The organism is Lactiplantibacillus pingfangensis (assembly GCF_005404945.1).
GTDB classification, from domain to species: Bacteria; Bacillota; Bacilli; order Lactobacillales; family Lactobacillaceae; genus Lactiplantibacillus; species Lactiplantibacillus pingfangensis.
Genome location: NZ_BJDG01000007.1, coordinates 1 through 57,671 on the forward strand (window position 1 = coordinate 1; position 57,671 = coordinate 57,671).

General features: G+C 43.8%; 41 protein-coding genes (1 of these 41 running past the window's edge). 32 read left to right on the forward strand and 9 right to left on the reverse strand.

Annotated features, from left to right (window positions below):
• Positions 1 to 178 precede the first annotated feature (178 nt).
• From FFM74_RS04420 to FFM74_RS04445, 6 genes are all read left to right on the forward strand, one after another.
• On the forward strand, positions 179 to 2,668 hold the full coding sequence (locus FFM74_RS04420) for a P-loop NTPase family protein (protein WP_137625426.1): 2,490 nt from the start codon (positions 179 to 181) through the stop codon (positions 2,666 to 2,668).
• A 902-nt stretch (positions 2,669 to 3,570) separates the two neighbouring features.
• Complete coding sequence (locus FFM74_RS04425) at positions 3,571 to 4,344, forward strand: WxL domain-containing protein (protein WP_137625427.1); 774 nt, start codon at positions 3,571 to 3,573, stop codon at positions 4,342 to 4,344.
• 73 nt (positions 4,345 to 4,417) lie between these two features.
• A complete protein-coding gene (locus FFM74_RS04430; RefSeq protein WP_137625428.1) occupies positions 4,418 to 5,470 on the forward strand; it encodes a WxLIP family cell surface protein in 1,053 nt (350 codons plus the stop codon).
• 50 nt (positions 5,471 to 5,520) lie between these two features.
• On the forward strand, positions 5,521 to 7,041 hold the full coding sequence (locus FFM74_RS04435; protein WP_137625429.1) for a hypothetical protein: 1,521 nt from the start codon (positions 5,521 to 5,523) through the stop codon (positions 7,039 to 7,041).
• A gap of 180 nt (positions 7,042 to 7,221) precedes the next feature.
• On the forward strand, positions 7,222 to 8,634 hold the full coding sequence (locus tag FFM74_RS04440; protein WP_137625430.1) for a C69 family dipeptidase: 1,413 nt from the start codon (positions 7,222 to 7,224) through the stop codon (positions 8,632 to 8,634).
• 61 nt (positions 8,635 to 8,695) lie between these two features.
• A complete protein-coding gene (locus FFM74_RS04445) occupies positions 8,696 to 8,932 on the forward strand; it encodes a hypothetical protein (RefSeq protein ID WP_137625431.1) in 237 nt (78 codons plus the stop codon).
• A gap of 60 nt (positions 8,933 to 8,992) precedes the next feature.
• On the opposite strand, the gene FFM74_RS04450 is transcribed toward FFM74_RS04445, so the two are convergent.
• On the reverse strand, positions 8,993 to 10,159 hold the full coding sequence (locus tag FFM74_RS04450) for a hypothetical protein (protein WP_137625432.1): 1,167 nt from the start codon (positions 10,157 to 10,159) through the stop codon (positions 8,993 to 8,995).
• Between the two features lie 181 nt (positions 10,160 to 10,340).
• Here FFM74_RS04450 and FFM74_RS04455 point away from each other — a divergent pair, with 181 nt between their 5' ends.
• From FFM74_RS04455 to FFM74_RS04470, 4 genes are all read left to right on the forward strand, one after another.
• Positions 10,341 to 10,880: a PadR family transcriptional regulator gene (locus FFM74_RS04455; protein WP_137625433.1), complete on the forward strand. Its 540-nt coding sequence runs from the start codon at positions 10,341 to 10,343 to the stop codon at positions 10,878 to 10,880.
• Positions 10,877 to 12,304, forward strand: a complete 1,428-nt coding sequence (locus tag FFM74_RS04460) for an MFS transporter (protein ID WP_137625434.1) — start codon at positions 10,877 to 10,879, stop codon at positions 12,302 to 12,304. Before FFM74_RS04455 ends, FFM74_RS04460 begins: the two co-directional genes overlap by 4 nt.
• A gap of 396 nt (positions 12,305 to 12,700) precedes the next feature.
• Positions 12,701 to 13,390, forward strand: a complete 690-nt coding sequence (locus FFM74_RS04465) for a type IV toxin-antitoxin system AbiEi family antitoxin domain-containing protein (RefSeq protein WP_137625435.1) — start codon at positions 12,701 to 12,703, stop codon at positions 13,388 to 13,390.
• Entirely contained in the window at positions 13,387 to 14,247 is an 861-nt protein-coding gene (locus FFM74_RS04470; RefSeq protein WP_137625436.1) for a nucleotidyl transferase AbiEii/AbiGii toxin family protein, read from the forward strand. Before FFM74_RS04465 ends, FFM74_RS04470 begins: the two co-directional genes overlap by 4 nt.
• A gap of 171 nt (positions 14,248 to 14,418) precedes the next feature.
• On the opposite strand, the gene FFM74_RS04475 is transcribed toward FFM74_RS04470, so the two are convergent.
• Entirely contained in the window at positions 14,419 to 14,688 is a 270-nt protein-coding gene (locus tag FFM74_RS04475; RefSeq protein ID WP_137625437.1) for a hypothetical protein, read from the reverse strand.
• A 348-nt stretch (positions 14,689 to 15,036) separates the two neighbouring features.
• Between FFM74_RS04475 and FFM74_RS04480 the strand changes: the two genes are divergently transcribed.
• Positions 15,037 to 16,353: an ammonium transporter gene (locus FFM74_RS04480; RefSeq protein ID WP_137625438.1), complete on the forward strand. Its 1,317-nt coding sequence runs from the start codon at positions 15,037 to 15,039 to the stop codon at positions 16,351 to 16,353.
• A 215-nt stretch (positions 16,354 to 16,568) separates the two neighbouring features.
• Here the strand turns inward: FFM74_RS04480 and FFM74_RS04485 are convergent, their stop codons facing one another.
• Both FFM74_RS04485 and rpiA read right to left on the reverse strand, forming a co-directional pair.
• Positions 16,569 to 17,777 (reverse strand): hypothetical protein, encoded by a 1,209-nt coding sequence (locus tag FFM74_RS04485; RefSeq protein WP_137625439.1) that lies wholly within the window; start codon positions 17,775 to 17,777, stop codon positions 16,569 to 16,571.
• 142 nt (positions 17,778 to 17,919) lie between these two features.
• Positions 17,920 to 18,591, reverse strand: a complete 672-nt coding sequence (gene rpiA / locus FFM74_RS04490; RefSeq protein WP_137625440.1) for a ribose 5-phosphate isomerase A — start codon at positions 18,589 to 18,591, stop codon at positions 17,920 to 17,922.
• A gap of 600 nt (positions 18,592 to 19,191) precedes the next feature.
• On the opposite strand from rpiA, the gene FFM74_RS04495 reads away from it, so the two are divergent.
• The 9 genes from FFM74_RS04495 to FFM74_RS04535 all read left to right on the forward strand — a co-directional run bounded on the left by FFM74_RS04495 (position 19,192) and on the right by FFM74_RS04535 (position 31,064).
• Entirely contained in the window at positions 19,192 to 19,752 is a 561-nt protein-coding gene (locus tag FFM74_RS04495; RefSeq protein ID WP_137625441.1) for a M57 family metalloprotease, read from the forward strand.
• A gap of 252 nt (positions 19,753 to 20,004) precedes the next feature.
• Positions 20,005 to 21,510 (forward strand): multicopper oxidase family protein, encoded by a 1,506-nt coding sequence (locus FFM74_RS04500; RefSeq protein WP_137625442.1) that lies wholly within the window; start codon positions 20,005 to 20,007, stop codon positions 21,508 to 21,510.
• 280 nt (positions 21,511 to 21,790) lie between these two features.
• On the forward strand, positions 21,791 to 22,837 hold the full coding sequence (locus FFM74_RS04505) for an MFS transporter (protein WP_137625443.1): 1,047 nt from the start codon (positions 21,791 to 21,793) through the stop codon (positions 22,835 to 22,837).
• 83 nt (positions 22,838 to 22,920) lie between these two features.
• Positions 22,921 to 23,289, forward strand: coding sequence for a DUF1304 domain-containing protein (locus tag FFM74_RS04510; RefSeq protein WP_137625444.1), 369 nt, complete (start codon positions 22,921 to 22,923; stop codon positions 23,287 to 23,289).
• A gap of 426 nt (positions 23,290 to 23,715) precedes the next feature.
• On the forward strand, positions 23,716 to 24,741 hold the full coding sequence (locus FFM74_RS04515) for a LacI family DNA-binding transcriptional regulator (RefSeq protein WP_137625530.1): 1,026 nt from the start codon (positions 23,716 to 23,718) through the stop codon (positions 24,739 to 24,741).
• Positions 24,742 to 24,833: 92 nt separating this feature from the next.
• Positions 24,834 to 26,135 (forward strand): PTS sugar transporter subunit IIC, encoded by a 1,302-nt coding sequence (locus FFM74_RS04520; RefSeq protein WP_137625445.1) that lies wholly within the window; start codon positions 24,834 to 24,836, stop codon positions 26,133 to 26,135.
• Positions 26,136 to 26,161: 26 nt separating this feature from the next.
• The gene (locus FFM74_RS04525; RefSeq protein WP_137625446.1) at positions 26,162 to 26,614 is read left to right on the forward strand and encodes a DUF3284 domain-containing protein; all 453 of its coding nucleotides are present in this window, start codon (positions 26,162 to 26,164) and stop codon (positions 26,612 to 26,614) included.
• A 152-nt stretch (positions 26,615 to 26,766) separates the two neighbouring features.
• Positions 26,767 to 29,001 carry an alpha-galactosidase gene (locus FFM74_RS04530; RefSeq protein ID WP_137625531.1) on the forward strand — a complete coding sequence of 745 codons (2,235 nt, stop codon included), beginning with the start codon at positions 26,767 to 26,769 and terminating at the stop codon, positions 28,999 to 29,001.
• 11 nt (positions 29,002 to 29,012) lie between these two features.
• Positions 29,013 to 31,064: a beta-galactosidase gene (locus FFM74_RS04535; RefSeq protein WP_137625447.1), complete on the forward strand. Its 2,052-nt coding sequence runs from the start codon at positions 29,013 to 29,015 to the stop codon at positions 31,062 to 31,064.
• Between the two features lie 124 nt (positions 31,065 to 31,188).
• Here FFM74_RS04535 and FFM74_RS04540 read toward each other — a convergent pair whose 3' ends face one another.
• On the reverse strand, positions 31,189 to 32,100 hold the full coding sequence (locus tag FFM74_RS04540; protein WP_137625448.1) for a hypothetical protein: 912 nt from the start codon (positions 32,098 to 32,100) through the stop codon (positions 31,189 to 31,191).
• Between the two features lie 289 nt (positions 32,101 to 32,389).
• Here FFM74_RS04540 and FFM74_RS04545 point away from each other — a divergent pair, with 289 nt between their 5' ends.
• Positions 32,390 to 33,007: a CPBP family intramembrane glutamic endopeptidase gene (locus FFM74_RS04545; protein WP_171000653.1), complete on the forward strand. Its 618-nt coding sequence runs from the start codon at positions 32,390 to 32,392 to the stop codon at positions 33,005 to 33,007.
• Between the two features lie 135 nt (positions 33,008 to 33,142).
• On the opposite strand, the gene FFM74_RS04550 is transcribed toward FFM74_RS04545, so the two are convergent.
• Both FFM74_RS04550 and FFM74_RS04555 read right to left on the reverse strand, forming a co-directional pair.
• The gene (locus FFM74_RS04550) at positions 33,143 to 33,652 is read right to left on the reverse strand and encodes a YbhB/YbcL family Raf kinase inhibitor-like protein (RefSeq protein WP_137625450.1); all 510 of its coding nucleotides are present in this window, start codon (positions 33,650 to 33,652) and stop codon (positions 33,143 to 33,145) included.
• 96 nt (positions 33,653 to 33,748) lie between these two features.
• Positions 33,749 to 34,945, reverse strand: a complete 1,197-nt coding sequence (locus FFM74_RS04555) for a DUF2075 domain-containing protein (RefSeq protein WP_137625451.1) — start codon at positions 34,943 to 34,945, stop codon at positions 33,749 to 33,751.
• A gap of 110 nt (positions 34,946 to 35,055) precedes the next feature.
• Between FFM74_RS04555 and FFM74_RS04560 the strand changes: the two genes are divergently transcribed.
• From FFM74_RS04560 to FFM74_RS04605, 10 genes are all read left to right on the forward strand, one after another.
• Positions 35,056 to 35,526: an RrF2 family transcriptional regulator gene (locus tag FFM74_RS04560; protein ID WP_137625452.1), complete on the forward strand. Its 471-nt coding sequence runs from the start codon at positions 35,056 to 35,058 to the stop codon at positions 35,524 to 35,526.
• 151 nt (positions 35,527 to 35,677) lie between these two features.
• A complete protein-coding gene (locus FFM74_RS04565) occupies positions 35,678 to 35,998 on the forward strand; it encodes a hypothetical protein (protein ID WP_223877159.1) in 321 nt (106 codons plus the stop codon).
• A gap of 99 nt (positions 35,999 to 36,097) precedes the next feature.
• Positions 36,098 to 36,640 carry an acetyl-CoA carboxylase biotin carboxyl carrier protein gene (locus FFM74_RS04570; RefSeq protein ID WP_137625453.1) on the forward strand — a complete coding sequence of 181 codons (543 nt, stop codon included), beginning with the start codon at positions 36,098 to 36,100 and terminating at the stop codon, positions 36,638 to 36,640.
• Positions 36,641 to 37,412: 772 nt separating this feature from the next.
• On the forward strand, positions 37,413 to 43,634 hold the full coding sequence (locus FFM74_RS04575) for a KxYKxGKxW signal peptide domain-containing protein (RefSeq protein WP_137625454.1): 6,222 nt from the start codon (positions 37,413 to 37,415) through the stop codon (positions 43,632 to 43,634).
• Between the two features lie 217 nt (positions 43,635 to 43,851).
• Positions 43,852 to 45,474 carry a glycosyl transferase family 1 gene (locus FFM74_RS04580; RefSeq protein ID WP_223877160.1) on the forward strand — a complete coding sequence of 541 codons (1,623 nt, stop codon included), beginning with the start codon at positions 43,852 to 43,854 and terminating at the stop codon, positions 45,472 to 45,474.
• Between the two features lie 18 nt (positions 45,475 to 45,492).
• Positions 45,493 to 46,998, forward strand: a complete 1,506-nt coding sequence (locus FFM74_RS04585; RefSeq protein WP_137625456.1) for a glycosyltransferase — start codon at positions 45,493 to 45,495, stop codon at positions 46,996 to 46,998.
• A gap of 13 nt (positions 46,999 to 47,011) precedes the next feature.
• Positions 47,012 to 48,538: a glycosyltransferase family 4 protein gene (locus FFM74_RS04590; protein ID WP_137625457.1), complete on the forward strand. Its 1,527-nt coding sequence runs from the start codon at positions 47,012 to 47,014 to the stop codon at positions 48,536 to 48,538.
• On the forward strand, positions 48,535 to 50,022 hold the full coding sequence (locus FFM74_RS04595; protein ID WP_137625458.1) for a Mur ligase family protein: 1,488 nt from the start codon (positions 48,535 to 48,537) through the stop codon (positions 50,020 to 50,022). Before FFM74_RS04590 ends, FFM74_RS04595 begins: the two co-directional genes overlap by 4 nt.
• A gap of 21 nt (positions 50,023 to 50,043) precedes the next feature.
• Positions 50,044 to 50,226 carry a hypothetical protein gene (locus tag FFM74_RS04600; RefSeq protein WP_223877161.1) on the forward strand — a complete coding sequence of 61 codons (183 nt, stop codon included), beginning with the start codon at positions 50,044 to 50,046 and terminating at the stop codon, positions 50,224 to 50,226.
• Between the two features lie 135 nt (positions 50,227 to 50,361).
• The gene (locus tag FFM74_RS04605; RefSeq protein WP_137625460.1) at positions 50,362 to 51,576 is read left to right on the forward strand and encodes a hypothetical protein; all 1,215 of its coding nucleotides are present in this window, start codon (positions 50,362 to 50,364) and stop codon (positions 51,574 to 51,576) included.
• A gap of 114 nt (positions 51,577 to 51,690) precedes the next feature.
• On the opposite strand, the gene FFM74_RS04610 is transcribed toward FFM74_RS04605, so the two are convergent.
• Positions 51,691 to 55,590: a BspA family leucine-rich repeat surface protein gene (locus FFM74_RS04610; protein ID WP_137625461.1), complete on the reverse strand. Its 3,900-nt coding sequence runs from the start codon at positions 55,588 to 55,590 to the stop codon at positions 51,691 to 51,693.
• Positions 55,591 to 56,501: 911 nt separating this feature from the next.
• Positions 56,502 to 57,413: a ribonucleoside hydrolase RihC gene (rihC, locus tag FFM74_RS04615; RefSeq protein WP_137625462.1), complete on the reverse strand. Its 912-nt coding sequence runs from the start codon at positions 57,411 to 57,413 to the stop codon at positions 56,502 to 56,504.
• 149 nt (positions 57,414 to 57,562) lie between these two features.
• Here rihC and FFM74_RS04620 point away from each other — a divergent pair, with 149 nt between their 5' ends.
• Positions 57,563 to 57,671, forward strand: the beginning of a protein-coding gene (locus FFM74_RS04620) for an oxidoreductase (RefSeq protein WP_137625463.1). 779 nt of this gene lie beyond the right edge of the window; 109 of the gene's 888 nt are visible here — the first part of the coding sequence; the start codon lies at positions 57,563 to 57,565; its stop codon lies off the right edge, out of view.

Genomic DNA, 57,671 nt, shown 5'->3' on the forward strand with positions numbered 1-57,671 from the left:
CAAACGAAAATCAGCCCAATACCTTATCGTCTAACGACTCTAAGATATTGAGCTGATTTTCGTGAATATATTGGGATAACTACAGCGCAATATTTAATAAAATCATTATTTTAATCATTAGCTAACTTTAAAAAGTGTGAGTTAGTCACATTATTCAATTGAAGGGAGCGCGAGCGGAATGGACTTTTTAGAGGCGGTACGCTTAACGCCGGCGCAGTCAGTTCAGTCGGTACAGCCAGACGTGCTTTTTGATGAGTTGATCCATGATGCTGGTTATGAGTATTTGAGAGATAGCCAACGGGCCAGCTTACAGCAGTGGACACAGCGCCGTGACGAGCGCGATTTAGTCACTGTCTTAGGTGCAGGCGTTGGCAAGACGCTGGTTGGGTTATTGGCATTGCAATCCGAATTAAATCGTGGCGCAACCCCCGTCTTATATGTTTGCGCGGATCAACAGCAGGCCGCTAATGTACTTGAAACTGCTGCGCATCATGGGATTGCAGTTACTGATTATACGGCCGCGTCAGTGGCACAACCACCATTTGATAAAATCATCATCACGACCATTGGACAGATTATCGCAATGCAGTCGATTTTTGCACAACCAGAGTTAGCCAAATTAGCGATGTTAGTTGTAGATGATGCCCCGGCTTGTTTGCGACAATTGCAAACCGGAATGACTTGGCGAATTGACCGCCAGGGACAGCCTGACTGGTATGACCAGTTGCTCACTTGGTTTGAGAATGATTCGCCAACACAACCGCCGATTATGTGGCAAGCCTTGCGACAAGCTGCATCGGCGGACGTGACGGTGTCAGTGCCTTATTGGACATTAGATCAGTATCAGGCACGCATTTTATCGGGGCCGGTTGCCCCACCGGGATGGCTAAAAAATCTCGCGAATGTTGACTGTTACATTGATCAAACGGGTATTGAGTTCCAGCCACGCCAATTGCCGATAGAACAACTACCAGTATTAAATGACGCAGTTCGGCGCTTGTTCTTAGTGACGAGTTTGACTACTGGGACGGATCTTGTGCAACAGTGGGGGTTAGCGCCCAGCAGTCTCGTCACCCCAATTGCAGTTAAGGCCACGAGTGATGCTGGTGAAAAATTAATTATCACGCCGCAACAGTTTGACATTCAGTTGAATGATTTGCGAATGCGGAGTTATCTGAAATATTTATTTGAGAGCGGACTCTTAACGACCAATTTGATTATAATTGTGCCAACTGCAGAGGCCGCGAGTATTTGGCAGAAAATGGGAGCTAAGGTCTATCAGGCGACTGAGCAAAAAGCCCTGACTGCTGATCTCGCGAGTGACAAATTGATGATGGCAGTCGTTATTGATGGTTATCGCTCATTGGATTTGGTGGGTGACGCGAGTCATTGTCTCGTGTTGGATGGCATGCCTTATCCGAATCGGTTGGCTGACCGGGTTGCGCTACAACGAGACCCCGGTGCCCGTGCCAAAATCCAACGAATTGTGGAGTTGATTGAAGCCGGCTTAGGGCGAACCGTTCGCTCCGGCGCGGATAGTTCGCTCGTCTTCCTATTGGGCGATCAATTGCAGGCGCTAACGGTCATGCCGAAAATTCAGGAACTGTTTAGCCCGCAGACGCGCACGCAACTACAATTTTCACAAAAGTTGGGGACCGCAATTAAAAAAACGAGTCGCACCGCTTCCGATATTACGATCAAATTAAATCAGCTGATTAAGGCGGTGCTAACCCGTGATCAACGTTGGCGAACCATTTATCATGAAAATATTAATTACAACTATCGACAGCTCAAGCCGGTGGCGTACTGTGCGACTAAAGCAACGCAAGCGGCGCAGATTCGCCAAGCAGATCAGTTGGCGCGGGCTGGTCAGTTTGACTCGGCCGCGGCACTAGTAAGCAAGTTGCCACTACCAACGGCTGCCACCTTACAACAATTGGCGACGTATCAATACCAGTTTGATTCGACGAAAGCGTTAGCCACACAGAAACAAACCTATCGTCAAAATGCGACTTACTTACGGCCAGCAGGGGTTGATTATCAGCCGGTTTCGCGACCTAAGTTGACGACGGGCGAACGGCTACAAGCTTATTTGAAGCGATTGAATTTTGATAACGGCAATGATTTGGCCATTTATTTTGAGGCGCGAGTCCTGCCTCTGGCTGAAAACTCCGATTTTTTAACCGAAGACTTTCAGCGAGCATTAGCCTGGGTCGGCATGGTCATTGGGTTTGAAACCAGGCGACCGACCGCTGAAATGATTGCTGAACCGTCAGAATTGTGGCGGGGGCTCGAACGGGATGTGATCGTTCAGATTAATTTGCCGGCTGATTCGATCAGCGCTGAAGCTATGACAGCCGCGGCAATTGACTGGTATCAAACGGCGTATCCTGACGCGTCTGCACAAGTAGTTTTAGTGCAGACTAAACGCACGATGACGCTGCCGAGTCCGTTGATTAGAGCGGCACGAGTTTTGACGGCAACCAAGATCAAGGAATTAGTGAGGGCAATTGATGACTTAGCGGAGAAGCTCAGTGTTCAGGCACCCGGTTCATGGACGGCGGCAACACTAGAAGCACTGATGAAGGAAGAAAAGTTAACGATGGCTGATTTTATTGACACTTATACCGTACCAGCGCGAAAAGCTAAGCAAACTAATCATGGGTGAATAAGAACAAGCGTCACTTGAAAGCGTCAGCATCAGATTTAACGATGTTGGCGCTTTTTAGACGACAAAAAAACCTTCGTACGGGAATACGAAGGTCAAAAGGAGTAGGTCAGCATGCAATTGGGGAATCACATGCTGAGAACCTAGTAACCGTTTATTCATATAAGCGGGGGGACGTTCACATGCCGATTACTAGGCGTGTCAGAGTTATTGGCTCTGACGGATTTCATTACTTTGGAGGAGTAAATGAAAAGAATGTTAATTGTTATAGTAGCAATCTTGGAGGGGAATCCTTAATTGCTATAGATATAATATAACAACGAAATATGAAGAAAGTGTGTCGTTGGTTTTTCAAAAATAAGAAGACTTTCTTAAGCGTGAGTTAATTAATGAAGCATAAAGTTATTTATTTTTGTGTTTTGGACAGCATTTCTAGTGGAAGGAGTAAGTTTCTAAATCGCAATATTGACAGACTAATTTTTGAGTCACCTATCAAATGATAAAAATGGTGAGAATAAAGTAATTTATTGGTGGTGCTCAAGCGAAAAATTGCAATCGTGATTTTACTGTTATAATGATTGCTTGTAGCAGGAATCTTTACTTGTCTAAACTAGTAAAACACCGATTAGTATTAACGATAATGCGATTTAGTTTATAGAATAGATTAATTTAGTGATATTAATGATTATCAGTTATAGTAATGATTGATTTAAGCGTTTGTATGATAAGTTTTATTTGTAGAAATAAGTTTAATTTTTATCGACGATTGTCGTCCTAGGTGACTATTGCCAGTGGAATCCAGGCGTATTATACTCTGATTGTACATAGCTGGAACAGGCTACCAACTGTTAGTTAGTCCAATAAATTAACAGCTACTAAAGAGACGAGGAGCGTACTAATTAATGAAAAAACTAATGACAAGCTTGGTCTTATTAGGCATTGGTCTATTATTGGCACCGCTAAGTGTACGGGCCGAAACGACTGCGACTAGCGCGGATAAAACGCTAGTGACTGGGAAGACGACTGCCGAAATTGAATTTAAAGCGAGTGAAACGGCCGCCTTAACCCCGGTGAATCCAGATAACCCAAATGAATCTCAAATGAATCCTATGGTAGGAAATGGGGACATTATCAACGGCAGTACCGGTGCTTCTTTCGTCTATGTGACTAAAAATATGGTCTTTGAAAAAGGTGCACACTTGATTGATCTGGTGCGGCCGCAAACCTATTCCGCAGAAGTTGCCTTAAATACGCCGGAGAGCAAGACCAGAGAGACCATGACGGATGCTTGGCAGAAGAATTTTGTTGTTGAAGTCGCTGATGGCCGTGGTGTTGATGCGAATTGGCGGCTGACAATGTCTGCCAGTCCACTTACGGCGAATACGGACAGTGGACAAACAGTTACTGGGGCAGCACTGAGTTGGCCAAAAGGGACGATCCATCGTAGTGGTGAGAATGCCAAAACGGCAAGCACTGAAGGTAATGCATTGTCGATGATTGACTTGAATAAAGATTCAAATGAAATCCTCTCAGTTAGTGGTAAAAAAGCTGCAGGGTATGTGACGGCACAATTTGATCCTAGTGAGATTAAATTGACCATTCCTGCTAATAGTACAAAACCAGGAACTTATTCAACGACACTCAATTGGAACTTGGCGGATGTTGCCACTAGGTAAAGAAAAGACGAAGGTGCTGTGGTAACGGCACCTTTTTAAGGCTTAATTTATCACGATACGAGGTAACACTAGTATGTTAATAAAAAAACGATTTTGGGAAATAGCAAGCTTGGGGCTGAGCGTATTGGCGATGTTGATGCTGCGACCAACTTGGGGAATGGCTGCTACTAGCCCAGACAATAATATTGGGTTTAGTGTGGTCGCTAAGCGACCCACTAATCAGCTGGACTCAAGTCATTCTTTTTTTGATTTGAAAATGCAATCTGGTCAAACGCAAACTTTAAAAGCGGTTATTTATAATGTCACCAAACATGAGTTGAAAATCAAGATGGGCATTCACACTGCTTATACGAACACTAATGGCGTGATTGAATATGTAAACCCCGGTAAGACATTTGACTCGTCAATGAAATATCAACTTGGCCAATTGACTCAGGTTAAGAGAACGGACGTAGTGATAGTTCCGCCAAATAGTGCCAAAGTAGTTGAAGCAGAGGTCAAAATTCCAAGAACGAATTTTCAAGGTGTAATGCTGGGTGGTTGGTATTTTGAAAAGGATGACGACAAGGTGACTAGTACGGTGAGCGGCGCGATGACTGTTCGCAATCATTATTCTTATGTGATTGGGCTGAAATACACCATGGGAGAAGTGCCCAAGCCGGAATTGAAGCTGGGAAAAGTCGCACCAGGACTAGCAAATGCACGCCAAGCGGTTGTCACGGAGTTACGCAATGTTTCAGCAGTGCTGGTGCCCGCGGTTAATTTAGAAACTACTATTACGCATAAGGCAACTGGCAAAGTGGTCAAGAGCGCCAAACGGTCGAATGTGCAACTGGCACCAAATACGGTCTTTAAACAACCGATACTGACTGGTACAGCTGGGTTAATTGCCGGCCAGTATCGATTGCGACTAGTGGCTAAGAATAAAGATCATCGCTGGGTCTTTCAAAAAGATTTTACGATAACTAAGCTTGCAGCCAAAGAAACTGCCAAACGGTCAGTTGAAAATAAAGGTTTGAACCCCATGTGGTTGGTAGCTGCTGGGGCCATGGGGATGTTGCTACTTGGTAGCTTGATATTGTGGCTATGGCATCTTGTTAAGAAAAATAAGCGCAATGAGAGCTGATCATGATTTTTGATTAATCAAGGGGTGACTGATTTTTAGGGGGGATTTGAGTGCCAAGATATGTCGGAATCAGAGGAATGATGGCACTGACTTTTTGTTTGATTGGGTTGAGCAGCCCAGAAATAAGCCATGCTCAAACGAGTCCCAACCTAGTGACTGATACTCACTATGTACCCTATAGGGGTCTCCAGTCTGGTGGAATTCTTGGCGGATTCAATCAGCAATTACGAGTCTATCCCAAAGTAGTGTCCATCACTGCCAATAACTTGAGTCCTGAGGGGCGTTTGACAGCAGCCACCACTGAAATGGCTGTGACTTTTAGTGGCCATATTTCAGTTTTTGACGGTTTTGGGAAAACTAATGCCATCAACCGCCTTGAGATTGCTGTTATGTCAGGCGGGATACTAAAGGGTAAGCCTGCTCAACCCGTAAAAATTATCGGAACTGAACCGAATGATAAAAGTTATTCGAATAGTTTTTTCTTTAATTCGAACCAGCATACGATTCGGGTGGATCTACATGAGCTTAAATCTGATTTGCCGTTGGCGATCGGGTTCCGATTGATGACAGCATTTCACCCGGATGATTGGACGATGTACTACTTAGGTGCCTTTATGCCCGGTACGCTTGAAAAGCCACCGACAATGGACTCGTTACTGCCGACGAGTACGCATATTACTGGTCATGGGACACCGGGAAATGAAATTATGACTGCTATTGATCCTAAAGCTAAGACGACGGTTTTGCCAGATGGCAGTTATGATTTACCGTTGTCAACGGATTTAACCACTTATTTGGCTAAAAATGGCCGTGTCACGGTCACTGAGCGTAATCCAATTGGTGACAATGCCACGGCAACGCAACTGCAACTGAAACTTTCGCACGCGGCCCAGAATCCAGAATTTTATTTGGAAGATGAAGTTGCATTAACACCAGACAATGTTGTTGACTCAATTGTGAATAAACTTGATTTTCAAGTCGCGAATGTTGCTGATGTCCAATTTAAAACTAGCTTGGATCAAAGGAGTCTGGCTGAGAAGCTTGATCAATTAGCAGCTGGTCAAACAATTGAGGTTCCAATTTATGCGACTAAGGCCGGCTTTATCCAATCGGAGCCAATCATCGTCAAGGTTGCTAGGAATGACGCTGGTTTAGCGTTTGGTCAGAGTGAAACAACGCTTGATTTTGGCTTGGTGAATCTCCCATTAGTGCCAACGAATTTTTCCCCTAATACGACTTTCAAAATTACGGTGCACGATCATCGGCATCGAGCAACGCCTTGGAAATTGTCGGCTCAAACTAAAGCCGTTGATCAACAGCCTGATTTGGGGCCATATTTGCACTATATTGATGAAAATTCACAGGAGCAATCACTCACGCATAGTGTGACAATTTATCAAAAAAAGGTGACAGACCAAACGGATCTTAAAACTGAAATTTCGTTTGGCAGTAAAGACAGTGGATCGGCTGGGCAAGCGGCGTTGCGACAGTTGTTTGTTAGAACCGACCCCGGTATGAAAATAGGAAAATATGCGACTGCGATTATTTGGACTTTGGCAGATGCACCTTAAAAAAGGTGTTGATTGGCATAAATTTGCTAATTAACGCCTTTTTGTTGTCACTGAAAAATTTGATTAAAATTGCGTAAGAATTTTTTGCAAACGATTCCATCAACCTAGCAATTTTACGCATAGCGTGTAAAATTAAAGGTGGTAAAACGTATTCATAAAGATAAATAGAGGAGTGTTTGCATGAACGAACAAGCTTGTACAACCATTTTAGTGGGTAAAAAGGCCAGTGTTGATGGCTCTACGATGATTGCCCGGAACGATGATACTTTTATGCCGATCACACCACAAAAGTTTATTGTTCATCCAGCGGTCCACGGTCGAAACGAAACGTTAACTTCTGGTAAGAATGGCTTCACCGCGCCATTACCAGCTGATGGGTATCGCTATCAAGGGGTGCCTAATATCGAAGTTGCTGAAAAAGGTGTTTTTGAAGAAAATGGCTTTAATGAAAAAAACGTTGGGATTTCTTCAACTGAAAGTGTCTATGGTAACGAACACACGTTAACCTTTGATCCATTTGTAAAAAATGGGTTGGCGGAAGACTCATTGCCAACAATGGTCATTCCATTTATCAATTCCGCTAAAGAAGGGGTTCAATATTTAGGCAAGTTGATTGCTAAATATGGGTCGCCTGAAGGTAACGGGGTCTTGTTCAATGACAAGAATGATGTTTGGTACATGGAAATCGTTACTGGTCACCAATGGGTTGCACAACGCATTCCTGATGACGCCTATGCGGTAGCGGCGAACCAAGTTGCCATTCAGTGGATTGATTTTGATGATCCAGACAACTTCATGTGGTCTGAAAACATTCGTGAATTCGTTGCTGAACATCATTTGAATCCTGATAAGGAAGGCTTCAACTTCCGTCATATTTTCGGGACTGATAACGAAAAAGACCGCCATTACAACACACCGCGTGTTTGGTATGGGCAACATTATTTTAACCCCAGCATTGAACAGGATCCACAATCCAGTGAACTCCCATTCATTTGCCATGCTGAAAAGTTGATTTCAGTTGCGGATGTGGAATACGTCTTAGGATCACATTACAATGAAACGAAGTACGATCCATTTACGGATTCGCCAGAAGGCAAGAAATTCCGGCCAATCTCAATGAACCGGACACAAAATTCACACGTGATGCAAATTCGTAACGATGTCCCAGAAGAACAAAGTGCCATTATGTGGATGACCTTTGGGATGCCATCTTTCGCACCATATTTGCCATTCCACGCGAATGTCACTGAAACAGATCCTAGTTTTGCCAACACGCCATTAACTTATGATCGTAAGAGTGCTTACTGGCTGTATCGAACAGTTTCAATGATCGTGGAATCACATTACGCTGAGTTCGTTCAAGAAGACATTGATTACTTGAAAGACTGTCGCATGGCATTAGGCCGATTTGTCGCTGATACCGATGCGAAAGCTGCCAAATTAGCTGGTGCTGAATTAACAGAATTCTTGACGGCGCAAGATAAGCTTATGGTTGCTGACATGCGTGACAAGGCTGAAGACTTGATTGGTCGTTTGATTACGAAAGGGTTAACCCTTTCGAAGTTAACTTATAACGTCGACATCAATCTTTAAAATTTTCGTTTTGTCAGTAAGTGTGTATAATTAAGGTACCAATCCAAAGGGGTGATCTGAAATGGATGAAAATGTCTTATTTAATCCGGGTGACGCAATTTCCGAATCCCATGATTATAATGAAGCTTTACGCAGCGCAGATATTTACAATGCGCAACAAGGCCGCAAACGGGGGCTCTTGATTGCCAAGCCGCTAGAAGATGATCACGGTTTCTCAGTCTTTTATGCGGATGATCTCATTTCGGCGGATGGTCCTAAGCCAGACGCACGTAAGTATCATGTTGAAAAACGTTTATAAACGATAACTAAAATGGCCCGCCAATCTTAATTGATTGACGGGTCATTTTATCGGGATTAATTATAAATTACCAGTGTTCTTCAAACGTTTTTCAAGCAAGTAAGCATCCATGTAGCCAAAGGATAATTCGACCACGGAATCTAGTTCAATCAACGTGCCCACACGGTTAATCTGATTATCGTCGTCCACGTTATAAAAAATAAAGTGACCGTTAGTGACGGTACCAGGGTAGCCGGTCATGTCAGGTAGCATTGGATTTTCGGTCGTTAAATGTAAGAGATTATTGAAGTTGCCGGCTTGGCGCAAGATTGCTTCAAATAGATCGGTCGTTGAATCGAACAGGCGCTCGTCGTTTAAGACTGGTTGAACACTCAGTTCAAATTGCTTGTTCAATTCGATAAAACCACGCATCGTTTGCAAGTAATCAGATTGAATCGTGACAGATTCAATCAATGAACGCCGACACAAGGTGTAGCCGCCAAATTGGCCGGTCATATCAACGAGATTAATGACCACACTGTCCGCATTTAACGTGTTGATAAAGCCGACGAAGAACATGTCAGAGCCGTCCGCAGAACGAATGGCGATTAAGTCATGATTTTTCTGAGCGTTCACCAAAGTATCGTTAATGGCGTGTGCCCCAGTCGCTTTGACCGAATCAACGTGTTGATAGTTGGTTTTCACAAAAGCACTCTCAAGTAATAATTCGTTGCCACGAAATTCGATGATGTTCACGCTGTCGTAACGGATTGCTTGCGTTTTTTGATGGCTATAATTGAATTTATCGAAGGATTTGAAATCAAATTTTTGTTCGGCCAAACCTTGTACTTGCCCCTCTAAATAATTGTCGTTATTGGCGACAACTAATAAAATAACTTGTTTTTGGGTTAAAGCATTTGCCAAGATTTGCGATAGCTCGTCGTGTTCAGCATTGAAACTGACGGGTAGCTGAGGAACGGTGCTTAAACCTTCAGTGTCCGCATTTTCGATGCGAAAGGCCATATTATCTAAGTCCTCACTCATCGTTTCTACTTCATCAATGACTTGATAACGCATGAAGACCGCGCCATCTTGAAGCCCAGCGTCGTCATAAGTGTTCACGACAACGCCATCGGGTGCCAGACTATCAATATAGCCGGTGTAAACCACATCGCTGTTGGCTTGATAGAGATTGATAAGCTGGGCCTGTTCTTCGGCCAATTGTAAGGCTTCCATAATTGAACTCATCTGGTAACCCCCTTCATTTAGTATCGTTTAATCATAGCACGTTTTACTAGGGAACCGTTGCTTTTAGTCTGTTTTAGATTGGTTAAAAAGGTGAATTTTAACAATAAAAGTGAAAATGGCTTGATATATATCTAAAAGATATATATACTAGGAACGTTCTAAAAGTAAGGTGGTCAACAGGATGTATGAATTATTTATTTTAGGTCAATTAATGGATCGGCCGATGACCGGTTATCAACTGCGCAAAGCGCTGGTCAGCGTGGTCGGACAGGAATTGACGATAAGTTTTGGTGCGCTTTATCCATTATTAGATAAACTGGCGGCAGCTGGCGAGTTGCAGTTGGATTTCAAGACGACGAGCAAACGGCCGCAAAAAGTGGCAACGCTCACTAAAAGCGGTCAGCAGCACTTCTGGCAGCTGATCTTAGCGCCAGTCTGTTTAAATAAACAGACGCAACTGACATTTCAAATCAAGTTAAACTTTTTGCATTTGTTGACATTGTCGCAGCAGTTAACGGTTTTGGCCGATTTTCAAGCTTTTGCACAAGGACAGTTAACGAGACTCACTGAACACCAAGTGCAGTTACAGCATAATGTGCATATGCTGGCTGCGGATATTGCCGATGCGCTATTAGTCGTCGACTTACAACTTGTTCGCGCGCAAGCTCAGTTCGACTGGGTGACCACGCTAATTCAAACGAAGAAGGAAACCGAAAGATGAAAACAGCTTCATTTGCGACAGATCCGCAGATTCAAAAACGGCGCTGGTGGATTTTAGTCGCCGTGTGTTTATTTACGTTCATGTCCACCTTGGACGGCAGTATTGTGAATATCGCTTTACCGGTAATGAGCAAGTCGATGGCCATTCCAATGAATCAGGCCGAGTGGGTCGTTTCAATCTATTTGATTATTATTTGTGCGTTACTGTTATTATTTGGTAAATTGGGTGATTCCTACGGCAAGATTCGTATTTTTAAAATTGGCTCGGTGTTATTCACCATTGGGTCCTTATTGTGTGGGTTTAACTCTGGACTAGTCATGTTGCTGACGGCCAGAAGCTTGCAAGCGGTCGGAGCCGACATGACGATGAGTGCCAATAATGGGATTATTACAGAAGTGTTTCCCTTCCAAGAACGTGGTCGGGCGTTAGGGATGATTGGGTCCTTTGTGGCCTTAGGTAGTATCGCTGGACCCGGAATTGGTGGACTGATTTTGGCGCATTTGAGTTGGGGTTACATTTTTTGGATGAATGTGCCAGTTGGAATTTTGGCGATTATTTTAGGTCAAGTGATTTTGCCAAAGGATATTACGATGAGCAAGTTGCCTATTGATAAGTCTGGTGCGAGTCTGTTTGCACTAATGATGGTCAGCTTGTTTGCTGGGGTATTTATCGGTCAGCAAATTGGCTTTACCAAACCAATCATCTTAGCAAGCTTTGTGATTGCAATTATTGCCACAATTATTTTTGTTCGTGTTGAGTTACATCATGACAATCCAATCTTGGCCTTACAACTTTTCAAAAATTCCCGTTTCTCGATAAGTATTCTCTGTGCTTTTTTGATTTTTGTGGCGAACTTCTTCTTTAATGTGATTTCACCATTTTATTTGGAAAATGCGCGTGGCTTGGCCGCAAACTATGCTGGTTATGCGTTGATGACGTTCCCAATTGTACAAGTCATTGTCGCGCCGATTGCCGGGGCGATCTCTGACAAAATTGGGCCAGAATTACTGACCTTTGTTGGCTTAGTACTTATCACAATCAGTCAAATTGGGTATATGTTTGCCAATTTAACGACACCACTCTGGTTCTTCATGTTCTTCATCGGGCTAGTTGGGTTTGGTAATGGGATCTTCCAGGCGCCCAACAACTCGATTGTGATGAGTTCTGTTGAGGTGAAAGACTTGGGGGTTGCCGGTGGGATCAATGCGTTAGCACGTGAACTCGGCATGATCATCGGTATTTCCGTTGCGACGACGGTATTGTACGACGCGATGAGCAAGTCCGCGGGATACAAAGTCACTTCGTATTTGCCGGCCCATCCTGAAATTTTTATTGATGGGATGCGCGTGGCATTCATGGTCTCGTTGGTCATTTGCTTGATTGCGACGGGGATTACTGGCGTGCGATTGCTTCGTCGACACTGATTGTGATTGGGGCATGGTAGCTGAAGCCTTATTGATCTAAGTTTGATTCTTAACGAGCGTCATCGCAATTTTAATAACGCTGCGAGCACCCACAGACTCGGCCTGCAACAAAAATAGATAATATAAAAGATCTACTTGGTTCCCTAGATACTGGGGGAGGCTAAGTAGATCTTATTTTGTCCGCGTCTACTCTGAGAGGTAGTGGCTGCCGTTCATCACCAATTTTGATTCGTTCAATTATTGAAGTGAATATATGGAAGCTAGCTGTTTGTACTTCATTTTTTAGAGTCATGAATGCTATAATGACATATACAAGATATTTGCTTCATTAATAATGAATGAGAAGCAATATCGTAATCGAGATCAATGTTTACTTCACTAGATTGGAGCACTCACATGGATAACCAACAACCTGATCAAAAAGAAATGCCAGTAAAAAGTGGTAGCGATTTGCACCAAGAACTACAAGCTCGTATTACACCTTTAAAGTTCCTTGAAGAAGAATTTGAACGAAATGCAATAATAGATACCGATCTGTTTGAAGTACAGCTGAAAAAGGCTATTAATCCCGTTCTAACCGATTTAGTTCGAAAAGGATTGGTCGAAAATCCAGTGTCAAATCTATTTTTTAGCTCAGAATGGTCGCCTAATGATTTCTTGCTCCGACAGTTAATTCTAAAACAGGGTGTTTATTCCGGGGAGACCGCGCTCTACTTGTGGGAGCTGTCGGATCAATACCCTTATCGCGTTGAAATGACCTTCAAACGTGGGTATAAATTGCCAAAGAGACTGCCTGATAAATGGGCGTCTAAGCTTGTTATTAAACAAACGGCCCAAGACACTATCGCTCAATCTGTAAGGGAACTAGCTGTATCTGGCACAAACTACACCATTAAGCTGTACTCGCCCGAACGTGCGCTAGTTGAATTACTCCAAGGTGGAAACAACATGGACATGACACATGTCAGTGCAGTCTACAAGCGTTATCTGAAAAAGTCTAATAAAAATGTTACCAAGCTTCTATCAACTGCGTATAAGACTGGAAAGCAAAAGCAGGTTAGGAAATTGATAGAGGTATTACTATGACGAAAAGCAATAGGCGGGAACAGAGCGTTAAAGACACATTAAAGGTAAAACGTGATGCCACCGGTGTTGATTATAATATTCTTCTCAAAAAATATTTCATCGATGAATTTCTGCGCCTGCTATCCAAATCCGATTACAGTTCCAATTTCATCTGGAAGGGTGGTTTTGTATTATCGGCTATCACCGGTGTTGAGAAGCGGACTACGGTGGACATTGATACTGTGCTGCGCGGCGTCACTGTTGACACAGAGAGTTTAACCAACATTGTTACTCAAATAACTAGTTTGAGTGACAATACAGGTTGCCAATATATTTTACGCGGCATCGGATCAATTCAAGAGGAGAAAGCCTACCAGGGTCTTCGAATCTATCTTCTGGGAACACTTGGTCAAATGCAAGAGAAGTTTCACCTAGATATAGCAACTGGCGAAAGCTTAATTCCGTCAGCAATATTTTTGGCCTACCAACCGCTGATTGGTAGGCCGATAGGGATCAACATTTACCGTCCAGAGCGTATACTTGTGGAAAAGATCCAAACCATTCTAACTCGAAGCGTTGCAAATACACGCATGAAGGACTTTTTTGATATTTACTTAATTTCCAGTCCAGTTACCACCATCGAAATTACACCATCCCTCCTAACCGAAGCAATGCGGTCGGTACTGGCAGAGCGAGGAACGACTGATTTACTTGAAGACTGGCAAGTGACAATGGATTTTATTGCCGATGACCTACTCATGGCACAGCGCTGGGATGAGTTTCAAACAAAACATGACTTTGTCGGTAATATAAGTTTTGCTGATACAATCAAGGCAACTAGGAAGTGTATCGAAATAATACTACCTGGGATGCAATGATAGAGGCGATGTACCTTTGTTCGTTTGAACGGGCTGAAAAAAAGGACCGCCAGTGATTAGAACTTAAAGCTCATTTTGTGAAAATTTACTGATGACAACTTTTTACACTAAAATAAAGACCAAACGATTGCGCAATTCGCTCAGTCGTTTGGTCTTTTTAGTGTTCATTTTTTAGCCACGGAAATAACCGTAACTGCCTAAAATAACGAGGACGTAACCAGCAGCAATGACTAAGGAAAATAGCATGCTACTGCTTTGTTGCAGTCCACGAGTTTTGCAAAAGTGGAGGCAGCCGCTGGTTAAGGTGGCCAGCGCGAACCCGATCAAGACGACACTCAGTGTACGACCCCATTTTCCAAGTAACAGGGCACAGGCCACACTGATGATGGTTAACATGACGATTAGCACAAATCGTCGTCTACTAGTCAGCTTTTGTTGCATAAAATCATCTCACCGTAATTAGTTGACGTATTAAACGTTCTTTTGAGTAAAATTTTACCATTGCCGGACTAATTTTGACAAGGGCTTTTCCTGAAAAACCTTGTCTTTATTGGAATCTTAACCTGAACAGCCAAGACAAAATGATAATCAATTTGATGTTATGACATAATAATTTAAATGAGAGCGCATGTGATAAAAAGTGACATTTAATTAGCGAAAGTTACTAAATTAACGTATTTATCCCACTAACAATGAAAAAAATAAGTGAAAAATGAAAAAATAATGAGCAAAGGCAATAATTAATGTTATAATTTCTAACATCAAATGGTACAGATGGGAGTTGTAATTATGAGTGCTGCAAATTCAACGTTCTTAGTTTTATCAAGTATATTGGTATTGTTCATGACCCCCGGATTAGCTTTCTTTTATGGTGGGTTAGTGTCAAAACGTAACGTTGTTAATACGATGTTATCCGTGTTCATGATTTGTGGCTTAGCAATTTTGCTTTGGATTTTAGTGGGTTACTCGTTATCTTTTTCTGGTAATCTTGGTGGAATTATCGGGAACTTGAAGGCGGTTTGGTTGCACGGGATTAATCTGGCAGCTTTAACGCCAACTAAAATTCCCACTGGGCTTTACATGATCTTTCAAATGATGTTTGCTATTATCACACCAGCCCTGTTCGTGGGTGCGGTGGTTGGCCGAATTCGGTTTAAATTCTTACTGTCATTTATTATTTTTTGGTCGATTTTTATCTATTATCCAATGGTACACATGGTCTGGGATAACGGTTTTTTAGCAAATCTCGGGGTAATTGATTTTGCCGGTGGGACGGTGGTCCATATCAATGCCGGGATTACTGCATTAGTGTTATCCGCGTTTTTGGGGCCGCGCTACAATTATGGTAAGGGCGAAACGCAGCATTACAATATCTTATGGGTGTTGCTTGGCACAGCGATTTTGTGGATTGGCTGGTACGGGTTCAATGCTGGTTCAGCGTTAGCGATGAATGGTGTGGCAATCCAGGCATTCTTGACGACAACCGTCGCAACTGCCACGTCGATGATGACGTGGATGGTGATTGATATGATCACCAAAGGAAAGCCAACCTTGGTGGGCGTTTGTACCGGGACGCTTTGTGGCTTAGTGGCGATTACGCCAGCGTGTGGCTACGTGACTGCGGCTGGGGCGTTCTGGATTGGCTTGATTGCGACGATGACGAGCTATGCGTTTATCACGTTATTGAAACCACGTTTAGGCATTGACGATGCCTTAGACGCATTCGGTTGTCATGGGGTTTCCGGCATCATGGGCAGTATTATGACTGGTCTATTTGCCACTAAAGCAGTTAATTCAAGTGTCTCGACGAATGGCTTATTTTACGGTGGTGGGGTTAAGTTGTTCGGGTTGCAATTGTTGGCGACGGCTTTCACAATCACTTTCACGACAGTACTTTGCATCGTGATTATCATGCTTTTGAAGCGTGTCGTTAAAATGCGTGTCGATGTGGCCGAAGAAAAACTCGGTTTGGATCAAGGCGAACATGGTGAGGTTGCTGATTACACCGTCTCGATGAGTTCTGAACTCAGTGACATCCAGACACACAGCAGTGAATTTCAAGGTCAACTGGCAAAATTAATGGCAGATCACCAACGTTTTCGGTGATAGATGAAAGAGTGCAACAAAAGGCGGGTTGCTACCGAGCATAGCCCAAAAAACCGGATGATTGGGTCTTTCAATCGTTCGGTTTCTTAGGCTATGCGGAGGTCGCAGCCTTTTGTGGCACGTTTCGGCCATAAATATTTGGAGCTGAAAACCTAGGCTTGATGATTAATTTTACTTGTGGTCAATTTTCAGTGTCAGTGAGTAGGCGGTCTAAGCTAATATTGCCAAGCTTGTCCCGGTTGCATGGCCCACATTGTCCGATGATAGGGGCCATCTTGTTCGGAATAATAAGCGGTGACCATTTGCCCGAATTTGACCATAGAATTGGGGTATTCGGTGTACTTTGGGACTAGGCTGTGTAACTCAGTTAGGGCGCCATCCGATTGTTTGAAGTGATAAAGGGAAACTTGATTGTCGTCGTCAATTTGTGCTAAGTACTCAAAAGTTTTGTGCCCATTAATTGCCTGTCGCTGCAAAATGTAAGTAGTGGGCGCATAGTTACTAATCCGGTGGTAGAAAAATTTAGCGCCAGGATCATTTTCTAAGCCATCAGGGTCACTATGAGTTACGGCAAGATAATACATTGAAATCAAGCCGACCTGATCTTGTTCGGTTAAATACCGTTGCTTAGTTACCGGTAATGTTCGAACAAAAGCGGCATCACTAAAAGCTCTCGTATGGATTTCCGCCTTGCTACTCTCACTACGTTGACTACTAGTCGTAGCGCTTGTACCAGAAGTGTCACTGGCACGATTGCCATTTCCGGCCGTGGTCGCAGAAGTTGCCTGTGAACTGGTCGTACTGGATTGGGTTGTCCGCCAACTGAAACCAATACCCACGCCAAACGGTGACACAATCATCTGCCGATTGAAAACGGTTGGTGATAGCGTACTGGTCGCACTCCCAACGGTAATCGTCAGCAGTAATAACACTAGGCTGATCGCATAGCCTGCATGGTGACGGCCAAATGTCCGCCCAAGATGAGTGGGGGTTGTCGTGAGATCAACATGTGTGACTTCTGGGTCTGGGGCAGTTAAGGCATACAATGCACGATTACGTAACCAATTGGTGCCTCCAGCCAGGCTGGCAGCGATTAGCACGATTACCCAAGTTAAGGTGAACCAAATTTGGTCATCGCCACTAGTGGTGGTCACGCCTAATAATTGCGCGGCAACTAGGACTAGCCCGATGATAGCGCCCCAATATCCAATTTGCAGACCCAATTGTAGTCGCCGCAAGTGTGGCGACTTTTTGACTTCACTCTTAAAAAAGAATTGGCGACTTTTGCGGATTTGTAGTGGTGTCATTGTTCGATGGTACTGTTGTTGAAATTCAATTAAATTATGCTGATCAAAGTGAAGTCGAATTCTGAAATAACTGGCATTCAGGCCAAAAAAAACAGCTATGATAATCAATTCGGACATCATTAGGTTCCAACTTTCTGTTTTCAGTTCTGAATGAGTGGCTGTCAGTGGTCGGTTTTAAAATTATTTTGATACTTAATGAAAAGATTTGAACGACTTTATATTTTTAAGACTATCGAACACGATTGTTAAAAATTATTTTTCAATGAAGCTTTGTGACTTGTCCCGTTTCTTCATCACCAAGAATTGCATTCGTGACTAAGTGGTCGAAGTATGAAGTTTCAACGACTCCAGCCAGTGTTGCAAAGTTGGTATTGAGGTCAGCCAAATGGGCATAACTTGGAAAGTGGCAATCAATTAAAAAGTTACCATTATCTGTCAAGGTCATCCCATCACGATTGCTGGCGGTACGGATGGTTGCTTGCCCACCGAGATCGGTGATGGTACGCATGACAAGTGCCAGTGCCTTTGGCAAGACTTCTAGAACAAGTGGTGTCTTAGTGTCAAAAGTTTCGCCAACGAGTCGCGACTTAACGGTGAGCAACCAATACTCATCCGCTAACGTCGCGATGATCTTTTCGTTGGCGTGGATGCCGCCACCACTTTTTAAGGCTGAGCCATGACTGTCGAGTTGATCACAACCGTCAAAGGCAATATCCAGCCGGTCACAGTATTGTGGATCAATCACGGTATAACCTAAAACAGTCGCGAGTTGGCGCGTGGTTGGTGAGGGGGTGACGACTTGAATGTCATTGACATGGTTCGCGGCTTCTTTAACAAGTTCAGCCACGGTTGAACCGCCGCCGAAGCCAACGACCATTCCAGGTTTAATGAGTGATAATGCTTGTTGTACAATAGCTTGTTTAATGGACATGATGACTTCCTCCAAAATTTAGTGTTTTATTAAAATGGGTGCTCTGTTGTCCGCCTTACCGGTTGAGACCTAAAATGCTGGAACGCCATGGGCCATTTTAAAGCCAAGGAGCGGTCTTTAAAACTGACCTTGGTCTAAGCACGGGAAAAACACCCGTACTAAGACCAATTTCATGGCTGAGCATTTTAGGTCTCAACCTCTCGGCTAAATCGAATTTTGTCTATTTAGTTTAGCTTAACGCCGGGTGGGCCAAAATTGGCTCAGTGGTGTCGTTTATCTTAGGTGGTGGTTTTTGCCGCCTTAGATAAAGCCCGGCTTGGAAGACCGCATTTTGGCTTCCAAACGTGGCCACCACGTTCCAGCCGATTTTGGACCGCCCAGAGTGGCAATTAAGATGATCAGCAATCAGCCATGGTGACTGGCGCTGGTTTCATGATAGCACTAGCTTTCAGAAAGCGCGATTAACTAACGAGAATCTAACAATAAATTCGCTTGTTTTCTAATAAATTGAGCATCAAAATGGTATCCACTTAAGTCCGGTTTTAAACTATGGGTACATTGATGGCTGCCTTTAATTGTGGTAAAAGAGGGGTAACGGCAATGAAGAGAAAACGAATTCGATTAGGGGTTTTAGTACTGACAACAGCTTTAGCCGTGAATTTGGGTGTGGTTGCGGATGCGTCAACGGCAACGCCATTTGGCACGAGTCGCTGGCGGCAACCTAGTGTCACCTATGTGATTAATGGGTCATCATATGATCGTTACATTTATAATGTCGCCATTCGTGCTTGGAATGCCACGGGAACGTTTAGGTTTGTGCCGGGCTCGAATAGTCATCATCAGCTGAACCTTACCGCGAGTGACGCAACGACTGGCCCGTATCACTTATTGGCTGGCATCACATATACGAGTGGTCCTCGCAATGGGTATTACACACAAGCGAAGGTGTTACTCTTGGCAAAAAACATGACCGATTATCACTATTCGACTTCCAATGAAATTCACGTGGCTGAACATGAATTGGGTCACGCTATGGGGTTGCAGCATAGTACGGCACGCAATAGTGTCATGCTGGCTAATAACCGTTATAACGGCATTAGTGGTAGTGATAGTTACGCAGTTTGGCGGCGATATCGGACGCCAGTTGGGAGACATTCGTAGGGCTAAATTTTTAACCACGGTTGGTGGTTAGCTATCGATTAGAGGACACAGTGTTAGATCCCACAGTCAATGTAAGCAAGTGCTGTGTCCTTCTTGGGTTCGGTGAAAATCCGGGCTCATTTTTTATGCTAGTGGGTTGCCGTTGACACCTGTTTAAAAGAATTCTAAACTAAAGATACGTGTTGGGAAGCGCTGACACCAGTCAGAAATATCACAGATAATTGATGTTTAGAATTTTAAGGGGATGTCGAGATGGCAAAGAAAGTCTATACAGATTATTTTTTTGATGAACCAGCTTACAATACTCATGATGGGGGCTATATTCCGTTGGTCACGCCGAAAGTGGCGCCACAGCCGTTGGCGATTCCACCGCTGTTGAAGCCGGATAAGCAAACGGCGACCGACGATTATTACACGGTCACCGCGGAAGCTAGCGAGACACAATTTTTACCTGGTAAGAAGACGAAGACCTGGGGCTATAATGCTGGCTTCTTAGGTCAAACCATCGTTTTTCGTGATGGTAAACATACGCATATTGATTTAGAGAATAAATTGCCTGAACTAACAACGTTCCACTGGCATGGGCTAAATGTTCCCGGGCCAATCACGGATGGTGGCTGTCACGCGCCCGTTTATCCGGGCAAAACGAACCATATTGATTTTGATGTGGATCAACCGGCGGCAACGATTTGGCTGCATGCGCATCCATGTCCATCGACTGCGACACAAGTTTGGAAAGGGTTAGCGGCAATGGTGCTCGTCAAAGATGACGTTGAAGATCAATTGCCACTGCCACGTAATTATGGTGTCGATGATATTCCGATGGTTTTGCAAGATCGTGAATTCCATGAAGACAATCAATTTGACTATCGTGCCGACTACGATCCCGATGGTGTCCAAGGACACACTGCTTTAGTCAATGGGACCGTCAATCCTTATTTCGATGTCACCACACAACGCGTTCGGTTACGGTTTTTAAATGGGTCCAATCGTCGTGAATGGCGCTTACACTTTGATGATAATCTTGAATTTGCACAGGTCGCTTCAGACGGCGGTATTATGCCAGCACCCGTTTACCTGACAAAATTAATGATTACTTGTGCGGAACGCGATGAAATCGTCATTGATTTCGGCAAGTATCAACCTGGCGATGAAGTCACTTTGATGACCGATGAGACGCCACTGTGCCATTTCCGGATTAAGGCCTTTGCGCCAGATGACACGACTTTACCTGACCACTTAGTTGATATTCCTAATGAAACGCCCACGCCTGGGTTACCTGTTCGGAAGATCACGATGGATGGGATGGACGAAGAAGTTGCCATGGACGGTAAGAAGTTCGATATGCAACGCATTGATGCCCGTCAAAAAGTTAACGATGTTGCGATTTGGGATATTACGAATACGAACAGCACTAAAAATGGGATGGTTCATCCATTCCACGTTCATGGGACGCAATTTACCGTATTAGCACGTAACGGCGGCCCCGTCTATCCTAATGAACATGGCTGGAAGGATACGGTTGGTGTTAATCCTGGTGAAACGGTTCGTATCAAAGTTCGTTTTAAATTGACTGGGGTGTACATGTATCATTGCCATATCATCGAACATGAGGATGGCGGCATGATGGCCCAAATTGAAGCTTATGATCCAGCACATCCAAAGACCTATCATTTAATGGACATGACTACCTTGCGCAATGCGTTTGCTGAGGAACAAGGTGTCAAGCCAGAAGATGTTTGGATGCCAGGAATGTAAACTTTAGCTTGATTTTCAGTAAACAGTTAAGCTAAACTTAAAGCAATTAAATAATATAATCGGAAGACAATACAGTTAGATAAGGTACGTTTCGACGTATCGGAGGGTTACGGCCAGATAAGATGAGCAACAGCAATCTTATCTGGTCGTTTTTTGTTTTCTCAGGGAGGAATTTTCATGTCGTCAACATCGTATTGGAGTCGCAATTTTAGCTTAATTTTAATTGGTAACGCCTTATTATTTATGGTCTATAACATGCAAGTTCCTGTGCTACCGCTCTTTGGGAAAAAGCTTGGTCTTACCCCAGCTCAAATTGGGATTTTTTGTTGGTGCCATTATGTTTGCTGCGCTAATTACCCGGTTATTTGTGCCGTGGTTTTCACGACGGTTCAGTAAGAAGTTTTTATTGGTTGCTGGGATCTTCGGCTATTTATTGGCGTCGGCTGGTTATCCATTATTAGGTAGTTTTGGCTTACTTGTCTTGCTGCGGTTGTTCAATGGCATTGGTCATGGCATCGCGACGACCTATTTTGCGACCTCAGCGGCCGATGAGTTGCCAGTTTCAAAAATTGGCGAAGGCATGGGTTATTTTGGAATTGGAACGATGGTCACGGCGTCACTGGCACCATTATTAGCAATCGCAATTGTGCAACAGGTTTCATTTAGTGCCTTTTTCCTAACTTGTATCGGTATTCTATTTTTAGCAATGCTGGCTATTCTAGCGACGACCAAATCGACACCCGCAAGTCCAGTCAAAGCAACAACGCATCGGGCACCGGTTTTTGATCGCCAATTTATCCCACAATGCAGCTTGGTCTTTATTCTAGGAATCATGATGAGTGGTGTTATGACGTTTACGCCAATTTATGCGGAAGTCAAACACTTAACCGGAATTTCATGGTTCTTCTTTGTGGCTGCGATTGCGGGTGTCGTGATTCGCCCGATTGTTGGCCGGTCTTTTGATACTCGTGGCCCCAGATTAGTCTTGTTGTTAAGCACGGTTTTGCTAACCGCTGGCATGATCATGCTGGCATTTTTGACGAGTAACTGGCTACTAATTGTTGCAGGGATTTTTTATGGCGTAGCGGACGGCGCAATTTATCCAACGCTACAAGCTTGGGTATTTCGGGTTACGACCTTGGAAAATCGTGATACGGCAACGGGAATGTTTCTGAATGCGTATGATCTTGGTATGGGGATCGGCGCAGTTGTCTTAGGTGGTCTCGTCGAGCTTGTGCACTATCAAGGAATGTTTCTTGTACTGACGCTAGTGGGCGTTGGCTATATTTGGTTAGCAGCCGGATTAAGCCGCCGTTGGTCGGCCTAGGTTTCGCTTCGTAAATCCTGTTAACTGATGGATTAGTCTGTTAAACTGGGAACTGCAAATCAGTTTGACAGGGGGAAATGAAAATGGCAATTGCAGCAACAATTATGGCGTGTTTAGTCGCCTTAGAACACTTCTTTATCTTATGGTTAGAGATGTTTAACGCTGATAGTGAAATGGCGGCATCGGCTTTTGGTGTGTCACGGGAGCTATTGAAAAAGCCAGAAGTACAAACGTTGTTCAAAAATCAAGGCTTATATAATGGGTTTTTAGGTGTTGGGATTCTGTTCAGTTTATTTGTCGTGCCAGCGGCTGCCAGCATGGGCGTAACGTTGTTCTTCCTGGCGTTCGTGATGGTCGCTGCCGTGTTCGGTAGTGTTACCGCTAGCAAGTCGATCCTGGTAGTACAAGGCTTACCAGCTTTAATTGCTTTTATTTTAGTTTATTTAGCGTAAATAATAGCCTAGTTAGTCAGTCACGGCGTTAATTGGTGACTGGCTTTTTTTTGTGGGACGCTGAGAACGGTGTTACTCACTCATTAGAGGCTTTGGAATTAGTTCGCTTGCCGCACTGAATTGGTGGATTTTAGCCATTACCCTCGCTACTGGGATGTTAGTTAATATGGTGGCAATTTATTTGTTGGGACAGTTACAAGTGATGACATTAGGTTAAACCAGAAAAAAGCGTTTGGGCCTGAATGAAGCCCAAGCGTTTTTAGGTTTTTTAGACCAATTTTGATGGATGTCACAATTTTTGGCGATTCATAGTGGCTTAACAAGTAAACCAATTCAAAACTTTAAAAGCGCTTACAAATAATGGCTAGTTTTTTAAACAAAGCAGTAGTAAAGTGTAAACAGTAAACAAAACAGGAGGTAAAAATGATGGTAAGCATTCGTGATATTGCCCGCATGGCGACGGTTTCGCCGGCGAGCGTTTCCCGTATTTTAAATAATGATCCAACTTTTAGTATCAATGATAATACCCGGCAACGTGTGATTGAAATTGCCAATCGGATGCATTACTCCAAGGAAGCGAGCAAGAAAGGGCCACGCTATAATCACGATAGTATGAGTATCGGGTTGATTTTGCGCCACAATCTAGAGTCAGAACTGCGTGATCCGTATTTCCACGAAATCCGTCGTGGCATTGAACATGAAGCGGTGAAGTGGCGAATGCGCGTGGTCAAAGTCTTTGGTATGCGTGATTCGGATAAGGATTGGGATCAATTGAGCCAATTTGGGGCCGTGATTATGGTGGGCGAAATGACCCAGCCGGCGATTGATAAAATCACGGCTTTGAACTCAAATTTAATTTTAGTCGACAGCTATGCGAAGCATGCGGGCGTTGATGTGATTCGGACTGATTTTGCAGAAAAGACGGCCGATATTTTGACTAAACTGTATGCGTATGGACATCGGAAGATTGCCTTTGTTGGGGGTGAAAGCAGTATTGTGCGTCCGGATGGCAGCGTTGTGCGTGATGAGAATGAAATCCGTGCAGTGAGCTATCGTAATTGGATGAAATTACATGATTTACCAGCAGTCGCTAAGACTGGGCATTGGACGGCTGAAGATGGGATGCAACTGACCCACCAGATTTTGGCGCAATCGCCGCGGCCAACCGCGATTGTGGTCGCAAGTGACCCCATGGCGATGGGAGTATATAAGGCGATTAACAATGCCGGCTTACGGATTCCCGAAGATATTTCAATCGTCAGTTTTGATGATGTTGAAATGAACCAGTATTTGGTGCCAGCATTATCCAGTGTCCGGATGGAAGCTGAAGAAATGGGGCGAACGGCGGTTAAGTTAGCCCGTGACCGGATGATTGAACCCCACAAAATGGTGTTACATCTAGTTTGTGGAAGCCAATTAATGTTGCGTGAATCAGTTAAAAAATTGGTTTAAACTTTTTTAATTTTTCCTATTGTGTAAACGTTCACTAAACAGTTATAGTAATTCTTGTAAACGTTTTCAACTAAAAGATAGGAGTGAGATAAATGAAAAAGTTTGGCTCTGGATTCCAAGAGAGTATGTCGAAAGCCTCGCAGTCAATTGGGAGTAATCGCTATTTGCTGAGTTTGCGGGATGGGTTCATGGTGGCCTTCCCAGCAACGATGTTTGGATCGATTATGGTCATTCTTCAAAATCTGCCAACAACGTTTGGCTTTGATAAGATGGTGCCAAAAGGGGTTAACACCTTCTTAACGGATTTCTTTGGACCAGTCAGCAATGCCACGATGTCGATTACCGCTATTTTTATTGTTTTCGGGATTGCTTACCAATTGGCTGGTCATTATGGTCAGCAAAAGATTTTCGCGGGGGCAATTGCTTTATCTAGTTTTATCATGTTACTACCGGTGGGCAACGACGCGAAGGCCGGCGCGTTTCTCCCTATTTCGAAGTTAGGGGCGCAGGGGATGTTCGTCGGGATCTTAGTTGCGATTATTTCGACTGAAATTTATTGCAAGATTAGTGCGGCGAACATTACGATTAAGATGCCTGATTCAGTGCCACCAATGATTGCGGAATCCTTTATCGCGATTATCCCTGGTGCTGCACCATTGCTATTATTTAATATTATTCGTTATGCGTTTACCTTTACAAAGTGGGGTAACGCGGTTGACTTTGTTTATGAAATCTTACAACAACCATTGATGGGCTTAGGGAGTACCTTACCGGCCGTCTTAATTGCCGTTTTCTTTACGCAATTGTTCTGGTGGTTCGGGATTCATGGGACGTTGTTGGTTAACTCCATCATCGATCCAATCATGGGTGCTTTAGCGATTCAAAACTACGAAGCTTATAAAGCTGGTGCCACCCAATTACCACATATTATCAATACGACTTTCATGGGTGTGTTCGTGAACCAAGGGATGCAATTAGGGTGTGCCATCGTGATGGCGTTCTTCCTAGCAAAATCGGTTCGGATGAAGAAGACGATGAAAATGGTCTTTGCACCCGCAATCTTCAACGTTTCAGAACCAATGACTTACGGCTTACCAGTGGTCTTAAACCCAGTCTTGTTAGTGCCATGGATCTTAGCGCCATTAGTTTCGACGACGGTATCATACTTTGCCATTGCTATTGGGCTAGTTCCACGACCAATCGGGGCCACTGTGGTTTGGACGACCCCAATCTTCTTAGCCGGCTGGTTAGGAACTGGATCAATCCGTGGGGCCATTTTACAAATTGTCGATGTCATCATTATGACCTTAATTTGGGTGCCATTTTTGAAAGCAATGGATCGCGAATGGGTCAAAGAAGAATTGTCACCAACTAAAGATGATTTAACGGAATAACTTTTAAGCAAAGGCAGGTACGACAAATGAGAACAGATACGTTGAGTTATAAATATCCTTACCAGGCCAATCGTGCGGCCATCTATCGTGTATTGGTTCAAGAGCAATTAGCTTATTTTCAACGGACGGACCCCAGCATCAAATCCTTGAGCCCGGGGACTAAAATCATTGCCCAGTTAAAGACGAAAATGAGTAAACAGCCGGTCCAAGACTACATGATGGTCAAGGATATGGTGCCCAATGAACTGTTTCAATTGGAGACACAGCAACCTGCTGGGAGTATTATTCAAACGTTCAAGTTCATGAAAAATCGGCGGGGCCAAGCGGTCTTAGCTTATTCTGAACAAAATGTTTTTGATAACAATCGCAGTCAAACCAATTTCATGATGTTTGGACTGCTCTACAAGTTCTTTTATAATCGGGGTGTCCGTAAGCGGATGGCCTATCTCGATAATTTAGCCCAGACCGCGACTGATTAATTTTGATGATCAGAACTCATACCCAATTAGGTTGCGTAACTAATTAGTGTGAGTTCTTTTATCGTTAATTATGCCGGGTGGTCGGGCCTAGTTTCTAGCAAGTAATGGTATGAGTAAGCGAGAGAAGGATGAGTAAAGTGAAAAGTGAAACAATGATTGAGTTGATTGATGATCACAGCTTCCATCTGCATAATGACAAGATTAGTTACGTTTTGACCGTGATGGAAAATGGGCAGTTGGGTCATTTATATTATGGTAAAGCGTTAGGATCATTAACGACGACGGAGCTCGACTATTTACGAGCACAGGCGAGCAAATCGGCGGGGACGGTGAAGTATTCGCCGACGACGGGTAACTTTAATTTGGCTGACCGGGCGCAAGAGTACCCGGTCTATGGTTCGTCGGATTTTCGGCGCGGCGCTTTGGACGTTTATGCTGATAACGACCCCTGGTATTTAGATTTTAGTTATCAAAGCTATACAATTACAGATACGAAGCCACGGTCGTTGGCACAACCGGCGACTTATGCAGTCGGTAATCAGGAAGCTCAAGAATTAGCAATTACTTTAGTTGATCAGGTTCATCAATTGAAATTAGTGACTTATTATACGATTTTTCGGGCCCATGGAGTCATCGCCCGGAGAAGCACGCTAACAAACCTCGGGGCTAGTTCGGTCATGATTCAAAATATGATGAGTGCGGTGTTAGAATTGCCGGATGATCAGTTTGAAATGGTCAATTTGGCCGGCGCTTGGCTCAAGGAACGTCACGTGAAGTATCATAATTTAGCGCAGGGGACGGTCGCCGTCGAATCACTAAAAGGTGCTTCTGGCCATCAACATAATCCGTTTATTGCTTTAACGCGCAGTCGTAGTTTAACGACCGGTGACGTTTACGCGAGCAATTTAATTTATTCAGGAAACTTTTTAAGCCAGGTAGAAGTTAATGAATGGCACAAGCCCCGGTTGATGACTGGGATCAGTCCGGCTTATTTTGGCTGGCAACTGGCACCAGCCGCCACGTTTAGCACACCCGAAGCCTTGCTATATTACAGTGCGGACGGGCTCAATGGGCTAATGGCCGAAACGCAAGCAGTCGCGCAACAACAGATTGCCGACCGTCAGTGGCAGCGCCGACCGCGGCCAATCGTGTTTAATAATTGGGAAGCGACGTATTTTAACTTTGATGAAACGAAGCTATTGACCTTGGCACAACAAGCCAAGCAACTTGGTATGGAATGTTTCGTGGTCGATGATGGTTGGTTCGGCCACCGTGATTCCGATCGCACTTCCTTAGGCGATTGGCGGGTTGATCACCGCAAGTTTCCGCATGGCATGGGTCATTTTGCCCAACAGATTCACGATTTGGGTTTGCAAATGGGACTGTGGTTTGAACCTGAGATGGTTTCACCAGATACGCCGCTGTATCGTGATCATCCGGATTGGGTCGTTCGCCATCCCTATCCCCGGACGGCAATCGGTCGCGGCCAGTACGTGCTCGATTTTGCGAATCCGGCCGTGGTCACGGCCATCTATGCGCAAATCAAGCCCGTGATCGAAGCTGCCCAACTTGATTTTATTAAATGGGACATGAATCGGAATATTACGGAAGCTTACTCGCCATATCTAGCGGCACAAGGTTTACCGCAGACCGAATTCTTCCATCGCTATATTTTAGGCGTCTATGACTTGTATCAACGGATCTTGACCGATTTTCCGGATTTGTTGATTGAAGGTTGTGCCGGTGGTGGGGGTCGCTTTGACCTCGGTATGCTGTTTTACAGTCCCCAAATGTGGCCTAGTGATGATAGTGACGCTGTTGAACGCCTCTCAATTTTGTCGGGCACCACGTTAGCCTATCCACTGTCGGCTTTTAGTAATCATGTTTCAGCCGTGCCAAATGATCAAGTCGGGCGGATGACGCCGTTGAAAATGCGGCAAAACGTGGCAGACTTTGGCCCCTTAGGTTATGAGTTAGATATTACCAAGCTACCTGCCCCAGAACTTGCGGCGATAAAAGCCAATATTGACTTTTATCAACAACATCGGGAACTATTAGTTAATGGTCATTTTCAACAGTTACAGTCCTTAGATCCTGACGCTAATACGGTCGCATGGAGTGTTGCCAATGCGGACCAATCCGAGTTGTTTGTAGGCTTTTATCGGAAGTTAGCCACGCCCAATACGAGCGTGCTAAACTATTTGAAATTGCCAAATGTCGCTGTTAATCGGCATTATCAAATTGATGATGGCCCGATCGTGAGTGGACAGATCTTACAACAGTTCGGCTTACGAGAACCGTATCAATTTAACGGCGCGAATGCCGACACTGCTGAATTACGGGGCGATTTTCAGTCACAACTGTATCATTTAGTCGCAGTTGATTAAGGTGAATAATAATGAATAAATTGGCAGCAACCCCCGGATTTTTACATGGTGGGGATTATAACCCTGACCAATGGCTAGATCATCCGGAAATTCTAAAACAAGATTTGAAATTAATGCAACAAGCACATATTAATACGGTCACGGTCGGGGTCTTTTCTTGGGCACTAGAAGAACCGACTGAGGGCGTCTATAATTTTGGTTGGCTCGACCGAGTTTTCGCTGAAATGGCGAAGATCCATGGTCACGTCATCTTAGCGACGCCGAGTGGGGCCCGGCCACATTGGCTAAGTCAAAAATATCCGGAAGTCAATCGCGTCGATGAAAATGGTCGACGACATACCCATGGCTTCCGCCATAATCACTGCTATTCGTCGCCGGTGTATCGCGAAAAAGTACGGCAAATCAATACGAAGTTGGCTGAACGTTACGGCCAAAATCCGACATTACTCATGTGGCACGCTTCTAACGAATACTCAGGGGAGTGTTATTGCAATCTGTGTCAGTCCAATTGGCGGCGATGGCTGCAACGAAAATATTCCAGTCTAGATGCGCTTAATCGGGCTTGGTGCTTGAGCGTGTGGAGCGGCTTGTATAGTGATTGGTCGCAAGTTTTACCACCATCGCCACTCGGTGAAACGAAGGTCCATGGGATGGATTTGGATTGGAAACGCTTTGTGACGGCGATGACTATTGATTTTTATCAGCAAGAGATCCAACCGTTGCGCGAGCTGACACCGAACATTCCCATCACGACGAACTTTATGGCGGATGGCCCGGCTAATCAGCAATATACGCCGATGGTCGGCTTAGATTATAGTAAGTTTGCTAAAGCCGTTGATGTGGTGAGTTGGGACAGTTATCCCGAATGGCATAATAATTACGAAACGGTGGCTGAAACGGCGATGAAGACGGCCTATATTCATGATCAATTTTGGTCACTCAAGCATCAGCCATTTTTGGTCATGGAATCGACACCTAGTTATGTTAATTGGGCCCAATATAATAAGGCTAAGCAGCCGGGAATGCACATTTTAAGCTCATTTCAACAGCTCGCACATGGGTCCGATAGCACGCTTTATTTTCAAATTCGTCAGGCCCAAGGCAATTCAGAAAAGTTTCATGGCGCGGTGATTGGGCATGACGGTACCGCTGATAATCGGGTCTTTCAAGAAGTTGCGACGTATGGTGCACAACTAGAAAAGTTGGCCGAGATAAAAGGGGCTACTAAGGACGTCCGTGTGGCGATTATCTTTGATTGGGAGAGTCAATGGGCATTTGATCGGGGAGGCGGTTTCGGTCGGCCGACCCGCTTAGGCATTCAGACCTTGCAAAAGCACTATGCCATTTTCTGGGGTCAAGACATTGCTTGTGACATTGTGACCCCGGATGCTGATTTAAGCCGATATAAACTGGTGGTTGCCCCAATGCTGTATTTGCAACGACCAGCGACGATGCAGGCCTTACAAGCGTATGTCGCACAAGGTGGGACCCTCGTTTCCAGTTACTTCAGTGGGATGGTCGATGAGGATGACCGTGTTCTGTTGGGCGGTCTGCCAACCCCATTGCGGGAGTTGTTTGGAATTAAACGTCGTGAGTTAGACACCTTGTTACCGGGCGAACACTACCATGTCCATTATGGGTCAAATGTTTATCCGACGCATGATTATGACGAAGTGATTGAAGCTGAGACGGCTAATGTTTTAGCAACCTATACGGATAATTTTTATCAAGCAACACCAGCTGTAACGCAACACCATTATCAGCAAGGAACTGCTTATTATTTAGCCGCGCGCATGGATCGTGATTTCTTAACAGCCTTTTATGCGAAAATTATTGCTAAATTGCAGCTCGCTAATTCATTTGTGATTGCACCAAGCTACGAGGTTTCTTGTCAGACGCGTTATCAAAATGGTTATCAATATCATTTCTTAATGAACTTTTCGGAAACGCCGCAGACTGTGAAACTTCAGCGGTCAACGCTGGATTTATTGACGGGAACGCCGGTCGAAAAGACAGTAACCTTAGCAAAATATGGGGTCATGGTTTTAAGAGAAAAAGCATAGCTAATTGCATTCGTAGCACTGGACTGTTCGGCTTAGTGGCCGGAAGCTAGTGTTTTCCAGCTTAAAAATAAAGTACCAGCAAGTTACCGACAAAATGTGTGGTAACTTGCTGGTACTTTGGCAACTAATCATCTTCGGTAATAACATGAATGCGATTAGCAACTTGTTTGACAATAAAGACGGTACCCATAAAGAAGCTGGCAGCTAGCAACGCCGCCAATGGCAAATGGGTGAACATAGGCGTTGGCAAAACAAGTGCTAGCAACGGAAAAGCATAGGCTGCGGGCAATTTCAGCTGTAAGGCCGCTAATAAGATGAAAATAAGTGGCAGACTGATTAGTGTTGTTAATAACCATGAAGCCATGACTAAGTGAATGAGCACCCCAATTGTGGCGGCACTACTCAACGCAATGATGTGTTTGAGCGCCATTTTGCCACTGTAACTTGGTTGTTGTAGTGCTTCAAAGAAGACGACTAATACTGGGGGAATGGCCGCCATTTGTGGATTGCCTGTGGCCCAAACAAGTCCAGTCCATAAAATCCCTGCCACAAGAAAAACAAGCATCTGGTGGGTACTCAGTTTTGTGTTTGCCGGCAAGCCATGATGTAACCCGCGGTATAACACGACACCCATTAAGGTCAGTGTAAAAGCAAAGATGGCAATAATGAAAGACCAATGGGTGGCATTGACGATGATTGGTAGCAGTCCAGTTGCAAACGAAGGTGCCAGGGTTGAGTGTAAGCCTCGCAGTAGAAGTAGGATGAGCAACAAGGTAACGACCACTTTTTCTGGATAGTTCAAAGGTAGCCGGTTAACGACAAAACCGATAACCGCTGTACCTGATGGTGCCAGAAATATTTTGAGTGGTTGATTAAGCCAATCGCTTTTTTGATAGATCCACATGCCAGAGGTGAGTGCCGCGATTTCGGGTAAGATAATTTCATAATCATGCAACCAAGTCGCGATACCAACCATTAACAGGACAAACGCAAAGCCAACGAGATAGTCGCGTACGGTTATTTTCTCTAAATGCATAAAGTACCAAGATCCTCCTTAATGGATTTTGAGTCATAAATTGAAAGACAATGTTTTTGATTATAACACGAATTAAGCGAAATATTCGAGTTGTATGTTATTTTATATAATTAAAATATATCATAAACGACTTAACCGTTTTACGGCTTGCTTGGTGCTAAATCGTTACTATGATATATTAGAAAAGTATTTTTAACGATTAACTGTCAGATAATATTAAATAAATTTCAAGAGATTAAAAATAGGTGGTGAAAAAATGTCTAGCTTCAACAAGATTTGTAAACTTGGTATGCAAGCGGCACTTTTTGCACTGCTTTTTTTGGTCGTACAAATTCCTACCCTGTCAGAACTAGCTTGGCCTAATGAAGGAAATAAGATTAATATCATGGGACACGCCATATTATTGTTGGTTTCCACTGCAATTATCTTTCCCTTAGTAACTTGGTTTAGCAGATTTGTTAATAATAAACTGAATTTTTTCATGCCTATTTCGATAAAAGGTTTCTCAATTGCTAGCCTAGCTGCGGTCCTGTCACAACTTATTCAATCGTTAATATCCCACTTTGTCGCTTCCAATAATGAGGATATTATTGCTGCATTTCATTCCCCGTTACGCTTAATATTGCTGATAACGCTGTTCTTAGTGTCTCCAATATTAGAAGAGATCCTATTTCAAGGAGCTTTACAAGGTGGCATCTTGCGGCGACTGCCACCCATAGCTTCAATTATGCTTACTGCATTGATTTTTAGCTTTGCACACGGATATGGCTTTTCCATGCAAACGGTTGAACTACTTGTTTCTGGCCTTGGTTACGCGATTGTCTATCAACAAACCAAGGATATCAAAATGGCTATTTTGTCCCATGGTTTAGCTAACATTATCGTTATGCTAGTTATCTTATTTTAAAATTCGACGGGTACTTTGAGACTTAATTCGCACAATTTTTCATCGTGATCGTCCAGTCGCTTTCGATATAAATTCCTATGATGCATAAAACAACCGCCACCAATTAATTTGGTGGCGGTTGTTTTGAATGAGTCGCTATTTCTTCCCAATAACTACAGTTTTTGCAGTGGTCAGCACATGTCCTTGACTAGCTTTATAAAAATCATTTAGCCAGTAACCCGGTTTTAAGTCTAATTCGGTGTCTAAAGCATACAGTTTAAAGGTATAATCGTGGTCTTTATTTGGCGGATAGGGGCCAACATAATGTTGCGTGAGGGTGGGGTCAGTTTCGCCGACATAACCACCGGCCGTCGAATTATTGCCTTGAACCATTGAAATGCTGCCAAGTCGGCTCGCGTTTTCTGGAATGTCAGTCGTCCCAACTGGCAAATTGGCGGCAGTCCAATGAATCCAAGTGAAACCACTGACCGGAATGGCGTCATCGTCATAAAAGACGAAGGCTAAGCTTTTGGCGGCTGCGGGAACATCTTCAATATGAATCGGAAATGAGATGATTGGATGGCGCTTAAGTTGTAATTCTGGTGCGGCTTGTTTGGCATATTTTGCTGCCAGCACACCGTTTTCGGTTGGAATTGAAACTTTCATTTTAAGTGTTCCTCCTTATCGTTAACGATACTAGTAATAATCATTTTGTTTGGTTACAAACTAGTGTACGCAAGCGATTTAGTGTTGTTAACTGTATTATAACGCTAATAAGTGTTGACGTAGGACGGGGTCAACTGCGTATAAATATAACCCATAGCGACCACGCTTCATTAAAACATTAATTGAATTAAAAATAATTTTCGTCTGTAAGGGGGTTAAGTTGCCCAAATCGTCGCGTTTCTTGAAGGCCTCTTGATCTTCGTAGCGGTCAGGGTGAACCACAATGGAGGCAGTTTCGACATCATAGCCCACGGATGGTCCGAGAATTACGCCCGCATAATTTAAATCGAACCCTTGAATCGTATAGATGGAACCGACTTCGTTGAGGGTTTCTGGCCGTAACGCCCAAGGATCATCGGTTAGGTTAACTTTGTCCCAAGGTAATTTAAGCGTGCCGGCGGTGACATACCAAGTGCCGTGATTAACGACATATGGAAAGTCAGCGGTGGCAACTAATCTTGATAGACTAACGGCATGATCGCGTTGCCGAATGAGGTCGTACATTGGCTGCCCGTCTGCAAAAATTCGGAAGTCAAACTGATCGTCGTGTGGTTTAGGTAATAACTGTCCTTGTGTAAATTGGTCGATCCAATTCACAACGTCGGCGTTACCGGTGACGCGAAACTGGTCGTCCAAGTTAAAGCTTTGATGTGGATACTGTGCCAAAAATGGCGCTAAATCAGTATTTTGCCAATAACTTTTTAGTTTCAAGACTTGATGGGGATCGAAAACTAGGACCACGACGCGGCTGTGTTTAATCAGTTCAGTGAGTTGGTTTTGCTCGGTAAACTTATTGTAACGGTCCGGTTGTGTGAGCAACAAGTGGGCTTCATCAACAAAGACGACATCGGCCTGCTTGTTCGTTTTAGCGAGTCGGTTAATTAACGGCGTTGGCTTTTGAAAATCCTTTTTACGCAAATCTGGCTCATCGCCGGCGAGACGCTTATAAATTTTCAACATTTCATTATGATTAACGACCAAATAATTCTCGGTACCTTGTAGGTCATTGGGTGTTTTACTGCGGCTTAAAGCCTGTAATTGGCTGAAAGCAGCCGCAAGCACGGCACTCTTACCGGTTCCTGCATCACCGTGAATCACGAATAAGCCGGTTTTTGGGCCATTGCGATGCTCACGGATGAAGGTTAGTAAAGTAGTTTCCAATTGTTGTTGTGCGGGCGACAAAGCGGCTTTATCCGCTAGCTTAAAGGTCGCTGCGCTTAATTCAGTTGTCATCAAAAGCCCCCTGAGACGCATTATAACTTAGTTGATGGCTTATTGAAATGATAATCCTTACAGCTGGTGGTAAAATGAAATTAACTAATCTGAGGAGAGCAGGGGATTTTATGAAACTTGATTTTTCCGTGGCCGTGCATAGTTTGTTGTATTTAGATGCACACCGGCCCAATAAAGTGTCCAGTCGTGAGCTGGCACAATCGTTGCAGTTAAACCCCGTCATGATCCGTAATATTTTATCTGTCTTACATAAGCAAGGTTATTTAGTTGGGACTGTTGGTAAAAATGGTGGTTATCAGCTTGAAAAAAAATTAACTGAAATAAACTTAGGCGATCTTTACGATTTAACGATTCCACCAACATTGAGTTATGCGCGCTTTATTACCGGGCATTCTGGCACTGATGATGAAGCAACGGGGTCACCCATTGCGGCCAATATCAGCGAAACGTTGACGGATTTATTCACTGTTGCCGATCGTCAGTATCGCGCCTACTACCATCAATTTACGATGGCGGAGTTACAACAAGACATTACCCACCATGGGACTTTTTTAGCAAAAGAACGTGGTTTAGAATCTTAATCAAAAGTCCTGAGTTGATTGAAATCTAAGGCAGATTGGGTTAAGAACCTTAATTTCAAACGGCTTGCCGGTTTAGGATTGTCAGTGCCGCCAAATGATGTTATCTTTTATGACATTAAATGTTGTTGGATGATTCAAAGGGGGACTGGCAATGGAACCACGATTAGTATTAATTCATGAAGAAGGGCATTACCGCGAATTATCGGAGCAACGCTTCTGGTTGGAATCGGCTGATTTCTGGGGCGTTGATGGGCGTGGTGATACTGTGAATGAAGCCATTGGCAACTTTTTGACTAATCTGGTGCAATACTGTCATGACTACTATCAACGCGAGTTATGGCAATTGGATAATCGACTGATGCAGTTAGATCATGTTGACGCGGTATTGCGCTATGCCACTGCTGGAAAGTCGCCGGCACCATTATTTTTATTTAAGGTCGTTACTGCCGCACAGGGCTTGGCATCGGCTTAATATTGAGAAATTCTTAATCAAGGCTTCACATTTCCACAACAATCCTGCGATACACTTGGCAGTATAATGAAAAGTGTAATCTATCTGGAGGGTTGTTTGATGGAATTAAATAAGATTTATCAATTAATGGATAAGTTTGAACAGAGTACATTAACTAATTTTGAATACCGTGACCAAGAATTTGAAATTCAAATGGGCAAAAAGGGCCATGGGAGCAAGCCAGTTGTTAACATGCAGCCAACGCCGATCCCAAATGCACCGGCTTCAACTACCGCGCCAGTTGCCCCTAAGCCGGAGCCAATTGTCGAAACACCAGTTGCACCAACTGTTGAACCGACACCAATTAGCACCGCGACGCCTGCGCCTGAAGAAGTTGAAATTGACCCCGACACTTGTATCACGGCGCCGGTGGTTGGAATCTTTTATCAAGCCCATTCATCAGAAGAAGCACCTTATGTCAGTGTTGGCGATCAGGTCAGCGTTGGACAACAGGTTGGCTTGATTCAAGCCATGCAAATGATGCGGCCAGTCGTTGCCAAACAATCTGGTCAAGTCAAAGCCTTACTCGCTAAAAATGGTGATGAAGTCAATTTCGGGCAACCCTTGATTCAATTGATTCCTGATAATCCTAGTGATATTTAAACTAAGCGAATGCCCTTATCAGGCTTGATCATAATCTGCTAGTTGCGACATCTCGTGGCGACTAATGATACGATAAAAATTAAAAATAGCTGTTAGTGATTACTTGAAGTTTTGTGCAAGTAATGACTGACAGCTATTTTAGTGTCTATGGGAAGACTAAAACGATTGAAAGTTTATCGAACGGCCAGACAATATCTGGCTATTTTTTTGCAGTAATTTGTGAATAATTCGTGAAGACTGTGAAGAAAATATGATAAATAGATGATCGTAATAAATAATTAATAAATATAAATCATTATTTATATTTAATTAACCAATTAACTTTAACCAATAAGCCTTTTTTTAAAACTGATGTAATCAGTTTCGACAGACCGATAGTGTGATGCTTGATAATAATGGGTAATTAACTAATTATAATGAGCAATAAATACTTGCAGGCCAACTGTTTAAGGAAAATTGAAGCTTATGATGAAACCGCCTATTTTTGACTTGTACTGCCGGTTTGTTTTGGTTATCTGGTTATTAGGTTTCACAAATACAGTCGTTATTTTTATAAGTTTGTTTATATAGTGACTTAAAAAATCGTGGGTTGGCATATTGATTGAATGTTGTAGTATGTAATCGACGAAAATGATTAACAGTATTAATAGAGAATACCAGTCACCGTAAACGTCAATTAATAGTGACATGATACTGAGCTATTAATCATGATCGTCATCAATTTAAACTTATTTAGCAATTATTGGATGAAATTTGGAAAGAAGGCATCTTCGTGAGGTTTTTACAGAATAAAGCATTTAAGGGTGATCCTAACGTTCACTATAAAATGTTCAAAGTTGGTCGTAATTGGGTTTTCATGGCCATGGCATCATTTGCGTTAACTGGTAGCATGCTCGTCTCACACGCGGATACCACTGCAAAAGCGGATACCGACGCGACTAGTTCAGTGAGTGCAACTAGCAGTAGTGCCGATAGTAGCAGCGCTAATAGTAGTTCTGATAGTACCGCGAGTTCAACCGCTAGTGATTATTCAACTGCAGCGACGTTAGCAGCTAGCACGGCCAGCAGCACAGCCGCCAGTTCAGCAGCAAGCGAAAGTACAGAAGCCAGCAGCACTGCAAGCAGTAGCTCAACTGACAGTAGTAGCAGTGCCGATTCAAGCAGTGCCGCAACAACTTCTAGCTCAGCAGCCAGCAGCAGTGCTAGTTCAGTAGCCGCTAGCAGCAGTACCACGACGACTAGTTCAACTGCCAGCAGTACGAGTACGGTTAGCAGCAGTTCAGCGAACACGGAAACTGTCACTGACAGTTTATCGAGCGCGACAACTGTGGTTAACAGTACCGCAATTTTATCTGCCGAAACTGCGGCGACCAGTTCGGCAGTGACGGCTTATGGCGCTTCGAATGCCAATACGGACAGTACGGCCGCGAATGCCGCAGCGTCATCAGCAACTTTAGCTTCATCATACGCAGCTGCGGCGAGTTCATATGCTAACTTAGTGAATACGTTACAGACACAAAATGCGTTGAGCGCAGCTTCGAGTGCTTATCAAGCCGCCTTGAATAGTGCGGCTTTAGCTAATCATTACAATAGCTTAGCGAACATGTACTTAAATGCTAACGATGATGGGGTTGGGTCAGTTGCTGGCAATTCAATTGATTATGCCGCGGCTTCAACAGCGGCTTCTTCAGCAGCAGTTGCGGCGAGTTCATACGCTGCGATTGCATCGTCAGCCACTGATGTTGCGCAAAGTGCTGCGACTTCTGGCTTAGTTAACTTAGCAAGCAGCACATACGCGGCCGCAAGTTCAGCCGCCGCTGCAGCAACAGCCGCTGCTAGTGCCGCTGCCGAAGCTGCCAACAGTGCCTACTTAGCGATGCAATATGACAAGGATAATGCTGGCGTTTCATCAGCCTATACTGCGGCAAGCAGTACAGCAGTGACTGCCTCGACTGCCGCCTCAACCGCCGTCGTTGCTGCTTCGACGGCGTCGTCAGCTTATTCAACGGCTAGTGATGCCGCAACTAATAACGATTATCTTGCCGGTAGCACCGCTTACTCGGTTGCAACTGACAATATGACCACGGCGATTAGCAATGACTCAACCGCCACTGCTGCCAATTCAGCCGCACAGGATTCGGCTAATTACGCTAATTCAACCGCAATTTCTGATGCAGCGTCATCGGCTGCGGTTGATACCACGACCGCTAGTTCATCAGTGACTGATGCAACGACGGCGGCCAGTGATGCGGCGACTTATACTGGGACTCAGGCTTCGACCTATGCTTCCTTGGCTAACTCAGCCGCCGATGCCGCTTCTTCAGCTTACGCAGTTGCGAGTTCAGCAACCGACGCTGCTGCCATTGCGGCTTCTCCTAAAGAAGCGAACTCCTTGGCACGTGTCGCCGCTTCAGCTGCTAATGATGCTGCAAGTTATGCTGCTGCTGCGCAAACAAACGCAACGTTAGCGAAAGAATTTAGCAACGATGTTTCTAATGAACAAGGGACAAACTCCGGTGCTAGCTCAACATTGACTACTAGTACCGAAACGGTAACGGTGAATGGGAATGCTAAATTACTAGCGACAGTCAAAGCTGTCAATGGTACTGGTATCTTGTCACCTAACTATTCGATTAATACCTCAACATATGTTTGGTACATGTCAACCGATGGTAAAACTTGGACGCAAATTGCGAGTGATGGCACTGCTTCATTAACTTATAACATGACTGAAGCAGGGACTTATTATTTCCAAGCAACCGTTTCAGGATCAAAAACTTATTTATTACAATCCACAAACTATACCGCGGCTTCCAATGTCATTACGATTGTTGTGACGGACCCGAGTGGGACTTATGACGAGCAAGCAAGTAGCTCTGCCAGCCTAGCTAATAGCTATGCTTCCGGTGCTAGTTCTAATGCTGATCAAGCAAGCAGTGCCATTGCGGCAGCTAGTTCTAATGCTAACTTGAGTGGTTCTTTGGCAAGTTACTATGCTAGTCAAGCTAACTCGGCTTATAACAATGCAAGTTCATACGCACAATTAGCTTCTGGGGCAGCTAGTGCAGCCAATGCTGCGAATGATCAAGTTTCTGGCTATGAAACAACTGGTGATTACGTCACAGCTAGTTCATATGCTAAAGATGCGGCTAGCTATGCTACGGCAGCAAGTTCATACGCGGCTCTAGGTAGTACTGCAACTTCCGCTGCGTTGAGTGCCATTACGGAATCATTGAATCAAGCAGTTGATGAAGATGGTGGGACGGATGCTGGTAATTATTTAGCCTCAAGTTACGCTGATGTGGCGGCTTCAGCAGCTTCGACAGCTCAAAATCAAGCTTCCTTAGCTTCTTCACATGCCAATGATGCGGTGAATGCCTATACTTCCGGTGCTGATTTCAATGCTGGAACGGATAGTTACTCAACTGCCGCTAGTTCGGCAGCGTACGCCGCTAGTTCATATGCCGCTTATGCTGCAAATGCCGCTAACTTGGCAGCTTCATACGCTGCGGCCGGTGATTATAACAATGCTGCTCGTCAGCAAAGTTATGCGTCATTAGGGTTAACTTTAGCCACTGAACAATTAAGTGCAGCTTCAAGCGCTGCCGCTGCGTTAACGTCAACCATTGTTAATACGGAAACGGATTACTACAATTCAGTTGCCCAAGATGCTTTGAATGCGGCTTCGGATGCGTCATCAGCGGCTGTAATCGCTGGGTCAACGGCTAATTCAATCGCCTCATCAATGACTAGCAACACAGAGTTAGGGTCTTCTTACGTTGCGGCAACTCAGAATAATTCAAAAGATGCGTCGTCAGCAGCTGCCGAAGCGAATGCGTCAGCATCAATGGCTGCCAGCTATATGAATCAGGCTTCTTCAGCAGTGGCAACTGGCGACTTTGCGGATGCCAGTTCATATGTTAACTTAGCGAGCCAAGCAGCGACTGATGCGACTTCTTATGCCGCTGCAGCTAATTCGGCTGCGAGTGCTGGAACGGATACTGCTACAAGTGCTGTCGCGTATTCTAACGATTTAGCTAATGCTAATTACAATGAACAAGGTGATGCTAGCAGCATTTGGGGCATTGTAGTTTCCGGTGGTTTTACGACACAACCAGCAACAGTTACTTCGACAACATCTGGTAATACGGTTACATTGTCCGTTGCTTCAGCAACTGGCTTAGGTGCCATTAATACTGGTAGCAAGACCTCATGGTATGTTCAGATTAATGGCACATGGATGACAGTTGCCAATGCAGTTACCGCTGGCTATTTGACGAGTCAAAATGTCACTGGTAGTAACCGGGCAGCCTCCAATAGCAGTACTTTAACAGCGACTATTTCGAGTGACTTTACAGGAACGATGCTCTTCCAAGCTTACACACAATACGGTAATCTTGGCGTTTATCTCTTGTATAACTGGGGTAGTGATTTAGCCGAAGTCGATGTTTATGATAGTGATATTCCAGCTACGGATATTTCAGTAGATGGCAATGACTACCTAGTTATTTCAACTGATAACTCGACGGATGCAGATGTTACCGGTCAATATACGGCAACGACTAATCCTGGTAATGCGACTGGTGAAATGACTTGGACTAGCAGTAATACTGGCGTTGCCACTGTTGATGATACCGGTTTAGTGACTGCTGTCGGCAATGGGACTACGACGATTACCGTTACGATTACTAATGCGGATGGCTCAACTTATTCTGCATCGAAGACAATCACTGTTGGTAATGGACTAGATAATCAAGAAGTCGACGCCGGTGATGACTTAACTTGGATTCCAGAAGGAAATACGAGTTCAAATGATAATACAACGTATCAATGGTATTACTCAGCCACCGCGGATGGTGATGGCACTGCGTTAGACGGTCAAACTGGGTCATATTTGAATTTATCAGATATTACTTTAGGTCAATCTGGTTACTACTATTTGGTTGTAACGAGTTCTGTTACTGCTAGTGGGACGACCTCAACACAATCTGTAACTTTGGGTCGGGCTTATTTAACCGTTAACGCAACACAAACCGAAGCTGCAAGTTCAGCTGCAAGTGAAGCAGCCGATCATGCAGCTAATGCGGATTCATATGATAAGATCGCTAGTTCATATGCCGAAGTTGCTAACCAATATACGAACCAAAATTCAAGTTCCGCTTCGTATGCAGCCGAAGCTGCCACGGCTGCAAGTGATGCTGCCGTAGCTGCTAGCGAAGCAGATTCAGCTGCAGCCGCAGCCAGCACCGCTGAAGCCAATGCAAATTCGACCGAAGCAGCAAATGATAATTCAGCTGCTTCGAGCCACGCACAAGCCGCTAAGGAAGCTGCTTCCACCGCTTCTGCTGCCAAAAAGAATGCTTCCAGCGCTGCTGATAAAGCTGGTTACTATGCAGCTTTAGCTGCCGGTGATCAATCAGATACTGATACGGATGCTGATTCGGATACTGATACCGACACGGATACTGATACCGACACGGATACTGATACCGACACGGATACTGATACCGACACGGATACTGATACCGACACTGATACCGACACGGATACTGATACCGACACGGATACTGATACCGACACGGATACCGATACGGATACGGATACCGATACCGATACGGATACGGATACCGATACGGATACTGATACCGACACGGATACGGATACCGATACCGATACTGATACGGACACAGATACTGATACGGATACCGATACGGACACAGATACCGATACGGATACCGATACTGATACGGACACAGATACGGATACTGACACGGATACGGATACCGACTCAGATACTGATACTGACACTGACACCGACACCGATACTGATACTGACTCAGATACTGATACTGACTCAGATACCGATACTGATACTGATACCGATACGGATACTGACACGGATACCGACACGGATACCGACACGGATACCGATACTGATACCGACACGGATACTGATACCGACACGGATACTGATACCGATACGGATACCGATACTGATACGGATACCGACACTGATACTGATACTGATACTGACTCAGATACTGATACTGATACTGACTCAGATACTGATACTGACTCAGATACTGATACCGATACTGACTCAGATACCGATACGGATACCGACACGGATACTGATACTGACTCAGATACTGATACTGATACTGATACCGATACCGATACTGACTCAGATACCGATACGGATACTGACTCAGATACCGATACTGATACCGATACCGACTCAGATACTGATACTGACACGGATACCGATACGGATACTGATACGGATACTGACTCAGATACCGATACTGATACTGATACCGACACTGATACTGATACCGACACTGATACTGATACCGACACGGATACAGATACCGACTCAGACACGGATACCGATACTGATACCGATACCGATACTGATACAGATACCGACTCAGATACTGATACTGACACGGATACCGATACGGATACTGACTCAGATACCGATACTGATACCGACACGGATACTGATACAGATACCGACTCAGACACGGATACCGATACTGATACCGACACCGATACCGACTCAGATACTGATACTGATACCGATACCGATACCGATACAGATACTGACACAGATACTGATGCTGACTCAGATTCTGACGGTGAAGGTGATGCTATTAATAACGGTGGTAGTGATCACAATGGGAACGGCACTACTGGCGGAAGCAATGGCACTAACACTAATGGCAATAGTAGTAACGGTGTTGGTGACAGTATTAATGGCAGTACTAACAACGGCAATGCAACAAATACTGCGGTTAATGCCAGCGACGTTGCCGGTTCAAGTAACAGCTTGACGAACGGTAATAGTCAAAAGGGTTCAACTAGCAAGTTACCACAGACTAATGAGGATACCGCTAACCCAGCAACGGTCATGGGTGCTGTCTTACTTGGTCTCAGCAGCTTAGCGGCATTACTTGGTCGTGGCTTCAAGCGAGAGGATCACGAAAAATAGGTGACAACAGCCTTAATTGATTAACAAAAATAGGAGTCCGTTTGTCTAACTTCAAAATAAAATCCAATAATGTTCAAAAATTCATAGCTGTTCTGGCACACATGTTAATCATTTAAGTGTTAAATTGTAACCAGAGTTAGAACGATCTTAATGGTCGTTCTAACATACATAAATTTATAAGGTAAAAAGGAAAGGTGTGAATGTTCAGTTGCAACGTATGGTCATTAATCAATTGAAGCAGTCAATTAGAAAAGTCGGGGATTTGTACGATCCAAGTACGCAAACAGTCACGTTAGTTTTATCGGTGTCCGATCGTCAGCAGCGCGCGAAGGTGGATTTCATTCAGCGACCTACTTTTAGTCAAGCTTGGCGAGCGGTGGCTGAAATACTGGCGCAGACGGCCCAAAATGCCTGGGTTCGGCTGGAAAGTGTCCAGTCAGTCCAAAAATTAACGCGAACGCAATTTGAAAAACGCTTGGCTTCAGTCGAACGAATGAACTATTGGCGCGATGGGGTTAGTTTTGATGAACACTTTGAAACGGCACTGTTAGAGATGGAAATTAATGGTCAAGCCATGTTCCGTCCTAGCAAAGGCCATCGGATTGGTCGGAATGGGGCAAAATCATGGGTCGATTATCAGCGCGTGGTGCCTTATTTAAAACGGCGTAATGGCGAGCTACCAGTTGATGTGACCCAGACAGAAAACATTTGGACGTTTACCACGGTGGGAATCTTCACGACCGGAGCCAAAGTTTGGCAACTGGCGGATACTGAAACTTGTGCGAAGGGAATCCGAGTCTTAACCGATCCACAGGCTGAAATTAAACAAGTCATTGATGATGGCGAACGTTTCTTGATTAATCAATTAAAACCAGATGGCAAATTTGTCTATGGTTATTATCCAAGCCGTCAACGAGTTTTGACTGGCTATAATTGTGTCCGTCACTTTTCATCACTGTATGCTTTACTGGAAGCCATCGAGTTTACTGAACGAACAGAAGATTACCAAAAAGTTAAACAGGCGATCCAATGGGGTCTCGATAATGTCACGATTGAAGTTAATGGGGCAGTATTCATTAATGATAATGGTGAACTAAAGCTGGGTGGTCAAGCCTTGTTGATGCTGACCTTAAGCAAGTATCAAGAAGTGACAGGTGATGACAGCTTTTTACCAATATTAATGAAGGCCTTTCAGGGCGTCCCCTATTTCCGGGAACCCTCTGGCAAGCTAGTCCATGTCCTAAATCCCGATCTAACGCTGAAAGCGGCTTATCGTATTATTTATTATGAAGGCGAAGTGGTTTTCGGCTTAGCGCGATTATATGAATTAACTAAGAATGAAGACGTCTTGGCCTTGGTTAAACAGATTCTTGATTTTATGGTCGCTAACAATTATGGCCGTTACCATGATCATTGGATTTCGTATGCTATTAATGAAGCCTTGCAAGTGTTCCCCAATAATCGAGATTATATGGCGTTGGGCTTAAAGAATGTGTTCATCCATTTGAAATTTATTGAGGAACGTGAGACGACTTATCCGACCTTATTAGAGTTAGTCGATGCGGCTGTCAAAATGACTGACATGGTCAAGGCCACGGGCAACGATGATTTATTGGCGCCTTACAATTTGCGCCGGTTACGACAAGCGCTTAAATATCGGGCTGAATATGAAGTGACAACTGGGAGCTATCTGCCAGAAATCGCGATGTATTTGTATGCCCCGGCAAAGTTTATTGGTGGCTTCTATGCTCGGCATGATAGCTTCCGAACCAGAATTGATGATTGCGAACACTTTTTATCAGGACTGATCAACTATTACAACTACACTTATCGTCGGTAATTAAGAAAGGACGCTCATATGATTTACTTTATCAATGAATATATTTTGCCTAAAAATTCTAGTGTTGAACATCGTGCCATGCAGCGTGTCAAATTGTTCACGCATTATCACACGCCTGCTCAAATTGTGACGAAGGTCTATGATCGGCTGCAACATCGGGTTTTACCTGATTTTGAACTCGCCGATGATCAAGTGTTGAATATGTTTGATTATTTCCAACAAGCGACCACAGTACCGACGAAAGAATTGCATACGGAGGATCTCAATTTACCTGTTGAATATGCCGTAGAAGTGGGTAATAACTTTAGTCGGGTATTTGATGGTGATGATCTGGTACAAAATGTTGGGTTTATTCCTGGGACGATTGGCCGGATCTTTTATCAAGAATATCTTGATAATCAAGGCAATCGGGCTTCCACTGATTTGTGGGATTGGCGTGGCTTTAAGTCGTCGACCCAGTACTTTGGGCAAGACGGTAAGCTCACGATGGAACGATATTATACGCCAGCGGGCCGGATTGCGCTGGAACAATATTTTGTCGCGGATACAAAAGGCAATCCATTGGCATCACGGTTGATTTTAAAAGATTATGGCAACCAAGCCGAACGTTTCTTTCAAAATCCAACGGCACTTTTTAACTTCTTTATCGCAGAGCTTAGCCATCAAGATACTGAACAAACCGTCTTTATTAGTGATCGCCCAGGAACTGGGATTGACCCATTGTTGGCCTTAAATGATGACGCCAAAAAGTTTGTGATGATTCCAATCTATCATGCTAAGGATATTAATGATCCGTTGCATGCGCCATTAGATGGCTTTCTACAACCGGCGTTTGATAATTTGCAACATTTTGATGGGTTTATTACACCGACCGAGAGTCAGGAACAGCAGTTACAACAACGTTTTCCTAAATTAGCGGTGACGACGATTCCGACGGTCGCTACGACCTCTTTAAAGCAAGGACATCTTGTGCCAATTACTGAACGCCCGAAACAGTTACTATACGTCGGTCGGTTAGCACCTGATCGCCAGTTGGATCAGTTAATCCGCGTGGTGGCCTTAGTAAAAGCGCAGCTGCCGAACATTCAATGTGATCTGTACGGCTTCGGCGATGCGGATTATTTGGCAACGTTACAAGATTTAATTAATGAATTGAAATTGAGTAACCAAGTTCATTTGAAGGATTACGATCCCAAACTAGTTGAAAAATATGACAATTATCAGTTGTTACTGAATACCGAACTAGTCAACGGCGGACCATTGGCAATGCCTGAGGCGATGACGCACGGCGTGCCGGTCATCAGTTATCGTTTTAATTATGGGCCCCGCGATTTTATTGAAAGCGGGACGGATGGTTATGTCGTTCCAGCCGGTGATCAGCTCAAAATGAGTCAGCATATTATTGACTTATTGACGCAGCCAGAACGTTTAACTGCGTTCAGTGAAGCTGCTTTTAAGAAAATGCACGTGAACCAGACTCACTTGAAGGTTTGGCATCGTTGGCAACGGTTATTAGGCTTATAGGAGGCGGAAACAGATGTATTACTTTTTAAATGATAATTTACAATATTCAAAATCAGGCATTGAAGAGGCTGAAATTAACCGTCTCCGGTTATTTAAACAACATCACCAAAACGCGGCGATTGTGACCCGGATCTTTGCGATGGATTTACATGCCGTGATGGCTGGCGCTAATTTAGCTGATGCCGATGTGATTAATTTGTTTGACTTTTTCTGTGGTGCCCAGACGGTTCCAGTCCAGCCTTTGATGTTGGCGGATTTTCAAGTGCCAGCCGATGCGATTAAGACCCGGAAAGATCGCCAAGTTCAGGTGGTGCAGCAAGGTAAACTCATCATGGTGATTTATTTGCGTGACCAAACGGATGAAATTAGTAACGTCCAATATTTTGATGTTAATGGCAAAACGTTAAAGATGACTTGGTGGGATACACGCGGAATGAAGTGTTTGGAACAGTTCTTTGACTGGACAGGAAAAATTGCCCAAGAGGCCTATTTTGGCCCTGATGGTCAAATCCATCTCGAAAAGTTACATTTACTAAATCACGCCGGCAAAGAGCGGCTAACTTGGCGGGTCTTAAACTACCGGGATAGCAGTTGGACCTTTGACGGCCTCAATGCGTTAACGCGATTCTTTTATGATGAACTCAACACTAATAATGAAGAAAATGTCTTTATTTGTGACCGGACCGTTGAATGTGCCTGGGGCTTATTTAATATGCAAACACCAGCCAAAAAGGTCTTGCATTTGCATAATAATCATGTCGGTGATGCTAGCGATGTCCTACATTCGACCTTGAATAATAACTATGCGAATGCGTTAAATAACTGGCAACGATGGGATGCCGTTATTGCGGCGACCCCACAACAATCGGCCGATGTTACTGCCCGTTTCGGAAACAGTATTCCTTGCTTCACGATTCCGGTTGGTTATGTCACGGCCGAGACCTTGGCGGCCAAGCCAAGCCCATTTTCCGAACGGCAATCTCATTTGATTGTACAAGTCGCTCGTTTAGCACCAGAAAAACAGCAAAATCATTCAATTGAAGCTTTCCAACAAGTTAAAAAGCAATTTCCTGATGCCCAATTAGAACTTTGGGGCTATGCCAACGGTGATACGGAAAAGCAACTTCGTGAGCAAGTTAAAGCCGCTCAATTACAAGCCTCAGTGTTATTCAAAGGTTACACAACGGATGTGAATGCGGTCTATAATCGGGCACAGATTGGCTTGTTACCAAGTCGAGCCGAGGGATTCTCGTTGATGTTGTTGGAAGCACAAGCACATGGCCTACCGATGATTGCGAATGATGTGAAATACGGTCCAAGCGACATTATTCAAGATGGCGTGAGTGGTATTTTAACGACGGATGGGAATGTTCAACAGTTGGCAGATGCAATGTTAGAGCTGCTCAGCCATCAAGATAAGTTGGCAGAATTTAGTACCAATTCTTATCAAAATGCGACACGATATTCGGCGGATGCAGTTTACGAACAATGGCAACAATTGCTGACGAACTTTGAGTCGGACATGGAGGTGATGGTATGATATTAGACCAAAACGATTTTCGGTGTTTTGAGGGTGAATTTTATTCGCAAGTTCCAACGGATTTAGTCATAAATCGAGTTGGTCATAAACGCGTCCATTTTAGTGGTACAAATGACTTAATAAGTGGGGCGTTCGTTTATATGAATACTGAACGGCGTGCATTTTTACATTCTCAACAATATCCTGAAACGTTTGATTTGGTAGCGTGGCTTACTGACCATCCATCAGTGAAATTATTAGTTACAGAAAAACCAATTCTAGCTTTAAAAGACAAATTACCACAATTTATTGTTCCGAATACTTGGAACTTCTACAAGGCAGTTGCCGCATATATTCGGCAACGATATTTTGGTGAGGTTGTCACTGTAACAGGGTCTGTTGGCAAATCAACAACTCGTCTTATGATTGTCAAAATATTGACAGCGTTGCAACAACAAGTTGTAACAAATGTTGGTAATGAAAATGTTCGACAAGTGGCGGTGCCTTTGTTAACCACGACAATGCAAAATCCTGATGCGTTAGTTGCGGAACTGTCGATCAATGCTTTGAACAATCGTGATAAAGAAAGTGGACCGGTGTCTCGACTATACCGTGCTACGGCTGCAGTTATCACACAGATTGGTGGTGCCCATTTAGCTGAGCTGGATCAGGTGTCAGATCCATTGATGTTTTTAGCAGAGCGAAAGACACGTATATTTGAAGGTTTAGACAAGTCAAGTCGGGCCATTATTAATTATGATATGACACCACGTATATATAAGTATGTTATACGACGGGCACAGCAACAGACAGAAAAAATATACAACTATAGTTTATGTGATGAGCATGCTGATGCCTATGTCTTGTCACAAAGGGATTTCCGAGACTATACCGAATTGACAATTCAAGTATTAGATGAAACGAAACGAGTCCAATTGTCAATGCCTGGTAGCGGCGTCATTTCGGATTTACTAGCAGCTTGCGTTACGGTTAAGAGCCTAGGACTTAAATTGCCGGATTTAACAACATTATTTATGGGATTTGAAGCATTAAATAGTGAATTGCGGTTTCAAAAAACTAGTGCTGTTCATGGAAAGATAACAGTGGTCGATGACACACATGGTTCAACCTTACACTCAGTTGATAATGTTTTATCAGTTTTCAAGGAGCGCGGTAAATTTTATCGAGGGAAAAAGGTATTAATCATGGAAACCGGGGAAGATTTAGGAAAGCAGGCGGCAACATATAATCTGCAGTTTGAGAAAAGTATTATTTCAAGCGGGATTGATATCTTACTTGGGTATCGAGATGATGATATTAAAGTATTAGTTGATGCTTTGTCAGGAAAAATAGAAACTGACTTTTATACTGATCTATCCGCCATAAACCAAGTAATCCAAGAATTACCGGACGATTCATTAGTAATAATAAAGTCTTCTGATGGACGAAAGTATGGATCTGACTTATGGAAATTGCCAGAAAAAGTGGGTCAGATAGAAAGGTGAAAAATTTTAATGTTGATGATAATGACCATCTATACAAGTTTAAAGACAGCAATGAGATTAGTGATTTATTTGGTTTTAGGTGGGCTAGTCTTATTTGTCCGCCGTCATAATCGTAAAAAGTCTCGGCATGAAATGGATGAACAAACGAAAAAATTTGTAGCAAAAACAAAAACAGATGAAAATGGGAAATATCCTTGGGAGTAGTTGTTTGTAAAAAAATGGTGTTGGTGGTACTTCAAAATTAAAAAGATAGGAATAATTGGGATGAAAAGATATCAACGGGAAATAATGATAAACAGTTTTTGGACCTTAATAGTGGCTTTGGGAATGATATTCACTTTGAGTGTTAGAGGGCAAGCCGAAGATACGCGTAGTGTCACTGTCAAAAACTTTCAGATGTCTGTTATTTACGATGATGATAGTCAGGCAACGCCGATGCCAGATAGTGAGTATACTATTACGTATGCTGATGCAGATGGTAATTCTGTTAAGGTAGCTGATGGAACCACTGATACGACTGGGGCTATTAAGAATTTGACGATAGATATTCCGAATGATGTCTCATCAATCAGATTTAACTACACGCTAGGAACCACTGATCGAGGATATATTTTACGTTCGACTGGTAAAAAGTACCAGTTTACGTATACTAAGATCATCCCTAATAATAATGTTATTAATTATAGCGGTAATTCTAAATTTGGTGCTACAGGTAATGATGCTCTTTATGAAACTAACTTTATTGCGACGCGACTTAATAATTACTATGTCCAAGCAATCAATGAATTGACGAGCGCGATTGATGCTGCACATCAACAATTCTTTGGTATTCCTGAATTTGAAAATAAGGCGATTAATATCATTTATGAACGAGGCTACCATTTGAATGAGAGTAATACTTTTTATCGTAATGGTCATGATGGCAGTGGCATACCAGACATTATCATAGCCGATAGAACAAATTTGAGCTCATTTACGGATCAATACTTAATGGCTAATGTTATGCATGAATGGACACATTGGAACTTGTATCGTACTGCTAATTTTCCAGGAGGATCGTATACATCACATTATGGTTATAACTCAGACGCTAGGGTTAGTTATAAAGAAGGTCTGGCGTTGTTTGCAGGTGATATGTTTCGATATGATTACGATATGAGTAGCACGGATACTGAAGTTCAAACAGATAATTCGAATGGCGTTAATCGTTTATACGGTAAGTCAACCAATATGACGGTCGAGCAGGTTCTATATGATTTGTTAGACGTTAATTCAAATGGTGAGGATGAGAATTTCTACGTAACAGAACGTTACTTAGATGATGATAGTCTGACTGAAAAGCAGATTGATAAGTTGAATTTTGGTGTGATTTATGCTGAAATGATGCAATCAAAGGCAACTTCATTAAGCGATTTCTTACAATATATTGAAAATAAGTATGTGTTAACAACTTCCGATAAAACTAAGTTTGAAGAGGTCTTGTCGATTAATGGCCTGTCTTCGACTGGAATGTTCACTTTAGATGAAGATGGTAATGCGCTGACTGGAGATTAAACGAAAGGCAGGGGCGAATTAAGATAAGCAAAAAAATGGACACAAAGCCAAAGTACGGTCTTGTGTCCATTTTGAGTTATCAGGAACTGTATGCATAGCGCCTCTACTTAAAACCTAGTTTTGACGCCGTTTCAAAGCAGCTTTACCTAATCCGAAGACTAAGCCACTGAGTGCTAAGAGAACTGCACCAGCTACAGCAACTCGTTGTGAAGTTGTGTCGTTTGTTTGTGGCAGCTTGTTTTGAGTTAAGGTTGCTTGGTTTTGAGCCTTAACTTGTTGTGCAGCAGTTTTCAGGCTAACCGTTGCGGCAGTCTTTGTCGCAGTGGTACTAGTTGGTTTAACCGCTGCTGTGGTAGCTTGATTCTGATTGCCGGTTACGGTGTCAGCTTGACCATTGCTATTAGTGTTGTTACCACTATTAATGGCATCGCCGTCACTATTTTCTTCGGTATCACCAGTATCGGTATTGCCGTTGTTATCCGTGTTACCGGTATTCGTATCACCGTCGCCATTGTTATCTGTGTCTCCAGTATTGTTATCACCATCACCGTTATTATCACCAGTGTCAGTGCCGCCATCGCCATCACCAGTATCAGTTGCTGATACCGTCACAGTGATGGTCTTGGCAAGACTGTTGCCGCTCGCATCAGTGTACGTATAGGTGACGTGATAAGTTCCGGGAGTTTGAGTATCCACAGTGCCATCAACGGTGACTTTACTGAAATCAATGGCATCGCCATTTTCATCGGTGCCGCTAACAAAGTTATCTTGTGCTTGCCAGTTGTCGCCGGCCGCAATCGTTGAATCTTGAACATCAAGACTAGCTTTGTTTGAAACGACGATAGTGGCAGTCGTCTGATAACTTTCACCGGCCCGAGTCAAGAAGCTGTATGTGACGGTGTAGGTTCCTGGTTGGTTCAGGGATGTCACAACGTTACCATTCGCATCGGTAATTTGAATGGCCAAGTCACTTCCAGTTAACTCATTACCCATGCCATCGGTTGCTTTTTTGACATTGGCAACTGGGTCCCAGTTAGTCGTTGTTGAAATTTCTTTATTCGTTTCATTCAAGGTAATCCCATAAACCACGACTTGAATCGTCTTGGTGATGACATTGCCGGCACTATCAGTGAAACTGTAGGTCACATTGTAAGTGCCCGGTGTCGCAGTATCAACTGCATCCCCGCTGACAGTGACATCGCTAAAGTCGATGCTTGAACCATCGGTATTGACGCCGCTGAAATTACCTTCAGCTGTCCAATTGTCGCCAAGTTCAACGGTTTGATCAGTAGTGTCAACAGCGGCAGTGCTAGCATTGACCGTGATTGTGGCGGTTTTGGTGATAGTTTGACCGGCGATATCGGTATAAGTGTAAGTGACATGGTAGACGCCAGCCTTAGTTGGATCAACGGTATCCCCGCCAACGGTAACATCGTCAATCGTCAATGGGTTGCCTTCAAAATCAGTACCACTAAAGCCGTCGCTCACATTCCAAGTCGTATTTGGCCCAGCGACCAGCGTGCTATCGTTCGTATTTAAGGTGGTCTGGCTCGCAGCTAACTCGCGGGTATAAGTCCCAGCGACATTATTAGTTAAGAGATCGCTGGAAGTATAGGTGTCATCATTTTCATTGATCCAGTTGCCAGTGTAAGGACTATCGGTAGTGAGGTCTGGCAAGCCAGTGTCACTGCTCCAACGATTATTAGTGCCTAAAATGATTTTAGCTAAATTGGTGTTCGTTAACATACTGCTAGTCGATACGACGTTGCTCATATCCCAATTTGAGAAATCGAGGACTTTTAGACCACTGTTGCCCCAGAACATGAACTGCGTATTAGTGACTTTGCTTGTATCCCAGTTGGAAACGTCCAGCGTCGTTAGCAGTAAATCGCCATCAAACATATCGTACATAGTCGTCACGTTAGACGTATCCCAATTAGAAACATCTAAGGCCGATAAGCTGAAGTCACCGACAAACATGGCACTCATGTTTGTGACATTAGACGTATCCCAATGACTAGTATCTAAAGCAGCCAGTTTTTCAGTGTAGGCAAACATATTTTGCATACTGGTGACTTTGCCCGTGTTCCAATTAGAAACATTGAGTGCCGATAAGACCCAGTTACTATTAAACATGTAGCTCATATCAGTCACGTTAGACGTATCCCAGTTGGAGACATCTAAAGTCTGTAACGCATTGTCGGCATAAAACATGTGATTCATGTCGGTGACGTTAGCGGTATTCCAACCGCCAACATCGACGCTTGTTAGGGCGGTCGTCATATAAAACATGTTTGACATATCAGTGACACTACTCGTATCCCAGCCAGAAACGTTGAGATTTGTTAGTGACCCGTCGCCATAAAACATGTAGGACATATTGGTGACATTGCTCGTATCCCAATTAGACAGATCTAGTGATTTTAAGGTAGTAATGCCACAAAACATATCAACCATAGTTGTAGCGTTGCTGGTATTCCATTTGGAGACATCCAAAGCTGTAAATTTAGTGTTGAAGAAGAGATAGCCCATGTTGGCCACATTTCCAGTATCCCAGCCACTCACATCGATGTTCGCAAGCGAACGATCACCAGCGAAAAGACTATTCATATTGGTGACGTTACCGGTCTTCCAGGCGCTGACGTTGAGATTAACTAAGCTTGTTGTGTTCGCAAACATAAAGGCAATATCGGTGGCGCTACTCATGTCCCAGTTGCTGACATCAATAGTAGTCAGTGCCGTGTCTCCTGAGAAGAGACTACGCATAGTCGTCACTTTGCCCGTGTTCCAACTAGCCGCACTGACCGAGACAAGGGCGGTGTTTTTGTAAAACATCCCAGACATGTCGGTGACTTTACTCGTATCCCAATTATTTAGATCGATATTTGTCAGGGAAGTCATGGTGTTAAAGGTCGCATTCATGCTAGTGACGTTGCTGGTATCCCATTGTGAGAGGTCAAGATTGTTTAATGAGCTGTCATAGGCAAACATGAAGCCCATATTAGTGACATTGCTCGTATTAAAGTTATTGGCATTATTAATCGTCGTTAAATTAGTCAAGTTACGGAATAACCCGGAAGAATCAGGGGCACCGTTCACGGTTCCTTCAAAGGTGATTTGCTTAATGCTGGCAGCATAGGCGGCCCAAGGATTTTTGCCGTTAGTACTTACGAAAGTGCCACCACTAATGTGTAGGACACCATCGCTATCAATCCGCCAGGCAGCATCGCCATACGTTCCACTGGCAATATCGGTCGTGGCGGCAGCGGCTCTGGCGAGTTGTGGTTGTTGGCTGGTGGTCGTGGTGGTGGCCGCCGTGTCATCGGGGGTTGCAGTTACGATTGAATCGGTTGGCCCGGCGTCAACTTCGGCCACTGGGGCATCACTAGTTACAGTTTGGTCGCTGGCAGTATTGTCAGTCGACGTTCCAGTTGCGTCATTAGTCGTTGCTGCGTCACTGGCTGTGGTGTCAGCTGCGGATGCGGCGTTACTAGTTGCATCGTTAGTAGTCGTTGTTTCAGTTGTTGTTGTTTGATTAGTGTTAGTTGTATTGGTATCTGTTTGGCTAGAAGTTGCCTGATTGCTAGTGTCGGTTGCTGAACTCGCTTGGCTGCTGCTAGTCGAACTAGTGGTAGAAGCCGGCGCCTCACTCGTCGCCGCTGAATTAGTACTATCATTAGCGTTGCTAGCTGTCGATGCAGCAGAAGTGGTGTCACTAGCTTGACTGGTCGTCTCAGTTGCTGCAGCGCTAGTTGAGCTGGCTGCGGAAGCGGTTGTATCAGTCGTGTCAGTGGTGACGCTGTCATTATTAGTCGTCGACTCGATTGTTGCCGCAGTGTTAGTCGCGACGACATTACTGATTTGACTAGTGGTTACGGCTGTTGTGTCGGTTGTATCGGCATGGACAGCCAGCGTGTTAACTTGCCAAGTGAATGCAGCAATTCCGGCAAAGACCCAGAAACGGCCTTTTTTATACATCTTGTAATGAACCTTTTTGGTAGTTGATTGTGACATGAGTTAGATCTCCTTATAAAATATTTCGCCTATTAATGAAATACAGGCTGTTTAGTATCAAACTGACTTAAACAGTTTAATGTTGAGGCTGCTCGGCTGACAGATATTTGTTGTGCTAAGTAAAACGGCCCGTAACTTTAAAAGACGTTGCTAATTTTGGTACTTAACTATCTATAAATTTTATTTTATATCAATATATTTATTTGTAAACCGGCGATACGACGCTGGATAACGCTGATATGCTAGTAGATTGGATGCAATATAAAATTTATTTATTAATCGATTTTTGAGTTGTTGAAGTGTGATTTGTCATATAAATTAATTAATAAAACTGATTTAAATTAAACAAAATGGGTCGATCAGAGCCATTTTGATAAACTGATTGTATTCGGATAGGACTGAGCGGACATTTGAAAAATCAAGTAAAAACGCTTTCATAATCATTTAATTAATACTGGTAAATATCTGACTATAAAAAGTTCAGCGTATGATTATTTAAACTATTCACGATTGATGATTTTTACCAACGATTCACTTATGCCAATCAATTTGAACACAAAATAAATTTTTTTAAAATTTTATTTGGCTAATGTTAATATAGCTCACTAACAGTGACATTTGGGAGTGGGTTATCGGCGATGAAGTGCGTGGTTACAAGGATGGGGCATCAATCGTACAACTTAGGAGGTAAATGATGGTTTATTGCGGAGTGCGGAAAGTGGATAGTAATCTAATTATAATTATTAACCGTATTTATAGTTTTAACGCATTTACTATATTTAGTGCGATTTAAATTATCTGTGTAATTAAGATCACTATCAACACGGTTACACTAGCGGATCCTTTTGAAAGCAACAAAAAATGGCGTCGGCAATCGAATGTCGGCGCCACTTCAAACTATCGTGATTTAATTAGCCAATGGCCGCAACTGTATCTAAGAACCAGGCATTGAAGGCGCGAGCGTCAATATCGACACAAACGGTCGCGTTCGTTTTGCCGTCATGGTAAGCGCCGCGAATATCACCAACGGTTTCGCCGTTAGCTGGTCCATCGGTTTGCACATCAATCCACATTTTTTGAGTGGTGAAGGCTTCGGGATGTAATAGGTAGAATAACGTATTCACGTCATGCATCGGGATACCAGTTTTATCACCATCGCCATAATGATTGAAAAGTGCATGCAACATCGTTCCTGTGCGGCCTAATGTTGGCAGCTTTTGCATCGTGGCTGGGGTGAGTAATGCTTTCATGGTGACATCCAAGCCGACCATTGTAATCGGCACGCCAGCTTGGTACATAATTTCAGCCGCGTGTGGGTCAGTGAACACGTTAAATTCGGCGGCACTGGTCATATTACCCTTTCCGAGCGTGCCACCCATGGCAATAATTTCTTTAATATGCGCTTTAACTTCTGGATAGGTTTTAAAGAGTAACGCGATATTCGTATAGGCGCCAGTTGGCACTAAGGTAATTGGTTCTTCGGCAGCCATAATGTGATCACGTAACGCTTCAACGGCCGTTTCGGGCAGTGGCTTAGCTAAGTCGGTTGGAAAATCATAGCCGGGCATGCCTGAAACACCGTGAACGCGAACTGCATCTTCAAATGGCTTGATTAAAGGCTGCGGTGCCCCACCAGCAACGGGAACGGTACTATTGAAAAAACGCGTTAATTTTAAGGCATTCAAAGTGGTTTTATCGACAGTCACATTTCCGGCGACGGTCGTAATCAATTCTAGGTCGAAATCAGGATGATTGAGAGCAATCGTAATCGCGGCGGCGTCATCAATTCCGGGATCAGTATCCATAATAATTTTAGTTGGCATGGCGTTTCCTCCAAATGATAAGTTTAGTGAAAATGAGCACAGAGTTAATTGCTTCTATTTTAGCATATCCTTGGGCTTGAATCCGATTGCATTTCTAGCCTGATTGCCGTAGCATGACAGTAAGATACAGACATAATGGAGGCAACATCATGGCAAAACCACGGGTTATTCTAATTACAGGCGCGTCTTCTGGTATTGGTAAGACGACCGCGCTAAAGCTCCAAGCACAAGGAAACATTGTTTACGGTGCCGCCCGTC

Coding starts and splice junctions, on each gene's coding strand:
- FFM74_RS04445 (WP_137625431.1), top strand. CDS start 8,696: ATGGATGAAAATGTCTTATTTAATCCGGGTGACGCAATTTCCGAATCC.
- FFM74_RS04455 (WP_137625433.1), top strand. CDS start 10,341: ATGTATGAATTATTTATTTTAGGTCAATTAATGGATCGGCCGATGACC.
- FFM74_RS04495 (WP_137625441.1), top strand. CDS start 19,192: ATGAAGAGAAAACGAATTCGATTAGGGGTTTTAGTACTGACAACAGCT.
- FFM74_RS04430 (WP_137625428.1), top strand. CDS start 4,418: ATGTTAATAAAAAAACGATTTTGGGAAATAGCAAGCTTGGGGCTGAGC.
- FFM74_RS04500 (WP_137625442.1), top strand. CDS start 20,005: ATGGCAAAGAAAGTCTATACAGATTATTTTTTTGATGAACCAGCTTAC.
- FFM74_RS04550 (WP_137625450.1), bottom strand. CDS start 33,652: ATGAAAGTTTCAATTCCAACCGAAAACGGTGTGCTGGCAGCAAAATAT.
- FFM74_RS04565 (WP_223877159.1), top strand. CDS start 35,678: ATGGAACCACGATTAGTATTAATTCATGAAGAAGGGCATTACCGCGAA.
- rpiA (WP_137625440.1), bottom strand. CDS start 18,591: ATGTCCATTAAACAAGCTATTGTACAACAAGCATTATCACTCATTAAA.
- FFM74_RS04580 (WP_223877160.1), top strand. CDS start 43,852: ATGGTCATTAATCAATTGAAGCAGTCAATTAGAAAAGTCGGGGATTTG.
- FFM74_RS04515 (WP_137625530.1), top strand. CDS start 23,716: ATGGTAAGCATTCGTGATATTGCCCGCATGGCGACGGTTTCGCCGGCG.
- FFM74_RS04560 (WP_137625452.1), top strand. CDS start 35,056: ATGAAACTTGATTTTTCCGTGGCCGTGCATAGTTTGTTGTATTTAGAT.
- FFM74_RS04480 (WP_137625438.1), top strand. CDS start 15,037: ATGAGTGCTGCAAATTCAACGTTCTTAGTTTTATCAAGTATATTGGTA.
- rihC (WP_137625462.1), bottom strand. CDS start 57,413: ATGCCAACTAAAATTATTATGGATACTGATCCCGGAATTGATGACGCC.
- FFM74_RS04570 (WP_137625453.1), top strand. CDS start 36,098: ATGGAATTAAATAAGATTTATCAATTAATGGATAAGTTTGAACAGAGT.
- FFM74_RS04425 (WP_137625427.1), top strand. CDS start 3,571: ATGAAAAAACTAATGACAAGCTTGGTCTTATTAGGCATTGGTCTATTA.
- FFM74_RS04595 (WP_137625458.1), top strand. CDS start 48,535: ATGATATTAGACCAAAACGATTTTCGGTGTTTTGAGGGTGAATTTTAT.
- FFM74_RS04585 (WP_137625456.1), top strand. CDS start 45,493: ATGATTTACTTTATCAATGAATATATTTTGCCTAAAAATTCTAGTGTT.
- FFM74_RS04510 (WP_137625444.1), top strand. CDS start 22,921: ATGGCAATTGCAGCAACAATTATGGCGTGTTTAGTCGCCTTAGAACAC.
- FFM74_RS04475 (WP_137625437.1), bottom strand. CDS start 14,688: ATGCAACAAAAGCTGACTAGTAGACGACGATTTGTGCTAATCGTCATG.
- FFM74_RS04530 (WP_137625531.1), top strand. CDS start 26,767: ATGATTGAGTTGATTGATGATCACAGCTTCCATCTGCATAATGACAAG.
- FFM74_RS04460 (WP_137625434.1), top strand. CDS start 10,877: ATGAAAACAGCTTCATTTGCGACAGATCCGCAGATTCAAAAACGGCGC.
- FFM74_RS04440 (WP_137625430.1), top strand. CDS start 7,222: ATGAACGAACAAGCTTGTACAACCATTTTAGTGGGTAAAAAGGCCAGT.
- FFM74_RS04545 (WP_171000653.1), top strand. CDS start 32,390: ATGCAAGCGGCACTTTTTGCACTGCTTTTTTTGGTCGTACAAATTCCT.
- FFM74_RS04420 (WP_137625426.1), top strand. CDS start 179: ATGGACTTTTTAGAGGCGGTACGCTTAACGCCGGCGCAGTCAGTTCAG.
- FFM74_RS04470 (WP_137625436.1), top strand. CDS start 13,387: ATGACGAAAAGCAATAGGCGGGAACAGAGCGTTAAAGACACATTAAAG.
- FFM74_RS04535 (WP_137625447.1), top strand. CDS start 29,013: ATGAATAAATTGGCAGCAACCCCCGGATTTTTACATGGTGGGGATTAT.
- FFM74_RS04590 (WP_137625457.1), top strand. CDS start 47,012: ATGTATTACTTTTTAAATGATAATTTACAATATTCAAAATCAGGCATT.
- FFM74_RS04450 (WP_137625432.1), bottom strand. CDS start 10,159: ATGAGTTCAATTATGGAAGCCTTACAATTGGCCGAAGAACAGGCCCAG.
- FFM74_RS04610 (WP_137625461.1), bottom strand. CDS start 55,590: ATGTCACAATCAACTACCAAAAAGGTTCATTACAAGATGTATAAAAAA.
- FFM74_RS04465 (WP_137625435.1), top strand. CDS start 12,701: ATGGATAACCAACAACCTGATCAAAAAGAAATGCCAGTAAAAAGTGGT.
- FFM74_RS04485 (WP_137625439.1), bottom strand. CDS start 17,777: ATGTCCGAATTGATTATCATAGCTGTTTTTTTTGGCCTGAATGCCAGT.
- FFM74_RS04520 (WP_137625445.1), top strand. CDS start 24,834: ATGAAAAAGTTTGGCTCTGGATTCCAAGAGAGTATGTCGAAAGCCTCG.
- FFM74_RS04600 (WP_223877161.1), top strand. CDS start 50,044: ATGACCATCTATACAAGTTTAAAGACAGCAATGAGATTAGTGATTTAT.
- FFM74_RS04525 (WP_137625446.1), top strand. CDS start 26,162: ATGAGAACAGATACGTTGAGTTATAAATATCCTTACCAGGCCAATCGT.
- FFM74_RS04540 (WP_137625448.1), bottom strand. CDS start 32,100: ATGCATTTAGAGAAAATAACCGTACGCGACTATCTCGTTGGCTTTGCG.
- FFM74_RS04555 (WP_137625451.1), bottom strand. CDS start 34,945: ATGACAACTGAATTAAGCGCAGCGACCTTTAAGCTAGCGGATAAAGCC.